The following is a 57,202-nucleotide window of genomic DNA, read 5'->3' as shown; positions in this document are numbered from 1 at the left end:
GGTGGAGCTGGACATCACCGCAGGCCCCGCGGGGCGCGTCGCCGCCACGCACGAACTGCCGCTCGGGCAGCTGCTGCCGGCCCCGATCGAGACCGCCGACCGGGGTTACACCTGCGACTCCTGGGAGGGCTCCGCCCGGCTGCGCTCTCCGATCGGCCGCCTGGAACACTCGGCGGACGGCGAGCTGATGTGTGTCGACTTCTCCGGGCGCGAGGGCAACGCCGCGGTGGTCGGCAAGCTCGGCAGCGGCAAGACCACCCTGCTGCGCTCACTCGTCCTGTCCCTCGCGCTGACCCACACGCCGGGCGAGACCGAGTTCGTCCTCCTGGAGGGCGCCGTCAACCGGCTCGGGATGCTGCGCGGCCTGCCCCATGTGCGCGGCGTCGCCGCTCCGCACGAGGAGACCCGGGTGAGCCAGGCGCTCGCCGAGGTGCGGGACGCCATCGCCGCGCGCCGCTCTCTGTTCCGCGATCACGACATCGACTCCGTGGAGGCCTTCCGGGCCCTGCGTGCCGAGGGGGCTCTCGGCACGCAGGAGACCAGCGACCTCTTCCTCGTCATCGACGGCTGGCTGGACTTCTGCTGGGAGCGGGCCGGGTTCGCCGACGAGGTGCACCGGCTGGCCAACACCGGCCTCAACTACGGCGTCCACCTGTGCGTGACCGCCCGTCGCTGGAGCGACTTCAGCCCAGAACTGCTCGGGCTCCTGGGGACGCGCGTCGAGCTGGCCCTCGACGACACCCGTGACTCGCTGGTCGACCCGGTGCTCGCCGCGAGCGTGGGTGTCGGCTGGGCGCTGTCGCGGCGGCGCCGGTTCCGGGTGGCCGTGCCGCGCCTCGACGACGTCGCGGGGCACGCGGCCGCACGCCGCTCGCTGGCCGACACGGTCGAGCGGATCCGGGCCGGCTGGCGCAGGGAGCTCTCGGTGCACCGGTCCGGGCCGGCCTGGGTCTCCTTCACCGAGCTCCTGGGGACGGGCCGGCCGGCCGGCTGGGACCCGGAGCACGGCTGGCGGATCCGGCCCGAGGCGGCCCGCCTGACCACCCCGATCGGTACGACGCCCGCGGGCGCCCCGGTCCTGCTCGACGTCAAGGAGGCGGCCCAGGGCGGCGCGGGGCCGCACGGCCTGCTGGTGGGTGCGGCCGGGTCCGGCAAGACGGAGCTGCTGCGCACGCTGGTCCTGTCGTTCGCGGCAACGCACCGGCCCGACGACCTGGCCTTCCTGCTCGTCGGTTCGCCGGGGCGGGGCACTTTCCGCGGCCTGGCGGCGCTGCCGCACACCGCGGGCGTACCCGAGGTCGGTGGGAAGGACGCCGCACCCGTCGCCCGGCTCGCCGCGTTCCTGGCGGGCGAGATCGAGCGCCGCAGCGCTCACCTGCGCGACGCCGGGCACTACGCCTCGCACGGCGACTACCGGCGGGCCAGGGCCGCGGGCACCGCCCTGGAACCGCTGCCCACGCTGCTGGTGGTCTTCGAGGACTTCACCGAACTCACCGCGGCCTGGCCCGAATTCGTCGACACCCTGATCTCACTGGGGCGCGTCGGGCGCTCCCTGGGCGTGCACGTGCTGCTGGCCGCGCGGCGGCTGGGCGACACCTCGCTGCGCGGCCTGGAGACCTATCTCTCGTACCGGATCGCCCTGCGCACCGCCTCCGCGACGGAGTCACGGGCCGCGATCGGGGTCGCGGACGCCAACCGGGTGCCCCTTGACCCGGGCGTGGGCTACCTGCGCCGGGGCTCCGACGATCTCGTCCGCTTCAAGGCCGCCTTCGCCTCGGCACCCGACGGGGAGGAAGGCGGGGAGGACACCTCGGTCCTGGACGCGGTCGTGGCCCGGCTCGCGCGGTACGGCCCGGCCGGTCACCCGGTGTGGCTGCCTCCGCTGGAGGAGCCGCCGCTCCTCGACGAGCTGCTGCCGCCCGTCGGGATCGACCCGGAGCGCGGTCTGCAGGCCCGGCCCTGGCCGGCCGCCGGACAGCTGCGCGTGCCCGTGGGCCTGTGCGACGTGCCCGAGGAGCAGCGCCGCTCGCCGCTGGTCCTCGACTTCTCCGGGGAGGGGGCCCACGCGCTGTTCGTCGGCGCTCCGCGGTCGGGCAAATCAACACTCGTCACCACGCTCATCACGTCGTTCGCCCTCACCCACACCGCGCGGGAGGCACGGTTCTACGTGCTCGACTTCGGCGGCGGACAGCTAGGGGCGCTGGCCGCGCTGCCCCACGTGGGCCAGGTCGCCCGCCGTGCGGACGAGGAACTGGTACGGCGCACCGTCGCCGAGATCGCGGAGATCCTCGCCTGGCGGGAGCGCGAGTGCGCACGGCTCGGGGTCGGTTCGGTCGAGGAGTACCGCGCCCGGTACGCGCGCCAGGAGGACCCGTCGACCGGATGGAGCGACGTCTTCCTCGTCATCGACGGATACACCACGTTCCGCGCCGCCTATGAGAGCCTGGAGCACGCCGTCCACGACATCGCGTTGCGGGGCCGCCTGTTCGGCGTCCACCTGGTGCTCACCGCCCTCCGGTACGCCGAGGTCCGGCCGACCCTGCGCCAGCATCTGGGGTGCACGGTCGAACTGCGTCTCGGGGACCCCGGGGACAGCGAGATCGACTACAAAAGCGCCCGGCATGTACCGGCGGGCCGCCCGGGACACGGACTCGCACCCGACGGGCACCCGCTCCTCACCGCGCTCCCCCGGCTCCGCGCCGACGGGAGCCGGGTGCCTTCCCGGCGACGGGACAACGGGGAGCTGCCGTTGTCCCAAGCCACGGCGGCCCTGGTGGACCGGGTCCTGGCTGCCTGGGGCGATCGCCCCGGGGCGCCGCCGGTCAAGCTGCTGCCGGCCGTCCTCGACCCGGGGCAGCTGCCGTCCCCGGAAGCCGTCCCGGGCGGAGGACTGGCCGTCGGTATCGACGGCACCGCCATGGCGCCGGTGATCCTCGACCTCGACCGGGACCCACTGCTCCTCGTGCTCGGCGACGCCGGCTCCGGCAAGACGTCGTTCCTGCGGTTCCTCGCCCGCTCCCTCGCCGCCAAGTACTCGCCGCAGGAAGCGCAGATCTTCGTGTTGGACTTCCGGCGGACCCTGCTCGGCGACCTGCCGGAAACGCCTGCGGTCAGGTACCTCACAGACCTTTCGATGCTGCGGGACACGGTGGCAGCTCTGCACGCACTCGCCCAGCAGCGGGTGCCGGGGCCGGACATGACGCCGCAACAGCTACGGGACCGGAGCTGGTACACCGGGCCAGACATCTACCTGCTCATCGACGACTACGACCTCGTCACCGCACCGTCCGGCGACGAGCTGCGGCCCCTGATCGAACTGCTGCCCCTCGCGCGCGACATCGGCCTGCGGGTGGTGGTGACCCGCACGGCGGCGGGTGCGGCCCGGGCCCTCTACGATCCGTTCCTGCAACGCCTGGCCGAACTCAGGCACAGCATCGTCCTGTCCGCCGACGCGAGCGAGGGCATGCTCATCGGCTCGACGCGGGCGGTGCCGAAGCCTCCCGGCCGCGGCACCCTGGTGCGCCGCGAGGTCAAGGAAGAGGTGCAACTCGCCTACGCTCCCTCGGCGTTCGAGGGTTCAGGCGACTGACCCGATCCGCCGCGCCGCAGCGCCCTCATGGTGGATCGGCGTATGCGCTCCCGTCAGGGACACCCCGCTGCCGCCCCGGCGATGCGCCACGATCTCCGAAGCGATGGAGAGCGCCACCTCCTCCGGCGTCCGCGCCCCGAGGTCGAGGCCGATCGGGGAGCGCAGGCGGGCCAGTTCCAGTTCGGTGACGCCGACCTCGCGCAGGCGCTCGTTGCGGTCGAGGTGGGTGCGGCGGGAGCCCATGGCGCCCACGTAGGCGACCGGGAGGCGCAGCGCGAGCTGGAGCAGCGGGACGTCGAACTTGGCGTCGTGGGTGAGGACGCACAGGACCGTGCGGGCGTCCACCTCGGTGCGGGCCAGATATTCGTGCGGCCACTCGACGACGATCTCGTCCGCGTCGGGGAAGCGGGCGGCCGTCGCGAAGACGGGGCGCGCGTCGCAGACCGTGACGCGGTAGCCGAGGAAGCGGCCGATGCGCACCAGCGCCGACGCGAAGTCGATCGCGCCGAAGACGATCATGCGGGGCGGGGGGACGGAGGATTCGACGAGCAGGGTGAGGGGCGCGCCGCAGCGTGAGCCCTGCTCGCCGATCTCCAGAGTGGCGGTGCGGCCGGCGTCGAGGTAGGCGCGTGCCTCCTCGGCGACCGTGCGGTCCAGCTCCGGGTGGGCGCCGAAGCCGCCTTCCACGGAGCCGTCGGCGCGCACCAGGAGCGCGCGGCCCATGAGGGCGGCGGGGCCGGAGACGACCCGCGCGAGCGCCGCCGCCTCCCCCGTGGCGGCGGCGGCCAGCGCGGCCGCCAGCACGCCGCGTACGGCCTCGTCCGAGGCGCGTACCGGCGTGACGAGGATGTCGATGACGCCGCCGCAGGTGAGGCCCACGGCGAAGGCGTCGTCGTCGCTGTACCCGAAGCGCTCCAGGACCGGCTCGCCGCTCTCGAGCGCCTCGCGGCACAGTTCGTAGACCGCTCCCTCCACGCAGCCGCCGGAGACCGACCCGATCGCGGTGCCCTCGCTGTCGACGGCGAGCGCCGCGCCCGGCTGGCGGGGCGCGCTGCCGCCGACGGCCACGACGGTGGCGACGGCGAAGTCGCGTCCCTGCCCGGCCCACCGGTCGAGCTCTTCGGCGATGTCCAGCATGGGTCGGTCTCCTTAGCGGTTACGGGGACGAGAGGGGGTGGCGTCAGTGGACGCCGAGCCAGCTCTCGATCGGGTTGAGGGCGAAGTACACCAGGAAGATCACGGTCAGGCCCCACATGAAGCCCCCGATCTCCCGCGCCTTGCCCTGGGCGATCTTGATGGCGACCCAGGAGATGACGCCCGCGGCGACACCGGTGGTGATGGTGTAGGTGAAGGGCATCAGGACCACGGTCAGGAAGACCGGGATCGCGGTGGCGCGGTCGGCCCAGTCCACGTGCCGGGCGTTCATCATCATCATGGCGCCGATGACGACGAGCGCGGCGGAGGCGACCTCCTGCGGGACGATCGCGGTGACCGGCGTGAAGAAGAGGCAGGCCGCGAAGAACAGGCCGGTGACGCTGGAGGCGAGACCGGTGCGGGCGCCTTCCCCGACGCCGGTCGCCGACTCGACGAAGACGGTCTGGCCCGAGCCGCCCGCGACGCCGCCGATCGCGCCGCCCGCGCCGTCGATGAACAGTGCCTTGGACAGGCCCGGCATCCGGCCCTTGTCGTCGGCGAGGTTGGCCTCGGTGCCGACGCCGATGATGGTGGCCATCGCGTCGAAGAAGCCGGCGAGCACGAGGGTGAAGACGATCATGCCGACGGTCATCGCGCCGACCTCGCCCCAGCCGCCGAACTCGACGTGGCCGAAGAGTGAGAAGTCGGGGGTGGAGACCGCGCTGCCGTGCAGTTCGGGGGCGCCGTTGGCCCACTGCTTGGGGTCGATCACGTCGAGCGCGTTGAGGATCATCGCGACGACGGTGCCGGTGATGATGCCGATCAGGATCGCGCCGGGGGTGTTGCGCGCCTGGAGCATGAAGATCAGCAGGAGGGTGCCCGCGAAGAGCAGCACCGGCCAGCCGGCGAGTTCACCCGCCGGGCCGAGCGACAGCGGGGTGGCCTTGCCCATGTGCACGAAGCCGGACTTGTAGAGGCCGATCAGCGCGATGAACAGGCCGATGCCCATGGTGATGCCGTGCTTGAGGGCGAGCGGGATCGCGTTCATGATCATCTCGCGCAGCCCGGTGACGACGAGCAGCATGATCACGACGCCGTACATCACGCACATGCCCATCGCCTGCGGCCAGGTCATCGCGGGCGCGACCTGCGAGGAGATGACGCCGGAGACGGAGAGGCCGGCAGCGAGGGCGAGCGGGACCTTGCCGACGAAGCCCATCAGGAGCGTGGTGAGCGCGGCGGCGAAGGCGGTCGCGGTGATCAGGGCCTTCTGGCCCATCGTGTCACCGGCGGCGTCCTTGCCGGAGAGGATCAGGGGGTTGAGCAGGAGGATGTACGCCATGGCCATGAAGGTCGTGACGCCACCGCGCACTTCGCGCGCGACGGTGGATCCGCGGTCGGATATGTGGAAGTACCTGTCGAGCCAGGACCGGCCGGCCGGCTGACGCGAACCCGCGCCCGCGTCGTCGGCGGTGGTTCTGGGCTCCACGGACTGCTGGGTCATGGTGCCTCGTTTCCCAAGGTTCAAAGGGGCACCCGCGAACTGCCGTTGCGCGTGCGGGATTTGGGATGGCTGCACGACCCGGGGGACGGCCCGAGACGGACGGCGATGGGGCCGGGGGGACGGCGTCGGGACGGCGTCCCCCCGGGTGCTGCTCAAGCGACGGTTACGCGGAAGCGGCCGTGCCCGTGAGGTGCTCGGGCCGCACGGGCGTGCGGTCGAGCGCCAGACCCGTCGCGTTCCGGATCGCCGCGAGGACGGCCGGGGTCGACGACAGAGTGGGTGCCTCGCCGATGCCGCGCAGCCCGTACGGGGCGTGCTCGTCGGCAAGTTCGAGCACGTCGACCGGGATGGTCGGCGTGTCGAGGATGGTGGGGAGCAGGTAGTCGGTGAAGGAAGGGTTCTTGACCTTCGCCGTCTTCGGGTCGACGACGATCTCCTCCATCACGGCGATGCCCATGCCCTGGATGGTGCCGCCCTGGATCTGGCCGATCACCGAGAGCGGGTTGAGCGCCTTGCCGACGTCCTGGGCGCAGGCCAGTTCGATGACCTTGACCAGGCCGAGTTCGGTGTCGACCTCGACGACGGCGCGGTGGGCGGCGAACGAGTACTGCACGTGCCCGTCGCCCTGGCCGGTGACCAGGTCGAAGGGGACGGTGGGCCGGTGGCGCCACTCCTCCTCGACCTCGACGGTCTCGCCCTCGAGGATGTCGACGAGGTCGCCGAGGACCTCGCCGCCGTCGGTGACGACCTTGCCGCCTTCGAGCAGCAGCTCGGCCGTGGCCCACGCCGGGTGGTAGGTGCCCATCTTGCGGCGCCCGATCTCCAGTACCCTCTCGCGCACCAGCTCGCAGGCGTTCTTGACGGCGCCGCCGGTGACGTACGTCTGCCGCGACGCGGAGGTCGAACCGGCCGAGCCCACCTGGGTGTCGGCGGGGGCGATGGTGACCTGGGTGACGCCCAGCTCGGTGCGGGCGATCTGCGCGTGGACGGTGATGCCGCCCTGGCCGACCTCCGCCATCGCGGTGTGCACGGTGGCGACGGCCTCGCCGCCCACGACCTCCATGCGTACCCGGGCGGTGGAGTAGTCGTCGAACCCCTCGGAGAAGCCGACGTTCTTGATGCCGACCGCGTAGCCGATGCCGCGGACGACGCCTTCGCCGTGCGTGGTGTTGGAGAGGCCGCCGGGCAGCTGGCGCACGTCGGAGCCCTCGCTGGACTCCCACTGGCGCTCGGGCGGCAGCGGCATCGCCTTGATGCGGCGCAGCAGCTCGGCGACCGGGGCCGGCGAGTCGACCCGCTGGCCGGTCGGCATGAGCGTGCCCTGCTCCATGGCGTTGAGCTGCCGGAAGGCGACCCGGTCCATGCCCAGCTTGTCGGCCAGCTTGTCCATCTGCGCCTCGTAGGCGAAGCACGCCTGCACCGCGCCGAAGCCGCGCATGGCGCCGCAGGGCGGGTTGTTCGAGTAGAGCGCGATGGCCTCGATGTCGACGTTGTCGATGACGTACGGGCCGACCGAGAGGGACGAGGCGTTGCCGACGACGGCCGGGGACGCGGAGGCGTAGGCGCCGCCGTCCAGCACGATCCGGCACTTCATGTGCGTGATCTTGCCGTCCTTGGTCGCCCCGTGCTCGTAGTGGAGCTTGGCGGGGTGGCGGTGGACGTGGCCGAAGAACGACTCGAAGCGGTTGTAGACGATCTTCACCGGCTTGCTGGTGCGCAGCGCCAGCAGGCAGGCGTGGATCTGCATCGACAGGTCCTCGCGGCCGCCGAACGCGCCGCCGACGCCGGAGAGCGTCATGCGCACCTTGTCCTCGGGCAGGCCGAGGACGGGGGCGATCTGCTTGAGGTCCGAGTGCAGCCACTGGGTGGCGACGTACAGGTCGACGCCGCCGTCCTCGGCCGGGACCGCGAGCCCCGACTCGGGGCCGAGGAACGCCTGGTCCTGCATGCCGAAGTAGTAGTCGCCCTCGACGATGACGTCGGCGCGCTCGGCGGCCGCGTCGGCGTCGCCGCGCACGATCGGCTGGCGGTGCACGATGTTGGGGTGCGGGACGTGGCCGATGTGGTGGTCGTCGCGGCCCTCATGGACGAGGATCGCGTCCGGCGCGGTCGCGGAGGCCTCGTCGGTGATGACCGGTAGCTCCCGGTACTCGACCTTGATCTTGGCGGCGGCGCGGCGCGCGGTCTCCGGGTGGTCGGCGGCGACGAGCGCGACGGGCTCGCCGTGGTGGCGGACCTTGCCGTGCGCGAGGACCGGGGTGTCCTGGATCTCCAGGCCGTAGTTCTTCACGTCGGTGGGCAGGTCGTCGTAGGTGAGGACCGCGTAGACGCCGGGGGTGGCGAGGGCCTCGCCGGTGTCGATGGAGACGATCTCGGCGTGGGCGACCGGGGAGCGCAGGATCTGACCCCACAGCATGTCCTCGTGCCACATGTCGGAGGAGTACGCGAACTCGCCGGTGACCTTGAGGGTGCCGTCCGGGCGGAGCGTGGACTCGCCGATGCCGCCCTTGGCCTGCGCGCCCTGCGTCACGTTGAACGGGATGCCGGTGGTACGTGTGTCGGCCATCTTCGTCAGACCCCCTCGGGCGCGGACTGGCGGGCCGCGGCGAGCCGGACCGCGTCCATGATCTTCTCGTAGCCCGTGCAGCGGCACAGGTTGCCGGAGAGGGCCTCGCGGATGTCCGCGTCGGACGGGTTCGGGGTGCGCTCCAGCATCTCGTCGGCGGCGACCAGCAGCCCCGGGGTGCAGAAGCCGCACTGGACCGCGCCGGCGTCGATGAACGCCTGCTGGATCGGGGCGAGTTCACTGCCCTCGCCGGTCTGCGAGTCGGTGCCCTCGGCGGCCTGCCAGCCCTGGGCGTCCTGCAAGGTCGTGCCGTGCTCGTGGCCGCCGCAGGCGCGGTTCTTCGCGAAGTCGGCGAGGCCCTCGACGGTGACGACCTCGCGGCCCTCGACCTGGCCGGCGGCGACCAGGCAGGAACAGACCGGCACGCCGTCGAGCCGGACGGTGCAGGAGCCGCACTCGCCCTGCTCGCAGGCGTTCTTGGAGCCGGGCAGGCCCATGCGTTCGCGCAGGACGTAGAGCAGGGACTCACCCTCCCAGACGTCGTCGGCTTCCTGCTGACGGCCGTTGACCGTGAAATTGACGCGCATTACGCGACTCCCTCCGTACGGGCGGTGCCGCGGTACGACTCCCAGGCCCAGGTGAGCGTGCGGCGGGCCATGATGCCGACCGCGTGGCGGCGGTAGGAGGCGGTGCCGCGGACGTCGTCGATCGGGTTGCAGGCGGCGGAGCACAGGTCCGCGAACTGCTTGGCGACCGACGGGGTGATGATCTTGCCGTTCTCCCAGAAGCCGCCCTCGTCGAGCGCGGCGTTGAGGAACTGCTCGGCCTCCTTGGCGCGGACCGGGGTCGGCGCGGCCGAGCCGATGCCGGTGCGCACGGTCCGGGTCTCGGGATGCACCGCGAGACCGAAGGCGCACACGGCGATGACCATGGCGTTGCGGGTGCCGACCTTCGAGTACTGCTGGGGTCCGTCGGCCTTCTTGATGTGGACGGCGCGGATCAGCTCGTCCGGGGCGAGCGCGTTGCGCTTCACGCCGGTGTAGAACGCGTCGATCGGGATGCGCCGGGACCCGCGTACGGACTCGGCCTCGACCTCGCAGCCGGCGGCGAGCAGCGCCGGGTGGGCGTCGCCGGCCGGGGAGGCGGTGCCGAGGTTGCCGCCGACGCCGCCGCGGTTGCGGATCTGCGGGGAGGCGACGGTGTGCGAGGCGAGCGCCAGGCCCGGCAGCTCGGTGCGGAGGTTCTCCATGATCGCGCTGTACGGGACGGAGGCGCCGAGCCGGACGGTGTCCGTGGAGCCCTCGCCCACCTCCCACTCGCTCAGCTCGCCGATGCGGTTGAGGTCGAGGAGGTACTCGGGCCGGCGGTGGTCGAAGTTGATCTCGACCATGACATCGGTGCCACCCGCAATCGGCACAGCGGTGGGGTGCTCGGCCTTGGCGGCGAGCGCCTCCTCCCAGCTGGCGGGGCGAAGGAAGTCCATGAGCGGCTCTCTTCTTCGTCGTTCGTGATTCGTGGTTCGTTCGATCGGATCGAGCCACGGATGTGCGGATCGCGGGGGCTCGTTCATGTGCTGTTAACGCGGAGTGGGCCCAGTACACCGCCCGGTGCTCCACCAGGGTCAGTCACGGAAACCATGAAGGAGTTGGCTGACCATCACGGGTGTCTTGTAGATTCGTACGACCGGAGGACATCAGTAACCTCTCCGTTTTCCTGCTGACACCCAGGAAACAGTTCGAGACAGATCGGCGGCGAGACGACATGCGGCTGCGCGCATTGCTGGACACGGACGCGCTGGGCCTCAGGCTCCTCGGCGGCGAGGACGAGCTGGACCGCACCGTCCGGGGCGTGATGACCACGGACCTGCGGGACCCCAGCCGCTACCTGTCCGGAGGCGAGCTGGTCCTGACCGGCCTCGCCTGGCGGCGGGACGCCGCCGACTCCGAGCCGTTCGTCCGCCTCCTGTCCGGGGCGGGCGTGGCGGGGCTCGCGGCCGGCGAGGCCGAGCTGGGCGCGGTCCCCGACGACCTCGTGGCGGCCTGCGCCCGGCACCGGCTGCCGCTCTTCGCGGTGAACGAGTCGGTGGCCTTCGCGACCATCACCGAGCACGTCGTACGCCAGGTCTCGGGCGAGCGCGCCGGCGACCTGGCGGCCGTCGTCGACCGGCACCGGCGCCTGATGACGTCGGGACCGGCCGGCGGCGGCCCCGACGTCGTGCTCGACCTGCTCGGCAGCGACCTCGACCTGCGGGCCTGGGTGCTCTCCCCGGCCGGCCGCGCCATCGCGGGCTCGACCGCGAGCGGCCCCGACCTGCCCGCCGAGGTCTGCGTGCGCCTGGCCGCCGAGCATCTGGCGGCGGCCCGCGCGGGGCGCCGGGCCCCGCACCGGGTGACGATCGACGCCACGGCGTACTCGGTCTTCCCGATCGGCTCGGGCGGCCGCAACGCGGTGCCGGGCGCCCGTGACGTCCGCGAGAGCGTCCTGTCGGACTGGCTGCTCGCCGTCGAGGCGGACGCCGGTGACTGGCCCGAGGAGCGGCTCGACCTGCTCCAGGGCGTGACCCAGCTGATCTCGGTGGAGCGCGACCGGCGCGACGCGGCCCGTACGGTACGGCGCCGGCTCGCCCAGGAGGTCCTGGAGCTGGTCCAGACCGGCGCGGCCCCCGCCGAGATCGCCGCGCGGCTGCGCGTGACCGCCCCGGTGCTGCTGCCGGGCCTGGGCGCGGCCCCGCACTGGCAGGTCGTCGTGGCCCGCGTCGAGTGGCAGGGCGGCGAGATCGAGGGCGGCCCGGTGGCCCAGTCCCTGTTGGAAGAGATCCTGGTCGACCCGCTCTCCTCGGGCTCCGAGCCGTCCGACCGGATCGCGGTGGCGCACACGGGTGACGAGGCCGTCGCGCTGGTCCCGCTGCCCGCGGTCTCGGCCGAGCACGACGGTTCGGAGCAGGGCCTGATCGCGGACTCGCTGCTCGCGACCGTCCGGGAGCCGCTGGCGGCCGGGCTCGCCGACGACGGGCGGCTGACGATCGGCGTGAGCGCCGCCGTGCACTCGGCGGAGGGGCTGCGCGGCGCGCTGGAGGAGGCCCGGCACGCCCGCCGCGTCGCCGCCGCCCGCACCGGCCGGGTCTGCGCCGCCGGCCATCAGGAGCTGGCCTCGCACGTCCTGCTGCTGCCGTTCGTCCCGGACGACGTGCGCCGCGCCTTCACCGCCCGCCTCCTGGACCCGCTGCGCGAGTACGACCGCAAGCACCGCGCGGAGCTGATCCCGACCCTGGAGGCGTTCCTCGACTGCGACGGATCGTGGACGCGCTGTGCGGCCCGGCTCCACCTGCACGTCAACACGTTGCGCTACCGCGTCGGGCGGATCGAGCAGCTGACCAACCGTGACCTGGCGCGCCTGGAGGACAAGTTGGACTTCTTCCTGGCCCTGCGCATGAGCTGACGCCGCGGCGGCGCCGGGCCCGGCCCACCGCGCCCCGCCCTTTGTGAAATCTTTCACCCACCCCCTTGGCCGGGTGCCGCGATCCGTGCTGAGATGCCCCACGACAACTCGGCTCGATGGCGTGCTCGGGGAGGGCAACGTGGCGCATACCGCCATGTCTGGTACGGGAACGAACGCAGGGGACGATCCACTCCAGACCGCGGTATGGCGGCTGCGCTCGCGCGGCTGCTGGGCCGACGCGGCCGCGCTGCTCGACCCGCACGCGCCGACGAGTCCCGCGGCCGCGCTCCAGCGTGCGGCGCTCCTGGGCGAGCGGTGCCTCTACACGGAGCAGGGCTGGGCCGAGGCGGAGGACGCGCTGCGGGCCGCGGAGGCCGTCGCCCACACGGACGGCGAGCGCGGCGCGGCCGCCTGCGAGCGCGGCCAACTCGCTTACGCCTCCACACTGTTGAGGGTTCGGGACCGGGTCGACGAGGCCCGTTCCGCGTTCGGGCGGGCGGCGGCGCTGCTCGCGCCGGGGGCGGCGGCGCGGGCGCTGCTGGACTTCCGGCGCGGCCTGCTGGCGGAGAACCTGGCCGACTCGCCGCAGGCGGCGCGGGCCGCGTACCGCCGGGCGCACGCGGGGGCGACGGCCCACGGCGACCCGCTGCTGCTCTCCTTCACCTGGCGGCAGCTGGCCGGGCTCGCGCTGCGCGAGGGCGAGCTGGCCGAGGCGCGGCACGGGTTCGCGGAGTCGCTGCGGTTGCGGGAGGAGCTGGGGTTCCTGGTGGGGACAGCTCCGGCGCTGGTGTCCCTGGCGGAGGCGGAGCCGGAGCCGGAGGTGTCGGCGCGGCTGCTCTCCGAGGCGGGGCGGTTGTTCCGGTTGCTCGGGGGCGTGCCCACGTGGTTGGCGGGGGCGTTGCCCGCGGCTGCTTGAGGGGTATGGCTCCGCGAGGTGGCCGGGCGGGGAGGCGGCGGGCCTGGGTCGCGGCCCACGGGGCTCCGCTCCTCAACCGCCGGAGGCGCGTGATTCCGGCTCAGCCGAAATGCTGGTGGACCGCCGCGTTCACCGCCGTGACGTCCTGCGCCTCCAGCGCGTCCAGCAGCGCGATGTGCTGCGCCGCGTCCGCGCGCAGGTCGCAGCCTGTCCAGACGATCCGGCGCCGCAGGTCGTCGGCGATCCGTACGAGCTGTTCGTTCCCGGCGAGCGAGAGCAGGGCCCGGTGGAAGGCGCGGTCGGCCTCGGCGTAGCGCGCGAGGTCACCTCGGGCCGCGGCGGCGACGCTCTCCTGCGCGGCGGGCCGCAGCGCAGCCCAGCGGCTCGCCGGCAGGGTGCGGGCGAGGCGCAGCACGATGGGTGCTTCGACGAGGCCGCGCACCTCGGCCAGCTCCGCCCGCTCCCGGGCGGTCCGCACAGCGACCCGGAAGCCGCGGTTCGGCACCACTTCGACGGCGCCCTCGCGGGCCAGCTGCTGCATCGCCTCGCGCACGGGCGTCGCCGAGACCCCGAACCGCTCGCCCAGGACGGGGGCGGAGTACACCTCGCCGGGCGCGAGGTCCCCGGAGACGAGCGCGGCGCGGAGCGCGTCGAGAACCTGCCCGCGCACCGAACTCCGCTCGACCGTCCCGCGCGCGGCGAACCGGGGTACGGGCGGCTCGGCATGCGCGTGCTCGCGGCTGTCCGGCCCGGATGCCTGGGCCGGGGTCCACGCGGAGGCGGACCGCTGCCCGGGAACCCCGAAGGCCGCCGAGCCCTCTGCCGACCGGCGCCCGGCCTGCTCTCCGGCCTGCTTCACCCGGTCATCCCCTTCGCTGCCGTTCCCGCCGATTACCTGCCGTTTGTACCGCACCCAACCCAGAACGATAGGGCGCCGAGGTCACACGTCAAACCCCGCACCCGTCGGGTAAGGTAAGGCTTACCTGCAAACGCTCGTGATTCGGTGGTCACCGCATGCCCCTCGTCACCACGGCGCCCGCCGCGGCCCAGAGCGCGGTCTCGGCCGCCTACGCCCGCCTCACCGAGGTCTTCCCGAGTCTGCGTATCGACGAGTTCGGGCCGGACCGGGCGTTGCCCGGGGAGGCCGGGTGGGTCGGGGCGTGGCAGCTCGCCGAGGGCGGGGGTGCGCTCGATGCCTTTCTCGCCTGGGACGACGCGCAGGTCCGCAAGGACTACGGACAGCGGGCCCGGCCCGATGTCGTCGCCAGTTTCGGCCTGCACCGCTACGCCTGGCCGGCCTGCCTGCTCATCACGGTCCCCTGGTTCCTGCACCGCCGCGTGCCGCGCTTCCCCGCCGCGCACGTCTCGCTCCAGCGCGCGCTGGGCCGGATGGCCGTACGGGTCACCGATTTCGCCTGTCTGCCCGACGACCCGGCGGCGGGCCTGCCCGGCGCGCACGTCGTGCCGGACGAGGAGGCCCTGCGCGCCGAGCTGCGCGCGGCCGTCGCCGAGCACCTGGCGCCCGTCCTCGGCGGCTTCGGGCCCCGGATGCGGCGCGGTCCGCGCGCGCTGTGGGGCATGGCCACGGACGAGATCGTCGAGAGCCTCTGGTACGTCGGTCACCTGCTCGGCGAGGAGCGCCGCGCGATGGCCGAGCTGGAGGAGCTGCTGCCGGGCACGACGAAGCCGTACGTCGGCAAGGCCGCGTTCCGCGAACTGACCGGCCCGGACGGTCAGTCGCTGCCGACCCGGGACCGCGCGAGCTGCTGCCTCTTCTACACGCTGCGCCCGGAGGACACCTGCGTGACCTGTCCGCGTACCTGCGACGCGGACCGCGTCGCACGGCTCTCGGCCGCCGCCACCGCCTGAGCACCACCCGCACCCGGCCGAACCACCCGTCCGGGTGACGTAAATCGAACCCGATTTCCCTTTGTCTCGCGGGAGTTCGAGCGTACGGCCGCTTTGCACGCCCCCTCGCACTCCTATGGCGTGCTCTTGCCCCGAAACCCCCTGCGGGCCCGGGTGGCTGGGCCACTATGGCGCCCGACGCCCGCTCGCTAGGCAAGGGACCCCCTGATGAGACTGACCGACATATCGCTGGACTGGCTGCTTCCGGGCGCCGTGCTGCTCCTGGGCATGCTGGCGGCGGTGGCGGTGCTCGCGCGCGGCAGGCGCACCGGGGACGCCGGGAAGAAGGGCGCGTCGGCCGACGAGTCGTGGGAGCGCAGCGAGGAGCGGCGCAGGCGCAAGGAGGCCGTCTACGGCTCCGCCTCGTACGTGCTGCTGTTCTGCTGCGCCGCCGTGGCCGCCGCCCTCTCCTTCCACGGCCTGGTGGGCTTCGGCCGGCAGAACCTGAGCCTCTCCGGGGGCTGGGAGTACCTCGTCCCGTTCGGGCTCGACGGCGCCGCGATGTTCTGCTCGGTGCTCGCCGTGCGCGAGGCCAGCCACGGCGACGCGGCGCTCGGTTCGCGCATACTCGTGTGGACCTTCGCGGGCGCCGCCGCCTGGTTCAACTGGGTGCACGCGCCGCGCGGGCTCGACCACGCGGGCGCCCCGCACTTCTTCGCGGGGATGTCGCTGTCGGCGGCGGTGCTCTTCGACCGCGCCCTGAAGCAGACGCGCCGCGCGGCGCTGCGCGAACAGGGCCTGGTGCCGCGGCCGTTGCCGCAGATCCGGATGGTGCGGTGGCTGCGCGCGCCGCGGGAGACGTTCAGTGCCTGGTCGCTGATGCTCCTGGAGGGCGTACGGACGCTGGACGAGGCCGTCGACGAGGTGCGGGAGGACAAGCGGCTCAAGACGCAGGACCGGATGCGGCGGCGCGAGCACGGGAAGCTGGAGCGGGCGCAGTTGCGGGCGCTCAGCCGCGGGCACCGCTCGTTCGCCGGGCGCGGCGGTCGCCAGGTGGAGGTGACGGCCTCGGCGGGCTCCGCGCAAGGCGGCGCGGAGCCTGCCATATCGCCCGGGCCGACGCCTACGGAACCCTCGCAGGACCAGCTTCCGCTGCGCGCGCGGCCCTCTCTGCAGGCCGTCCGGAGTGGGAGTGAGGCCCCGGCGCCGCCCGTCCCCGTCGATCTGACGGCGGAGGACGACACCCAGGCGCTGCCCCGGCTCGACACCCTGGAGCAGAAGCTCAAGGACCTGGAGCAGCAGTTCGGCTGAGGTCCGGCCGGCCGCGCCGGGCGGTGCGGCGGCACACGCGTGACCCGTAGGTCACACGGTGCCGCCGTCCAGCTCGAACCACACCACCTTCCCGGTGCGGCCCGCGCCGGGCGCGGCGACGCCCCAGGCGTCCGCGAGGGACTGCACGAGCAGCAGGCCCCGGCCGTTCGTACCGTCGTCGGCGATCGGTACGCGCAGCTGCGGCCGGCGCTCCGTGTCGTCGCGGACCTCGACCCGCAGGCCCCGGGGGCCCAGCGTCGCCGTCAGTTCCGCGTCGCGGTCCGTGTGGACCAGTGCGTTGGTGACGAGTTCGCTCAGGAGCAGCTCGGCCGTCTCCGACCGTCCGGGCCCGCCCCAGTGCAGGAGCAGCCGGCGCAGGGCGCGCCTCGTCTCCGGTACCGCTCTCAGATCCGACTTGCCCAGCAGTCGCGTGAACTGCCCGGTCGCTCCGTCCCTCCGCGCGGCCCCCTCGGGCCCTTCGTTCTCCGGATGTCTCCCGGGGACCCCGGCCTCTGCCGGTCCGCCCCCTGGTCCCTGCCGTCCCATGACCCCCGCCCACACGCCGATCCCGATGCCTTTCTCGCTCTGGACTCGTGCTGCTCGGCCTGTCTGTCGAACGCGTACACGGGGATGCATGCCCAATGGGCCTGTCGGCACTCTTGTTTATTCGGCCGCCCGCCACGGGTGTCCCCCCGCCGGGCGGGGAAGGAAGCGTGGGATTCCCGCAGGACGAGGAGTGACAAGGAGCCGCCGTGCACGACGACCGACACCTCGTGGAGGGCCGCCTCGAACGGGCGATGCGCCAGTTCGTGCGGCCCGCGCAGTACGCGGCGCGGACACCGCTCGCGCTGAGCGTCTGGCACGCGCCGGGCGAGCCGGTGCCCGTGGCCGAGGCGCTGGCAGGATCCTACGAACCCTTCGAGACCGGCACGGCGTGGGGAAAGCCCTGGTCGACCAGTTGGTTCCGGCTCACCGGACAGGTGCCGCGGGAGTGGGCCGGGCGGCACGTCGAGGTGGTGGTGGACCCCGGGTTCTCCGGGGACGGGCCCGGGTTCCAGGCGGAGGGGCTGCTCCACGACGCCGACGGCGTCCCGCTCAAAGGCATCCATCCGCGCAACCGGCACCTCACGGTCGCGGCGCCCGCCGCCGGCGGGGAACCGGTCCACCTCCTGCTGGAGGCGGCGGCCAACCCGGCGGTGCTGCGGGACTTCGCGCCCACCCCGCTCGGTGACGTCCTGACCGCGGGAGATCGGCCCGTCTACCGATTCCGCTCTGCCGACCTGGCCGTACTCGACCAGGACGTCTGGCATCTGGTGCTCGATGCCGAGGTGCTCTCGGAGCTGATGCACGAGCTCGACGCGGAGCGCGCCGCGCGCCACGACATCCTGCGCGCGCTGGAGCGGATGCTCGACGCGCTGGACCTGCACGACGTGGCGGGCACGGCCGCGGCCGCCCGCGCCGAGCTGGCCGAGGTACTGGCCCGGCCCGCGCCGGCGAGCGCGCACTGGATCTCCGCAGCCGGGCACGCGCACATCGACTCGGCGTGGCTGTGGCCGCTGCGCGAGACGGTCCGCAAGGCGTCGCGCACGTTCGCCAACGTCACGGCGCTGGCCCGGGACTACCCGGAGCTGGTCTTCGCCTGCTCGCAGGCCCAGCAGTACGCGTGGGTGAAGGAGCACCAGCCGCACATCTGGGACCGGATCAAGAAGGCGGTGGCGGACGGCACGTGGGCGCCGGTCGGCTCGATGTGGGTGGAGTCGGACGCGAACATGCCCGGCGGGGAGGCGCTCGCGCGGCAACTGGTGCACGGCAAGCGGTTCTTCCGGGACGAGCTGGGGGTGGAGACGGAGGAGATCTGGCTGCCGGACTCCTTCGGCTACACCGCCGCCTTCCCGCAGCTGGCGAAGCTGGCGGGTGCACGCTGGTTCCTGACGCAGAAGCTGAGCTGGAACCAGACCAACAAGATGCCGCACCACACCTTCTGGTGGGAGGGCATCGACGGCACCCGCGTGTTCACCCACTTCCCGCCGGTGGACACCTACAACGCGCAGTTCCACGGCAGTGAACTGGCGCACGCCGAGCGGAACTTCGCGGAGAAGGGCGGCGCCTCGCGCTCGCTCGTCCCCTTCGGCTGGGGCGACGGCGGCGGCGGTCCGACCCGGGAGATGCTGGAGAAGGCGCGCCGGCTGCGCTCCCTGGAGGGGTCGCCGCGCGTGGAGATCGAGAAGCCGTCGGCGTTCTTCCAGGCCGCGTACGAGGAGTACGGCGCGAAGGCGCCCGTCTGGTCCGGCGAGCTGTACCTGGAGATGCACCGCGCGACCTACACGACGCAGGCGAAGACGAAGCAGGGCAACCGGCGCTCCGAACACGCGCTGCGCGAGGCTGAGTTGTGGTGCACGGCCGCCGCCCTGCACGACCCGTCGTACGCCTATCCGTACGACGCTCTCGACCGGCTGTGGAAGACGGTCCTGCTCCACCAGTTCCACGACATCCTGCCCGGCTCGTCGATCGCCTGGGTGCACCGCGAGGCCCGTGACACCTACGCCCGCGTGCTCGCCGAGCTGGACAAGATCACCGGTGAAGCGGTGGGCCGGCTCGGCGCCGGTGAGGCGGTGGCCCTGAACGCCTCGCCGTACCCGCGCAGCGAAGTGGTCGCGCACGAGGGCCGGTTGACGCGGGTGAGCGTCGAGGGGCTCGGGGCCCGGAGCCTGGCCGAGGCCGCCGAAGAGGTCCGGGGGCCCGGCGCCCACGCCGCGGCGACCCGTGAGGCGGACGCCATCGTGCTCGCCAACGAGCACCTGGCCGTCACCGTCGACAGCGACGGGCTCCTCAGCTCGGTACGGGATCTGGTCCACGGCGGCCGTGAGGTCCTGGCCCCGGGGGCCCGCGGCAACCTGTTGCAGCTCCACCCCGACCATCCCACCCAGTACGACGCCTGGGACCTGGACGCGCACTACCGGCGCACCCGCACCGATCTCACGGACGCCGAGTCGGTGGAGCTGGTGGAGGACGGGCCGCTGCGGGTCGCCGTCCGCGTCACCCGCGCCTTCGGCTCCTCCCGGGTCACGCAGGAGTACCGGCTCGCGGCGGGCAGCCGCCGCCTCGACGTCGTCACCGACATCGACTGGCAGGAGTCGGAGAAGGTGCTCAAGGCGGCGTTCCCGCTGGACGTGCACGCGCAGCAGTCGGCGGCCGAGATCCAGTTCGGGCACGTGCACCGGCCGACGCACGCCAACACCGGCTGGGACGCGGCCCGTTACGAGATCTGCGCGCACCGCTGGCTGCGCGTGGCCGAGGAGACGTACGGCGTCGCCCTGCTGAACGACTCGACGTACGGCCACGACGTGACGCGCACCCCGCATGCGGAGGGGCTCGGCACCACCGTCCGCCTCACCCTGCTGCGCGCCCCGCACAGCCCCGACCCCGAGACCGACCTCGGCACGCACCGCTTCACGTACGCGCTGGCGCCGGGCGCCACGACGGGCGACGCGGTCGCCGGGGGGCTGGCGCTGAACCTGCCGCTGCGGATCGCGGCGGCCGGTACGGTGGCGCCGCTGCTCGCGGTCGACGATCCGGCGGTGACGATCGAGTCGGTGAAGCTCGCCGAGGACCGCAGCGGGGACGTGGTGGTGCGGCTCTACGAGTCGCGGGGCGGGCGCGCGACGGCGACGCTCACCGCGTCGTTCCCGGTCGCGGGGGCCGACGAGACGGACCTGCTGGAGCGGCCGCTGCGGCCGGCGGAGACCTCGGAGGCCGGGCTCGCCCTGTCCCTGCGCCCGTTCCAGATCCTGACGCTGCGGCTGCGTCCGGTGTGATCCGTGGGGCCGCCGCCCGGCCGGACCGGCGGCGGCCCGCCCGGGTCAGGGGCGCGGCACGTTGCGCAGGTTGGAGCGGGCCATCTGGACCATGCGGCCCACCCCGCCGTCGAGCACGATCTTCGACGCGGAGAGCGCGAAGCCGGTCACCATGTCGGCGCTGATCTTCGGCGGGATCGACAGGGCGTTCGGGTCGGTGACGATGTCGACGAGCGCGGGACCCTGGTGCCGGAAGGCGTCCTTGAGGGCGCCGGCCAGTTGCTTGGGCTTCTCGACCCGGACGCCGTAGGCGCCGGCGGCCCGGGCGACGGCGGCGAAGTCCGGGTTCGTGTTCGTGGTCCCGTACGAGGGCAGGCCGCCGACCAGCATCTCCAGCTCGACCATGCCGAGCGCGGAGTTGTTGAACAGGACGACCTTCACCGGCAGGTCGTACTGGACCAGGGTGAGGAAGTCGCCCATCAGCATCGAGAAGCCGCCGTCGCCCGACATGGAGATGACCTGGCGCCCGCGGTCGACGAACTGGGCGCCGATCGCCATGGGCAGCGCGTTGGCCATGGAGCCGTGCGAGAACGAGCCGATGACGCGGCGCCGTCCGTTCGGGGAGATATAGCGCGCGGCCCACACGTTGCACATGCCGGTGTCGACCGTGAACACGGCGTCCTCGGCGGCGAGGTCGTCGAGGACGGAGGCGACGTACTCGGGGTGGATCGGGACGTGTTTGTCGACCTTGCGCGTGTACGCCTTGACGACGCCTTCGAGGGCGTCGGCGTGCTTCTTCAGCATCTTGTCGAGGAAGCGGCGGTTGGTCTTCGCCTTGACGCGCGGGGTCAGACAGCGCAGCGTCTCGCGGACGTCGCCCCACACCGCGAGGTCCAGCTTCGAGCGCCGGCCGAGGTGTTCGGGGCGGACGTCGACCTGGACGATCTTCACGTCCTTCTGCGGCAGGAACGCGTTGTACGGGAAGTCGGTGCCGAGCAGGATCAGCAGATCGCACTCGTGGGTGGCTTCGTAGGCGGCGCCGTAGCCGAGCAGGCCGCTCATGCCGACGTCGAAGGGGTTGTCGTACTGGATCCACTCCTTGCCGCGCAGCGCGTGCCCGACCGGCGACTTGATCCTCTCGGCGAACTCCATCACCTCGGCGTGCGCCCCTGCGGTGCCGCTGCCGCAGAACAGGGTGACCTTGCCGGCCTTGTCGATCATCCGGACCAGCTGGTCGATCTCGGCGTCGCCGGGGCGGATGCTGGGCCGCGATGTGACGAGGGCGGTCTCGACGGCCTGGCCGGGGGCCTGCTGGTCGGCGATGTCGCCGGGGAGCGTGACGACGCTGACGCCGGAGCGCCCCACCGCGTTCTGGATGGCGGTCTGCAGGACGCGCGGCATCTGCTGGGGGCTGGAGATCATCTCGCAGTAGTGCGAGCACTCCTGGAAGAGCCGGTCGGGGTGGGTCTCCTGGAAGAAGCCGAGCCCGATCTCACTGGAGGGGATGTGGGAGGCGAGCGCGAGGACCGGGGCCATGGAGCGGTGGGCGTCGTAGAGGCCGTTGATGAGGTGCAGGTTGCCGGGGCCGCAGGAGCCGGCGCAAGCGGTCAGCTGCCCGGTGATCTGCGCTTCGGCGCCCGCGGCGAAGGCGGCGGTCTCCTCGTGGCGGACGTGGACCCAGTCGATGGCGCTGTTGCGGCGGATCGCGTCGACGACCGGGTTCAGGCTGTCGCCCACGACGCCGTACATGCGCCGCACACCGGCGCGGACGAGGATGTCGACGAACTGCTCGGCGACGTTCTGCTTGGCCATACTCACGCGCCCCTTCGGAACCGTCCGCTGCTGCCTGCCGGTTCCATGAATTCACACGGCGCGCCGTTACGCCTCCCAAACAGCGGCGGCCGTCCGGTCGTCCGCGTAGCCCTTGACCCGGACCTGGGCGTCCGCGAGGAACGCGGCGAGCCCCGGCGCCCCGGGCTCGGCCCACCGGCGCGCGAGGTGGCGGCCGAGGCCGGGCTCACCGCGCAGGGGCTCGGCGAGGCCCGCGGTGCAGAGCAGCAGCGTGTCACCCGGTCGGGCGACGGAGGCCCGGAAGCGGAACGGGTCGCGGTGCGGTTCGGGGGCCGGTTCGTACGGGCTGGGCGGCGTGGTGATCCCGAGGTCCATGGTGAGCCGGTCGGCGTCGGCGCTCTCGGCCGCGGGCGGCGATCCGTACCCGACGACGGGGGCGCCGCTCTCGTCGGCGGCGCCCGGTTCGAGATCCTGCCACGCGCCGTCGCGCAGCCGGAACAGGCCGCCGGCGCCGACCCCGAAGAAGACCCGGGTGCGGCAGTCGGGGTCGGCGGGCACGAGCAGGCAGCGCAGTCCGGCCGCGTACTCGCCGGGGTCAAGGCCCCGCTCGGCGGCGATCGACCGCAGCCTGCCGAGGCTGCGGTCGGTGAGCCGGTGCAGTCCCGACTTGAGGTCGCCGCGGCGGCCCGCGCGGATGTCCTCGGCCAGCCGGGCGTGACTGAGCCCCACGGCACGGGCGATCCAGTCGCAGGCCTCGGCGGCGGCCCGGTGGGCGCCCGGCGTCGCGCGGGCGCCGGTGGCCATCGCGACGAGGACGAGCGCGCCGGGGCCGCTGCCGAACCGGGCGGTCAGCAGGTTGTCCCGGCGCGGCTCGCCCCGGTACCGCGCGGAGTCGCCGCGCACGGAGGCGGCCCGCAGGGTGCAGCTTCCGTACCGCGCCCCGTCCAGGACGGTGTCGGCGACCAGGTCGGCCAGTTCGTCGGGGTCGGCGACGGGCAGCGCCGTGGGCTCCGCCTCGTAGGTGGGCGGGCCGTCGCCGACGTAGGACACGGTCAGGGGCGCGGGGGCCTCCGTGACAGGGTCCGGGGCAGGTTCAGGGGCCGGGTCCGCGGTGGTCCGGGGCGGCTCGGCCGGCGGGACGCGGGGCCCCGGCGCGTCGGGGGCGGCCGGGTCCGTTCCGTCCGGGGGCCGGGACCCGGCCCCCGGCACCCGGGGCGGTGGGGGCGCGTCCGGCGGCGCCGCCACCGCGCCGGCCGAGGCGAAACGGTCGTCCAGGGTGTCCGCGGTCGCCGCCGCTCCGGTGTCGGCGGCGGCGCCTTCGTACAGCCGGCCCCACCACTCGTCCTCGTGGGCCGGGCGACGGGCGGGCTTCTCCCCCTGCTGGCTCATGCCCTCATTGTCCACAGCACGGGCCGTACGAAAACGGGGCATCGGGAAAATCGGCCGGACAGAAGGTCCGCCGGGCGGCCCCACCCCCCACGGGAAGGACGCCCGGCGGACCGGTTCAGGTGATCAGTCGAACTGGCGCACGCCGTATTCCCGGTGGGTGTCGATGGTGCGGTGGCGCCACATTGGCACAGGGGCGGGCCGTACAGGGAAGATGGGCGCGGCGGGTTTGTGCCGTGGCCGGTTTCCGCCATGGGGCGGTGGCACGGGACCGGCCCGCAGGGGTCCGCACAGGACATGAGGGACGGGAGGGGCAGCGCGGCATGCTGGGTGCGATAGGTCTGGACGAGGTGCACGAGTCGGCGTACCGCGCCTTGGTGGCGGTGGGCGCGGCCGACGTCTCCGATCTGGCCCGGCGCCTCGCGCTCGCCGACCACGACGCCGAGGTCGCGTTGCGCCGCCTGGAGCGGCACGGGCTCGCCGCGCAGTCCTCGGCGCGGCCCGGCCGCTGGGTGGCCGCCCCGCCGGGGGTCGCCCTCGGCGCCCTGCTCACCCAGCGCCGGCACGATCTGGAGCAGGCGGAGCTGGCCGCGGCGCTCCTCGCGGAGGAGTACCGGGCCCGGGCCGCCGAACCCGAAGTGCACGACCTGGTCGAGGTCGTGACGGGCGCGGCCGCGGTCGCGCAACGCTTCCTGCAGATCCAGCTGGGCGCCACCGCGGAGGTCTGCGCCCTGGTCACCGGGAACCCGATCGCCGTGACCGGCATGGAGAACGAGGCGGAGCCGCAGGCCGTCAGCCGCGGGGTCGGCTACCGCGTCGTCATCGAGCGGGAGGTCCTCTCGCTGCCCAGCGGGCTGACCGAGCTGTCCGCGGCGATCGGGCGCGCCGAGCAGGTCCGTGTCCTGGACCGGGTGCCGACCAAGCTGGTGATCGCCGACGGCGCGCTCGCCCTGGTCCCGCTGGTCTCCGGCGCCTCGGAGCCGGCGGCGCTCGTGGTGCACGCCAGCGGCCTGCTCGAATCCCTCTCCGGGCTCTTCGAGGCGGTCTGGCGCCAGGCGCTGCCGCTGCGGCTCGGGGAGAGCGGCCGGGTGGAGGAGGCGGGCCGCGCCGGGCCCGACGGCACCGACCTGGAGATCCTCTCGCTGCTCCTGGCGGGGCTGACCGACGTGAGCGTGGCGAAGCAGCTGGATCTGGGGCTGCGGACGGTGCAGCGCCGGGTGAAGCGGCTGATGGAGCTGGCCGGGGTGACGACGCGGCTCCAGCTCGGCTGGCACGCGTACGAGCGGGGCTGGGTGGCGCGGTGAGGGGAGCCCGGCTCACCCCCTGATCTGCGCGTTCGACGCGGCTGGGGGACCCTTGGGCCATGGGAGCGTGGGAACTCCTGCTGGTCGGGGCCGTGCTGGCGCTCGGTCTGTGCGGGGTACTGGTGCCGGGGGTGCCCGGGTCCTGGCTCGTGTGGGCCGCGGTCGCCGTCTGGGCGCTGCGCGATCCGCGCGGTCTGGCCTGGGGCGTCCTGGTCGGCGCGAGCGTCGTCCTGCTCGCCGCGCAGGTGCTGCGCTGGCTGCTGCCGCCGCGCCGGCTGCGGCAGGCGGGCGCCACCCGCACGCTCGCGCTCTGGGCGGGCGCGGGCGCCGTCATCGGGTTCTGCGTGCTCCCCGTGATCGGCGCGGTCCCCGGGTTCGTCGGCGGCATCTACGCGACGGAACGGCTGCGGCTCGGCAGCCACGGGGACGCCGTGGCCTCCACCCGGACGGCCATGCGCGCGGGCGGCTCCAGCGTGCTGGCCGAACTCTTCGCGTGCCTGCTGATCGTCGGGGCGTGGGCGGGTGCCGTGATCTGGGGCTGACGCCTCGGCCGCGGGCGGCGCCCGGCGGGGCCGGTAGGCTCGGTGGCCGCCGCACCCTCGCGGCGCTGTGCCCTCGGGAGGCGTGCTCCGTGGACCACGTACGGGAGTTGCCGGGCGGCGGGGACGCCGGGCTGTGGCTCGTGCGGACCGACGAGGGGCCCGCGAGCGCGGACGGCGCGGGCGTCCTGGACGCGGACGAGCTGCGGCGGGCCGCCGCGTTCGTCTTCGACCGGCACCGGCTGCGGTACGTCGCCGCGCACATGGCGCTGCGCGGGATCCTGGGCGAGCGGCTGGGCCGCGCGCCCGGCGCCCTGCGTTTCGTGCGCCGGCCCTGCGCGCACTGTGGTGAGCCGCACGGCCGCCCCGCCCTCGCCGACGCGCCGGAGCTGCACTTCTCGCTCTCCCACAGCGGCGGTCTGTCGCTGGTGGCGCTCGCCGCGGTAGCGGTCGGCGCGGACGTGGAGGAGGTGGCGGAGCCCACGGCGGCCGACGACCTGGCCGGGGTGCTGCACCCCGGGGAGCGGGCCGAACTCGCCGCGCTGGACGACCCCTGGGAGCGCCGCCTCGCCGTGTCCCGCGCCTGGGTGCGCAAGGAGGCCTACCTCAAGGGCATCGGCACGGGTCTGTCCCGCGCCCCCGACCTCGACTACGTCGGGACGCTGCCGGGCTCCCCCGGAGCGCCCGGCGGCTGGTCGCTGCGCGACGTCCCGGTCCCTGACGGGTACGCGGCGGCGGTGGCGCTGGGCCCCGCCCGGCCCGCGGACGTCACAGGGAGCCTTCCAGGGTGAGCAGGCTCACCTTGCGCTCCAGGCCGCCCGCGTAGCCGGTGAGCGCCCCGCCCGCGCCGATCACGCGGTGGCAGGGCCGCACGATGAGCAGCGGGTTGGCGCCGATCGCGCCGCCGACGGCCCGTACGGCGACCCCTGAGGCGCCGATCCGGGCGGCGACGGCGCCGTAGGTGGTGGTCGCGCCGTACGGCACCTCGTCGAGCGCGGCCCACACACGCCGCCGGAACTCCGTGCCCTGGGGCCGCACGGCGACGTCGAACTCCTTGAGTTCCCCTGCGAAGTAGGCGTCGAGCTGGTCCGTGAGGGCGGCGAACCGCGCCGGATCGCGCACCGGCCCGCCCCGCAGCCCCTCGATGGTCCGCCCGCCCTTCTGGCCGGGCACGGACAGGGAGGTGAGGGCGCCGGCGGCGTCGGCGGTCAGCAGCAGCTCGCCGAGCGGGCTCGCGACGGTGGTGTAGTACGTGGTCTCACTGAGGGTGTTCACAGCTGTCCTTCTACGAGGAGGTGGTGGCGGGCGTAGGAGCGCCAGGGCCGCCAGGCGTCGGCCGCGACGGCGTCGCCGGGGACGGCAACGTCCGGGTCGCCGAGGGCGCGCAGCCGGATCAGGGCCGCGGTGCGCGCGTCCATGCCGGGCAGCCGGCGCAGCGCCGCCTCGGCGTCGTCGCGGTCGGCGCCCGGCCCGAGGGCCAGGGTGCCGTCGGCGAGCGCGCGGGCGAGCGCGCCGAGCGGACCGGGTTCGTCGGCGAGGGCGTCCGGCTCGGGAAAGAGCCGGTGCAGGCCGCCGCAGGGAGCGTCGAGCCGCTTGCCGTACCGCTCGACGAGGCGCGCGGACTCCCGCGGTCCGGCGAGGAGGCGTACCGCGAGCTCCTCGGGGTCGGCGGCGCCCGGCGACCGCAGGCCGGGCCGGGCGGCCACCGCCGCCGCGAGCCGGGGGTCGGCGCCGAGCCGTTCGTCGATCGCGTACGGGTCGCTGTCCAGGTCGAACAGGCGGCGCAGCCGGCCCACGGCGGTGGTCAGGTCGCGCAGGTCGGTCAGGTGGATACGGGCGTCCAGCCAGCCGCCGCGGTGCTCGGCGCGGGCGCCGGGCTGCTCGTGGCCGGCCTCGTCGACGGAGACGACGCCAGTGCCGTACGGCAGCCGCAGCACCCGCCGGAACAGACGCGCGCCCCGCTCTCCGCTCACCTCCTCCACCCCGGGCAGGAGCGCGGCGGCGAGCAGGTCGAAGACGGGGCCCGCCGGGTAGGGGCCGCGGTGGGCGAGGCGCAGCGGGATCCCGGCGGTGGCGGCGACGGTACGCCGCTCCTCTGCCCGGCCGGGGGCGTCGGTGCGCAGCTGCGTGGGGGTGCGGGCGTACACCGCGCGGATCGTGTCGTTGAACTGGCGGACGCTGGCGAACCCGGCGGCGAAGGCGATCTCGGTGACCGGCAGCGGCGTCGTCTGGAGCAGCACCCGCGCGGTGTGCGCCCGCTGGGCGCGGGCGAGCGCGACCGGGCCCGCGCCCACCTCCGCGGTGAGCTGGCGCTGGACCTGGCGCGCGCTGTACCCGAGCCGGGTGGCGAGCCCGCCGACGCCCTCCCGGTCGACGACGCCGTCCCCGATGAGCCGCATCGCGCGGGCGACGGCGTCCGCCCGCACGTTCCACGCGGCGGAGCCGGGCACGGCGTCCGGGCGGCACCGCCGGCAGGCCCGGAAACCGGAGTTCTGGGCGGCGGCGGCGGAGGCGTAGTACCGCATGTTCTGCCGCTTCGGGGTGACCGCGGGGCAGCTCGGGCGGCAGTAGATGCCGGTGGTCTCGACGGCGAAGAAGAACTCACCGTCGAACCGGGCGTCCCTGCTGCGTACGGCCTCGTAGCGGGTGTCTTCTTGGGTGGTCACGGGTCCCAGTGTGCGCTTGCGCTCCGCTGGGGGCTGGCGGTTATCGGACGCGGGGTTCGTCCTTCGTGGCGCGTTGTCGGGTGCGGGTCGGTGGGGCTTCTCGCGCCGTTCCCCGCGCCCCTTGGAACATGCGGCTTCGCCGCAGTTCCAAGGGGCGCGGGTGGCTATGAGAAGCGGCCTCGCTTTGCCTCCAGCGCGGCGCGTCCTTGTGCGCCGCGCTGTTTCCATACCCGGCGCATCTCCTCCCGCAGCCGCGCATCCGTGCGGGCGGCCAGACGCTGGTTCTCCCGGAGGAGCTTGCGGTAGCTGTCCAGGCGGCGCTGGTGGAGCGTGCCGTCGTCCAGCGCGGCCAGCACCGCGCAGCCCGGTTCCACGGTGTGCGCGCAGTCCTGGAAGCGGCAGTCCCGCGCCAGTTCCTGGATCTCCGCGAAGACCTGCCCGACTCCGCTCTGCGCGTCGTAGAGGCCGACGCCGCGCAACCCGGGGGTGTCGATGAGGACGCCCCCGCCGGGCAGGGCGAACAGGTTCCGGGTGGTCGTGGTGTGCCGGCCCTTGCCGTCGATGTCGCGGACGGCCTGGACGGCCATCGCCTCGGCGCCGAGGAGCGCGTTGGCCAGCGTGGACTTCCCCGCGCCGGACTGGCCGAGCAGGACGCAGGTGCCGCCGGCGACGACGGCCCGCAGGACGTCGGTGCCGGCGCCGTCGTGGGCGCTGACGGGCAGCACCTGGACGCCGGGCGCCGCGGTCTCCACGTCCGCGACCAGGTACGACAGCGTGACGGGGTCGGGCACCAGGTCCGCCTTGGTGAGTACGACCAGCGGCTGCGCCCCGGACTCCCAGGCGAGCGCCAGGAACCGTTCGATCCGCCCGAGGTCGAGCTCGGCGGCGAGGGAGACGGCGATGACGGCCTGGTCCACGTTCGCGGCGAGGATCTGCCCCTCGGACCGCTTGGAGGAGATGGACCGCACGAAGGCGGTGCGGCGCGGCAGATACGCCTGGACGTACCGGGGATCACGGCCGGCCGGGTCGACGGCGGCCCAGTCGCCGGTGCAGATGACCTTCAGGGGGTCGCGCGGTACGACGTACTCGGTGTCGGCGTGCACGGTCCCCTCGGGCGTGAGGAGATCGCACCGCCCGCGGTCGACGCGCAGCACCCGGCCGGGCACGAGACCCCGCTCGGCGAACGGGGCGAACGCGGCGGCCCAGTGGGAGTCCCAGCCGTACGGGGCGAGGACGGGGTGGTCGGAGCGGTAGGACAAGGGGTGACCCTTCGAAGGGCGGCCCCGGCGACGGGTAGCGAGCGGTACGGCTCAGCCGGTGGCCACGGAGGTGGGCGTGATGAACTTCCGGATGCGGGCAGCGCCCGTCGCCATGACCGTCATCGTCTCCACCTCCCTGCGTCCGGCGAGATCAGCGATCTCGGCTCGTGTCCTGTCCGGTCCCTCTTGTCCTGCTTGTTCTGCACGGGCGGCGGACCGCCCCGGGAACGACAGGACCGTATCCCCGGGCGCCCGTGCCGCGCCACCTATTTGTCGTGCGACTCCTAGCGGGACCGCGCCGGCCTCACTGCCCCGCTATGGCCTGGGCCGAGATGCCCCCGTCCACCGGCATCGCGGTGCCCGTGACGAAGGAGGACCGGTCACTGCAGAGCCAGAGCGCGGCCTGCGCGATCTCGACGGGCGAGGCCATCCGCTTCTGGATCTGCGGGGCGATGAACGCGCTCTCCAGCACCGGCATCTGCCGGACCGCCTCGTCGATCATCTCGCTGCGGGTGGTGCCCACGACGAGCGCGTTGACGCGGATGCCCCGCTGCCCGTACTCGGCGGCGGCGCCGCGGGTGATGCCGAGGACGGCGTGCTTGGCGGCGACGTAGGCCACGGAGGCTCCGGTGGCGTACCGGCCGGCCGTGCTGCTGGTGTTGACGATCGAGCCGCCCCCGCCGGCCAGCATCACCGGCAGCTGCTGCTTCATGCAGTTCCAGACGCCGCCCGCGTTCACGTCCATCGTGCGGGCGAACACGTCGTCGTCCGTCTCGTGCAGCGGGCTGTCCAGGGTGGCGTACCCGGCGTTGTTGAACGCGCAGTGCAGGCCCCCGAACCGGTCGACGGCCGTCTCGACGGCCCGGCGCGCGTCGTCGGGTCTGGTCACGTCGCCCACGGCCGCCGCCGCCCGGCCTCCGTCCGCCTCGATCCGCGCCACCAGTTCCCCGAGCCGGTCGCCGCGCCGCGCCATCAGGACGACGGCGGCGCCCTCCTGGGCGAACAGGCGTGCGGCGGCCGCCCCGATCCCGCTCGACGCCCCGGTGATCATCGCCACCCGGCCCGCGAGGAGCCCCTCGTGCTGTCCGTCCCCGTTGTCCCGCGCTACTCGTTCGATCATCGTGTGAGCATACGAACTCCGCGGCCGTCAGGGGCCCGATTCAGGGCTGTCGTACGGTCGTCGCCCTGTCCGGGCCGGACGGCGCGAGGAGCGCCTCCGTCACCTGCCGGACCCGGTCCACGGCCGTGTCGTCACCGCAGCGCAAGGCGGTGTTGGCGGCGAGCAGCACCGCGTCGAGCTGGAACGCCGCGAGGTCGGCGGCCTCCGGTGAGGCGCCGGTGGCGTGCCGTACCTCGGTGGCCAGCAGCCGGCGCCAGTCGCGCTGGCCGGCGAAGAGCGCGTCGTGGACCGGGCCGGGGCGGCCGTCGAAGGCGGCTTGGTTCGCCGCCCAGAAACAGCCGCCCGGGAAGAGCGGGGCGCGCGCGTACCGGATCCACGCCTCGACGAGCGCCCGCAGCCGGGCGGCCCCGGGCGCGGTGGCGCGTGCGGGGTGGACGACGGCCTCGTCGAAGACGCCGCGCGCGTACTCGGCCGTCGCGGTCTGGAGGTGCTCCTTCGTCCCGAAGAGGGTCTGGACGCCGCTCTTGCTGACGCCGACTCCGGTGGCGAGCACGCCGAAGCTGAGCCCGTCGAGCCCCTCCAGTGACGCGACGTCGACGGCACGACGCAGGATCGCGGCGCGCGAGCGCGCTCCGCGCAGCAGCCGCCGGTCGCCGGTCCCCTCATCCGATGCGCTCATGACGGGCATTCTTCCAGAGCCCTTGCCGAAAGCGTACGTACGGCCGTACGTTTTGTTTATGGACACCACGGACCAGGCTTCGGCCTCCCTGGACAGCATCCGCATGCTCAAACTGGCGCACGCGCTCGCCGCCGCCAAGAGCCGGCAGGATGTGCCCGCGGCCCTGCGCTGCCTCCATCCCGACATGACGCTGCACGCCCCGGCCCTCGGTTCGCAGGCGCGGGGGACGGCCGCCAACGAGAGGGCGCTGGCCGGCTTCTTCGCCTCCTTCCCCGACTACGAGGTCGCGCTGGAGGGCCACGCGCTCGGCGCCGGCACGCTCGTGTGCTGGGGGACGGCGCGGCTGACCATGACCGGCGACCGGTTCGGGGTGCGGCCCACGGGGCGGCGGGCCGTGCTGCCGGTGACCATCCGGTTCGGCTTCCGGGACGGCCTGATCGCGAGCGAGGTGTTCTGCTTCGACCTGGCGGAGCTCTGCGCGCAGTCGGGGGTCTCGACAGACACCGTCCGGGCCACGCTGTTCGGCGACAGGAGGCGATGAGAGATGGCACTCGACCCCCGCGTGAAAGAGGTCGCCGAGCCGCGCACCGTCCGGCTCTTCGACATGGTCGTCGACCTGGACCCGCGCCGCGACTTCGGCACGGGGCCGCTGGGGCGGCGGATGTTCTTCGGCTCCGCGGGCGGCACGTTCGCCGGGCCCCACCTGCGCGGCGACGTGCTGCCGGTGGGCGGCGACTGGGGCCTGTTCCGGCCGGACGGCACGCTGACGCTGGACGTACGGCTGCCGCTGCGCACCCACGACGGCGACCTGGTGCACATGACGTACGGCGGACGGTGGGTCACCCCGCCCGGGGCGCGGGCCGAGACGGCGGACCCGGACCGGCGCCACCTCGTCGACCCCGCCCGCTACTACTTCCGCACCAACCCGCTCTTCGAGACGGGCTCGCGGCGCTACGCGTGGCTCAACGACGTGGTGTGCGTCGCCTCGGGCTACCTGGTGGAGGGCGGCATCGGCTACCGGGTCAGCCAACTCCTGTAGCCCGCACCCGGACACGCGTCAGACCGGCAGGCCGCGCGGCTCCTTGACGCGCTTCATGATGATCTGCGAGTTCACCTCGGTGACCCCGTCGAGCGTGGTCAGCCGCTCGATCCACAGCCGCTCGTACGCGGCCAGGTCGGCGACCGCGATGCGCAGCAGGCAGCCGGGGCTGCCGAAGAGGCGGTGAGCCTCGATGACGTCCGGGATGTCCTGAAGGGCGCGTTCGAAGGCCTCGACGGCGGCGCGGTCGCGGCGGACCTCGATGGAGACGAGGACCTCGAAGCCGCGGCCGACGGCGGCCGGGTCCACGACCGCGCGGTACCCCTGGATGACACCGTCCGCCTCCAGCTGGCGGACGCGGCGCAGGCAGGGCGAGGGGCTCAGGCCGACCCGCTGGGCCAGCTCCTGGTTGCTGAGACGCCCGTCCGCCTGGAGCTCGCGCAAGATCTGCCTGTCGATCCGGTCCATGACGCAATTGTGCGCCATGGACCGGACACCCACCGGCCATCATTCGCAATCGGATTGCGCACTCCTGGAATTATCCTTGCTGAAGATCGAACGTGTGCGCGCTCCCCCGGGCCGCACCCCTTCCCCCTTCGCGAGGCAGCCCCCCATGGAACGCACCCGCGCGCCCAGGCGCGTCACTCTCATCAGCACCGGCGGCACCATCGCCAGCCGCTGGCAGGGCACCGGCTATGCCGCCGACGCCGGCGGGGACACCGTGCTGGCCAGCGCCGCCGTGCCGGACGGGGTGGCGGTCGAGGTCGTCGACCTGTTCAACGTGAACAGCTCGCGGATGACCAGCGAGCGGCAGCTGACCCTGCTGCGCACCGTGCGGGAGGTCCTCGCGGACCCGGCGGTGGACGGCATCGTCGTCACGCACGGCACGGACACGCTGGAGGAGTCCGCGTTCCTGCTCGACCTGCACCACGACGACCCGCGCCCGGTGGTCTTCACCGGCGCGCAGAAGCCGCTCGGCGCCGCCGACGGCGACGGTCCGGGGAACATGTACGACGCGCTCCAGGTCGCCGCCTCCGTGCGGGACCTGGGCGTCCTGGTCGTCTTCGACGGGCGGGTGCACGCCGCGCGCGGCACCGTGAAGACGCAGACCCTCGCGGCGAACGCCTTCGCGGACCCCTCGGCCGGGCCGCTGGGCCGGCTCGGCTTCGGCCGGGTGGACATCCGCACCGGGCCGCGGCGTCCGGCCCCGCTGCCGGCGCCGGACGCGGCCGCGCCGCCGCGCGTCGACATCGTCATGCACCACAGCGACGCCGATCCCGCGCTCTTCGAGGCCGCGCTCGCCGCGGGCGCGCGGGGCGTCGTGCTCGTCGCCACCGGCGCCGGCAACGCGACCCCCGAGTTCGTCGACGCGGTCGCGGCCGCCGTCCGCCGCGGCGTCCTGGTCGCCGTCAGCACCCGGGTCCCGGCCGGACCGCTCGCCGAGATCTACACCGGGGGCGGCGCCGTCGACCTGGTCGCCGCGGGCGCCGTGCTCTCCGGCACGCTGCGCGCGGGCCAGACCCGGATCGCCGTGCTCGCCGCGCTCCTGGCGGACGCGGCCCCCGCCGCCCGCCCCGCGCTGCTGCGCCGGCTGATCGCCGCGCCGCTCCCCGAGGACGACGCGGCGGCGGAGAAGGCCGCGTAGGCGTCAGGAGGCGGGCGCGGCGGGTGGCGCTCAGACCTCCACGGCCTCCTCGTTCGGGGCGAGGCTGTCCATGAAGGAGCTGACCGAGAAGACGGCGCGGCCCGCGCCCGAGGGGCCGTAGCCGGGCGGGGACGAGAGGCCGAACTCGTCCATCGTGGAGCGGTAGGCCTCCAGGAGCCGGATGTGGTACTCCAGCGGCGCGCCGTTCGGGTTCTCCTTGCCGAGCGGTGTCGTCGGCTCCGGGCACCACGTGGTGAAGCGCGGGGTGATGCCGTTCGACATGAAGAAGCGCAGCCCCTCCGTGGTGGAGGCGATGGCCTCGTCGACCGTCGTGAAGCCGAAGGGCTGGGCCATCTCGACGCCGGCCACGAAGTTCGGGATCACGTTGCGCGCGCCGAAGACGTCGCGGGAGTCCAGGATGCGCTTGTGCCACTCGTCGCGGCCGACGTACCGCTCCTTGCCGGGGCAGTACATCTTGAACAGGTACTCGTCCCACACCTCGTAGTTGGGGTGGTAGATCTGGATGCCGTAGTCCTTGAAGCGCTGGACGGCGTCCTTGGGCAGCGCCTGCGCGACGACCTTGCCGATCCAGCGGCCGGGGAAGTACTCCTCGATGGCCTTGGCGTAGCGCCCGTAGAAGTCCGCCTCGTCCAGGCCCTGGACCTTCGAGGTGATGGCGCCGCCGGTGAGCGTGTAGGCGGTGGAGGCCTTCGCGGTGTCGTACTTGTCGATGATCTCCAGCGCCTCGAGGACCTCGTCCACGTCCTTTACGCCCGTGTACGGGCGGCCCGCCGCCTTGTGCTGGCGCCAGTTGTGGTTGATGTCGCAGTACTGGCACTCCTCCTTGGCGCCGAAGTACTGGCAGACGCGGAACGCGGTCAGGTAGATCAGGTAGCCCCACTGGATGGTGGGGGCCACCTCCATGACCGACTTCCCGTTGGAGAGCTTGTGCCGGTAGTACTCCGGCATCGGGGGCACGCCGACGTCGGAGATCCGCTTGCCGTCGAGGTAGAGGCCGAGCATGCCGTCCTCGGACGCCGCGACGCGGTAGGGCGACGAGGGGTTCACGCGGACCGAGACGACCGTGCGCCGCAGGTCGTAGGGGCCGCCGGTGAGGACGATCTCCTCGGGCGGGCGGCGCAGCGCGGCCTCGCCCAGCTCGGGCAGTGTGCCGTGGTCGAAGGAGAAGATGAAGTACGACTTCGGCTTGACCTCGCCGCCCTCGTTGTCACTGAGAGCCGAGGGATCGAAGGCGACACCGCCGCGGAGCAGGTCCTCCTTGAAGACGGCCTCTCTCGGAACGTGCGGGAAGCGCTCCATCAGGTCCTCGACGAGTGCCGTGCGGCTCTGCATCCCGTTCTCCTTGCTCTACGACCGGTTCGACACCTCACGGTATGCCCCCGCTTGTCGCTCAGCCCTGGCGGGTCCCTGCTCGGGCCACCACGTGGGCGGGCGCGGTGATGCCGTGCGGCAGCAGCGGGTCGGCGGTGGGGGCGCCCCAGCGGGCGGTGAGCGGCAGCGTGCCGGCCCAGCGGCCCAGCACGGCGTCCGGGGAGTGGCCGTCGTCCGGCGGACCGGCGCTGATCTTGACCGACGCCTCGGTCAGGGGCAGGGCGAGGACGGTGGTGGCCGCGAGCTCCTTGCGGTTCGGGCGGCGGGCGTAGTCCCACTGGCCGGGGGCGGCGTGGTCGGTGAGGACGCGCAGCGCCTCGGTCTTCTCGTCGTCGCCGGTGAGGACCCGCGGGACGCCGTAGATCATCGCGGACCGGTAGTTCACGCCGTGCTCGAAGACGGAGCGGGCGAGGACGAGGCCGTCGACGTGGGTGACGGTGACGCATATCTCCGCCGCCGGGTCGCTCGCCAGGCTGCGGCCGGCCACCGAGCCGTGCACGTACAGGTTCCGCTCGTCGCGCCCGTACACCGTGGGGACGACCATCGGGGCGCCGTCCACCACCACCCCCAGGTGGCAGACGAAGCCGGCGTCGAGGACGGCTTCGAGGTCGGCGCGGGCGAACGCCACCTTCTCGCGCATGCGGCGGGGGCGGGTGCGGTCGGTGGGAGCGGCGGTGCCCGGCGGCTCGGTGTGCGTCATGCGCCGGAAGAGTACTCCCGGGCCCGCGTGGTCCAATCTGCGGGACGCCCGCACCGCAGGAAGGCAGCTCCCGTGTCCGAGACCAGCCCCACCGCCCCCGTCAACTGGGCCCGCAACATCACCTTCTCCGCCGCCGAGCTGCACCGGCCGCGGAGCCTGGACGCCCTGCGCGGCCTCGTCGCGCGGAGCGCGCACATACGGGTCCTCGGCAGCGGCCACTCCTTCAACCGGATCGCCGACGTGGACGCCGGCCGGTCCGGCGTCCTGGTCTCCCTGGCCGCGCTGCCGGGCGGCATCGAGATCGACGGCGCCGCGCGGACCGTGCGGGTCGGCGGCGGGGTGCGCTACGCCGAACTCGCCGCGGAACTGCACGCGCACGGGTTCGCGCTGCCCAATATGGCCTCGCTCCCGCACATCTCGGTCGCCGGGTCCGTGGCGACCGGCACGCACGGCTCCGGGGTGCGCAATCCGTCCCTCGCGGAGGCCGTGCGCGCCGTGGAACTGCTCACCGGTGACGGCGAGACGGTCACCCTGGCGCGCGGCGACGCCGGCTTCGAGGGGGCGGTCGTCTCGCTGGGCGCGCTCGGCGTCGTGCTGTCCCTCACCCTCGACGTGGAGCCCGCCTTCGAGGTGGCCCAGCACGTCTTCGGCGAACTGCCTTTTCAGGGCCTCGACTTCGCGTCCGTCGCCGCGGCCGCGTACAGCGTCAGCCTCTTCACCGCGTGGCGCGGCCCGCACTTCGACCAGGTGTGGCTGAAGCGGCGACTGCCCGAGCCGCTCGGCTTCCCCTGGGCCGAGCCCGCCACCGCGGCGCAGCACCCGGTGCCCGGGATGCCGGCCGTCCACTGCACCGAGCAGTTCGGCGTGCCGGGGCCCTGGCACGAGCGGCTGCCGCACTTCCGGGCCGCGTTCACCCCGAGCAGCGGCGAGGAGCTGCAGTCGGAGTACCTGCTGCCGCGGGAGCACGCCATGGCGGCGCTGCACGCGCTCGACGCGGTGCGGGAGCGGATCGCGCCGGTGCTCCAGGTGTGCGAGGTGCGGACCGTCGCGGCCGACACGCAGTGGCTGAGCCCCGCCTACGGCCGCTCCACGGTCGCCTTCCACTTCACGTGGGTGGCGGACACGCCGCGGGTGCTGCCCGTGGTCTCGCTCGTCGAGGACCGGCTGCGCGAGTTCGCCGCACGCCCGCACTGGGGGAAGGTGTTCACCGCGGCGCCGCGGCAGGTCATCGAGGGCTATCCGCACGCCGCGCGGTTCGCGGCGCTCGTGCGGCGGCTCGACCCGCGGGGCACGTTCAGCAACGCGTTCGTCCGGGCGCTCCTGGAGGGCTGACGCGGTCCCGGCGAGGACTCCCGTGTCCCGGCTTGGACGGGGCGCCAGGACTTTCGCGCCGATGGTTGGACTTTCGCCGCTCCTCGTGGCCAGGTGCGCGGTCGCCGGGGGACCCTTGCCCTGTCCGACCCCGTCGCCAGGAGAGCCATGTCCTTCTCGTACGTCGACGATGTCTCGCCCGGGACCGGGGCGCTGCCGCCCCGCTCCTGGTACGCCCGCTCCTCCGCCACCAGCCTGTCCCTGAACGGCGCCTGGCGGCTGCGGCTGTCGCCGGCGGCCGACGCCGAGGACGAGTCCTTCGCCGCCGAGGGGTACGACGCCCGCGCGTGGGACGAGGTGGCGGTGCCGGGCCACTGGGTCCTCCAGGGGCACGGTGCGCCGGTCTACACCAACCACCTCTATCCGTTCCCGGTCGACCCGCCGCACGTGCCGACGGAGAACCCGACCGGCGACCATCTGCGCACGTTCGACCTGCCGGCGGCGTGGCCCGCGGACGGCACGGCCACGCTGCGCTTCGACGGGGTGGAGTCCTGCGCGCGGGTGTGGCTGAACGGCACCTGCCTCGGTGACTTCAAGGGCAGCCGCCTGCCGCACGAGTTCACGGTCGGCCCGCTGCTGCGGCCCAGGGGGAACGTGCTCGCGGTCCGGGTCCACCAGTGGTCGGCCGGCTCGTACCTGGAGGACCAGGACCAGTGGTGGCTGCCGGGCATCTTCCGCGACGTGACCCTGCTGCACCGGCCCGCCGGGTGCGCCGGTGACTTCTTCGTGCACGCCGCGTACGACCACACGGCCGGCACGGGCACGCTGCGCGTCGAGAGCGACGTCGCCGGCCGGGTCACCGTGCCGGAGCTGGGGATCGACGCCGCGACGGGCGCGCCGGTGACCGTACCCGTGGAGCCCTGGACGGCGGAGACGCCGCGGCTGTACGCGGGCACGCTGGACACCGGCGGCGAGCGGGTCCCGCTGCGCGTCGGCTTCCGCACGGTCGCCCTGTCGGACGGCCGGATCACGGTGAACGGCAGGCCGGTCCTCTTCAAGGGCGTCAACCGGCACGAGTGGCACCCCGAGCGTGGCCGCGCCCTGGACGCCGCCACCATGCGCCGCGACGTCGAGCTGATGAAGCGGCATCACATCAACGCGGTGCGCACCTCTCACTACCCGCCGCACCCCGCCTTCCTCGACCTGTGCGACGAGTACGGCCTTTGGGTGATCGACGAGTGCGACCTGGAGACCCACGGCTTCGTCGAACAGGGCTGGCGCGACAACCCCGTCGACGACGACCGGTGGACGCCCGCGCTCCTGGACCGCGCGGCCCGCATGGTCGAGCGCGACAAGAACCACCCTTCGGTGGTGCTGTGGTCCCTGGGCAACGAGGCGGGCACCGGCCGCGGCCTCACCGCGATGGCGACGTGGATCCGCGGCCGCGACCCGGAGCGGCTCATCCACTACGAGGGCGACCCCGGCTGCCGGGACACGGACGTCTACTCGCGGATGTACGCGGACCACGCCGAGGTCGACCGGATCGGCCGCGGGCTCGACGGCGGTCCGGCCCGCCGCCGCGCGCTCCCTTTCCTGCTGTGCGAGTACGCGCACGCCATGGGCAACGGCCCCGGCGGACTCGCCGACTACCAGCGGCTGTTCGAGACCCACGACCGGTTGCAGGGCGCCTTCGTGTGGGAGTGGATCGACCACGGGATCGCCGACGAGCGGTTCGGCTACGCGTACGGCGGCGACTTCGGCGAGGAGCTGCACGACGGCAACTTCGTCTGTGACGGTCTCCTCTTCCCCGACCGGACGCCGTCGCCCGGGCTGACCGAGTTCGCGAAGGTGATCGCGCCGGTCCGCATCGAGGTCGACAGCCCCGCGGGCACGGTCCGCGTCGCAAACCGCCACGACTTCCGCGACCTGTCCGGGCTCGCCTTCTCCTGGGCGTACGAGATCGAGGGCGAGGCGGCCGCGGCGGGCCCGCTCGCCGTGCCGCCGCTCGCGCCGGGCGAGCACGCCGAGGTGAAGCTGCCGGCCGCGCCGGCCGACGGGGGCGGCAAGGAGACGCAGTGGACGGTCCGGGCGCACGACGCGGACGGCCACGAGGTGGCGTGGGGCCAGGCGCCCGCCGCGCCCCGCGCCCTACCGGTGGAGCGCTTCGCGCAGCGGCCCGTCGCCTCCTGCGGGTCGCTCACGCTCGGCCCGGGCCGCTTCGATCCGCGCACCGGACAGCTGTGCGCGCTCGGCGGGACCGAGGTGCACTCCCCGCGGCTGGACGTGTGGCGAGCCCCCACTGACAACGACAACGGTGCGAGCTGGCAGGACGGTGAGCGGCTCGGGCCGCTGTGGCGGCAGTGGGGGCTGCACCGCATGCGGCACCGGCTGGACGCGGTGGAGGTGGGCGAGGACGCGCTGACCGTACGCACCCGGGTGGCCCCGGCGGGCCGGGACATCGGGCTGCGGACGGTGTACCGCTGGAGCGCGGACGGCGACCGGCTGCGGCTGGCCGTCTCCGTCACGCCCGAGGGCGACTGGCGGCTGCCGCTGCCGCGGCTCGGCGTGCGCCTCGGGCTGCCCGGGGGCGCCGACGCGGTCCGCTGGTTCGGCGGCGGCCCCGGCGAGGCCTACCCCGACACGCGGGCGGCGGCCCGGACCGGCCGGTGGCACGCCGACGTGGACGCGCTCCAGACGCCGTACGTGCGGCCGCAGGAGAACGGGGCGCGGGTGGACGTGCGCTGGGTGGAACTCGGCGGTCTGCGTATCGAGGGTGCCCCGGACTTCGCGTTCACGGCCCGGCGTTGGACGACGGAACACCTCGACGCGGCGGACCACCGCACGGATCTGCGCCCCGGCCCCACGGTCTGGGTCAACCTCGACCACGCCCAGCAGGGCATCGGCTCCCAGTCGTGCGGGCCCGGGGTGCTGCCGCGTCACCGCCTGTCAGCGGCGCCGGCCGCGTTCACGTTCACGTTCCGGGAGCGGGCGTGAGGAGCGACGGGGTCCCGGCGCGCAGCGGCCCGGGGCGGTTGTCATGATGGTGGGGTGAACTTCCGGTCGATCTATGCCCATGGTTTCGCTCGCGTGGCCGCCTGTACCGGCCAGACCGCCCTCGCGGACCCGCCCGCCAACGCCGAGGCGATCCTGCGCCAGGGACGCAGGTGCGCCGAGGAGGGGGTGGCCGTCGCGGTCTTCCCCGAACTCGGCCTGACCGGCTACTCCATCGAGGACCTCGTCCTTCAGGACGCGGTCCTCGACGAGGTCGAGCGGGGGCTCGCCCAGGTGGTCGCCGGTTCCGCGGAGCTGCTGACGGTCCTCGTCGTCGGCGCCCCGCTGCGCCATCGCGGCCGCGTCTACAACTGCGCGGTCGTCGTGCACCGCGGCCGGGTCCTCGGCGTCGCCCCCAAGTCGTACCTGCCGAACTACCGCGAGTTCTACGAGCGCCGCCAGCTCACCCCGGGCGACGACGAGCGGGGCGGCACCATCCGGATCGGCGGCGCCGACGTGCCGTTCGGGGTGGACCTGCTCTTCGCCGCCGAGGACGTGCCGGGGCTCGTGGTGCACGTGGAGATCTGCGAGGACATGTGGCTGCCGGTGCCGCCGAGCGCCGAGGCGGCCCTCGCCGGGGCGAGCGTGCTGCTCAACCTCTCCGGCAGCCCGATCACCGTCGGCCGCGCCGACGACCGCACGATGCTCTGCCGTTCGGCGTCCTCGCGCTACCTGGGCGCGTACGTCTACGCGGCCGCGGGGCTCGGTGAGTCGACGACCGATCTGTCCTGGGACGGACAGACCATGATCTTCGAGAACGGCGTGCTGCTCGCGGAGAGCGAGCGGTTCCCGGACGGCGACCGGGCCGCGGTCGCCGACGTCGACCTCGACCTGCTGCGCCAGGAGCGCCAGCGCATGGGCACCTTCGACGACAACCGCCGCACGCACGCCGCGCGCACCGGCGACTTCCGCACGGTCGCGTTCACGCTCGACCCACCGGCCGGCGCCGACCTCGGCCTGCGCCGCCCCGTCGAGCGCTACCCGTTCGTGCCCGCCGACGCCGAGCGGCTCGCCCAGGACTGCTACGAGGCGTACAGCATCCAGGTCGCGGGGTTGCAGCAGCGGCTCGCGGCGATCGGTGACCCGAAGGTGGTCATCGGGGTCTCGGGCGGTCTCGACTCCACGCACGCCCTGATCGTCGCCGCGCGGGCGATGGACCGGGCGGGCCGGCCGCGCAGCGACATCCTCGCCTTCACGATGCCGGGCTTCGCCACCGGCGACCACACCAAGAGCAACGCGCACAAGCTGATGAAGTCGCTCGGCGTCACCGCGGCCGAGCTGGACATCACGGACACGGCGCGACTGATGCTGAAGGAGATGGACCACCCGTTCTCCGCGGGCGAGCCGGTCTACGACGTCACCTTCGAGAACGTGCAGGCCGGGCTGCGCACCGACTACCTCTTCCGGCTCGCCAACCAGCGCGGCGGCATCGTGCTGGGCACGGGTGACCTCTCCGAGCTGGCGCTCGGCTGGTGCACGTACGGCGTGGGCGACCAGATGAGTCACTACAACGTGAACTCGGGCGTGCCCAAGACGCTGATCCAGCACCTGATCCGATGGGTCGTCAGCAGTGAGCTGTTCGGGGAGGAGACCGGCCGCACGCTCACCGCGATCCTCGACACGGAGATCAGCCCCGAGCTGGTGCCCGGCGAGGAGCTGCAGTCGACCGAGTCGAAGATCGGCCCGTACGCGCTGCACGACTTCAGCCTCTTCTACGTGCTGCGGCACGGGTTCCGGCCCTCGAAGATCGCGTTTCTGGCGTGGCACGCCTGGCGCGACCAGGAGGCCGGTGAGTGGCCGCCCGGCTTCCCCGAGTCCGACCGCGGCGCCTACGGCCTGGCGGAGATCCGGCACTGGCTGGAGTACTTCTGTCAGCGCTTCTTCGGGTTCGCGCAGTTCAAGCGGTCCGCGATGCCGAACGGCCCGAAGGTCTCCGCGGGCGGTTCGCTCTCGCCGCGCGGCGAGTGGCGGGCGCCCTCGGACGGCAACGCGCGGGCGTGGCTGGCGGACCTGGCGCGCTGGGAGTGGCCGGCCGACGAGTGACCCGGCCCGCTCCCCCGGGCCGGCGCGGCCTCAGCCGGCCGGGCTGAGGTTGCGGAAGGTGCGGCGGTAGGCGCGCGGGGAGACGCCGATCGCCGCCTGGAGGTGCTGGCGCAGCGAAGTGCCGGTGGCGAAGCCGACCTCGGCCGCGATCCGGTCCACCGGCAGGTCGGTGGATTCCAGCAGGTGCCGGGCCCGGTGCACGCGCTGCTGGATCAGCCAGCGGCCCGGGCTCGTGCCGGTCTCCTCCTGGAAGCGCCGGGCGAAGGTGCGCGGGCTCAGCCGGGCGTGGCCGGCCAGGTCGCGCAGGGCGAGCGGCCGGTCGAGGTGGGCCAGGGCCCAGGCCCGGGTGGCGGCCGTCCCGGCGCTGCCCTCCTCGGGGATCGGCTGCTCGATGTACTGGGCCTGCCCGCCGTCGCGCCACGGCGGTACGACGCAGTGCCGGGCCACGCGGTTGGCGACCGCGCTGCCGTGGTCGCTGCGCACCACGTGCAGGCAGGCGTCGACGCCGGACGCGGCGCCCGCGGAGGTGAGCATGGTGCCGTCGTCGATGAACAGGACGTCCGGGTCCAGGTCGACCTGGGGGAACATGCGGCGGAAGACGTCGGCCAGCGCCCAGTGCGTCGTCGCGGGCCGCCCGTCGAGCAGCCCGGCGGCGGCCAGCGTGAAGGCGCCGGTGCAGATGGAGACCAGGCGGGTGCCCGGCCGGATCCGGGCCAGCGCGGCGCGCACCTCGTCCGGCAGCTCCGCGGCGATACGGCGCAGGTCGTAGGGCGGGATCACCACCGTGTCGGCGCTCTCCAGCGCCTCGGGACCGTGCGCGACGGTGATGGTGAAGTCGGCGTCGGTCGCCACCGTGCGCTCGTCCGAAGCGGCGCAGGTGAGCACCTCGTAGGCCCCCGGCACCAGCGGGAAGACCCGGTTCGGGATGCCCAGCTCGAAGGGGTAGACGCCGTCGAGCGCGAGGGTGACGACGCGGTGCGGGCGGCCGGCCCGGGGTTGGCGCATGCTCATGGCACGATGTTATCGGTACCTGGCAATCTTGCCATTGCCCAGGTCAGCGGGGGGCGGCAGGCTGGGACCATGACCACGAACACCATGAACGCCCTCACCCAGGCCACCCTCGGCGACCCCGGCGTCCTGCGCGAGGCGCAGGTCGCCCGCCCGGAGCCGGGCATCGGCCAGATCCTCGTCGCCGTCCACGCGGCCGGGCTCAACCCCACCGACTGGAAGCACCGCGACTCCGGCATGTTCCTCGGCGAGCCGCCGTTCACCCTCGGCTGGGACGTGTCCGGCGTCGTCGAGGCGGTCGGCCTCGGCGTCTCCCTCTTCGCGCCGGGCGACGAGGTGATGGGCATGCTGCCCTACCCCTACGGCGCCGGTTCGCACGCCGAGTACGTGACCGGCCCGGCCCGCGCCTTCGTGCCCAAGCCCGCCGCGCTGAGCCACGTCGAGGCGGGTGCGCTGCCGCTGGCGGCCCTGACCGCGTGGCAGGCGCTCGTCGACAACGCCCAGGTCGCCCCCGGGCAGCGGGTGCTGGTGCACGCGGCGGCCGGCGGCGTCGGTCATCTCGCGGTGCAGATCGCCAAGGAGCGCGGCGCCCACGTCATCGGCACGGCCAGCGCCGCCAAGCACGACTTCGTGCGCGGGCTCGGCGCGGACGAGGTCATCGACTACCGCACCACCGACTTCGTGGAGCAGGCGCGCGACGTCGACGTGGTGCTCGACTCCCTGGGCGGCGACAGCTGCCTGCGCTCCCTTGAGGTGCTCAAGCCGGGCGGCATCCTGGTGTCGATCCTGCCCGACAACTGGGACGCCGTCGCGGCCCGGGCGCGGGAGCTGGGGGTGCGCGCCCGGTTCATGCTGGTCGAGCACGACCAGGCGGGGATGGCCGCGGTCGCCGGGCTCGCCGCCGCCGGCCGGCTGCGGGCGCACGTCTCCGGCACGTACTCCCTCGCCGAGGCGGCCAAGGCCCACGCGGAGGGCGAGACGGGCCGCGTCACGGGCAAGCTGGTCTTCGCGGTCCGGCCGTAACGTCCGGCGCGGGCCGGGGGTCCGTTAGCGTTCCGGGCATGACCAGCGACGCCCCGGCACCCCGCTCGTTCACCGACGCCCTGGCCCGGCGCGCCCTCGTCCTGGACGGCGGTCTCTCCAACCAGCTGGAGGCCGCCGGGCACGACCTCGGGGACGCGCTGTGGTCGGCGCGGCTGCTCGCCGAGGAGCCGGAGGCGGTGACGGCCGCGCACCTCGCCTACTTCCAGGCGGGCGCGGAGGTCGCCATCACCGCCAGCTACCAGGCGACCTTCGAGGGGTTCGCCAAGCAGGGGATCGGCCGGGAGCGCACGGCCGAACTCCTCGCCCTGAGCGTCGAGCTGGCCCGGACGGCGGCCCGCCGGGCGGCGGTCGGGCGGCCGCTGTGGGTGGCCGCCTCGGTCGGTCCGTACGGGGCCATGCTTGCGGACGGCTCCGAGTACCGGGGACGGTACGGGCTGAGTGTGGCGGCGCTCGAACGCTTCCACCGGCCGCGGATCGAGGCGCTGGCCGCGGCGGGCCCGGACGTCCTCGCCCTGGAGACCGTGCCCGACGCGGACGAGGCGCGGGCCCTGCTGCGGGCGGTCCGCGGGCTCGGGGTGCCGGTCTGGCTGTCGTTCAGCGCCGCCGGGAAGCGGACGCGGGCCGGGCAGCCGCTGGAGGAGGCGTTCGCGCTCGCCGCCGACGCCGAGGAGGTCGTCGCGGTCGGAGTCAACTGCTGCGCCCCGCGCGACGTGCCGTACGCGGTCGAGACGGCGGCGCGGGTGAGCGGCAAGCCCGTCGTGGTCTACCCCAACAGCGGTGAGGAGTGGGACGCGGCCGCCCGCGCCTGGCGGGGCCGGTCCACGTTCCCCGCCGGCCAGGTCACGCGGTGGCGGCGCGCGGGGGCCGGCCTCATCGGCGGCTGCTGCCGGGTGGGCCCGGAGACGGTGCGCGGCATCGCGGCGGCGCTGGGTCGCTGACGGCCTACGCGGTGGTGGCGATGCCGCCGTCGACCGGGATCACGGCGCCCGTCAGGTAGGCGCCCGCCCGGGCGGCGAGGAAGACGGCGACCCCCGCCATGTCGTCGTCGCGGCCGATCCGGCGCAGCGGGGCCGACGCCGCGATCGCCTCGCCGAGCTCGTCGAGGGTCGCCGCCATCATCGCCGACGGGAAGGGGCCCGGCGCCACGGCGTTCACGGTGACGTGCTGCGGTCCCAGCTCCCTGGCGAGCACTCTGGTGAGCTGATGCAGGGCCGCCTTGCTGCTGGAGTACGAGTAGTTGGGCCGATGCGGGATGTGCAGGGCGGCGATGCTGCCGATGTTGATGACCCGCGCGGGATCGTCGGCGGTGCCCGCCCCGCGCAGGGCCGGCAGCAGCGCCTGGACCAGCCAGAACGGCGCCTTCAGGTTGAGGTCGACGACCGTGTCCCAGGCCGCGTCCGGGAACGTCGCCAGCGGCTCGTCCCACATGGCGCCCGCGTTGTTGACGAGGATGTCGAGGGGTTCCGGGCCGGCGGTGACGAGGTCGGCCAGGCGCCGGCACTCGTCGTGCCGGGACAGGTCGGCGGGGACGGCCCGCACCGCGCCGAACGCGGACAGCTGCTCCTGCGCCCGCGCGCAGGCTTGCGGGTCGCGTGAGGTGATGACCACGCGGGCGCCCGCCTGGAGCAGGCCCCGCGCGATCATCATCCCGATGCCTCGGGTGCCCCCGGTGACGAGCGCGCGCTTGCCGCTCAGATCGAAGAGTTCCGCATGCCCGGTGAACTGGTTGTCTGCCATGTGACGGCCTTCCGGTCGGTCGTGCCTCGTGCTGTCCCCGCCATGGGACCCCGGCTCCGCCCTCGGGCGGGAGTCACCGCTCTTCCGGGTACTGGCAGTACCTCCCGGCGCACCGCCCCGCGACCTACGGTGGGGAGGTGACCGACAGCGCGAAGCACACGCGGGCCGACGAGGTACGGGAGTTCCTGCGCACCCGTCGCGCCCGCATGACGCCCCAGCAGGCCGGGCTGCCCCTCGTCGGAGGCAGGCGGCGGGTGACCGGACTGCGCCGGGAGGAGGTGGCGCTGCTGGCCGGGGTGAGCGTCGACTACTACATCCGCCTCGAACGCGGGAACCTGCGGGGCGCCTCGGACTCGGTGCTCGACTCCTTGTCGCACGCCCTGCACCTCGACGACGCCGAGCGGGCCCACCTCTACGACCTGGCCCGCGCGGCCTCCGCGTCCGAGCCCCGGCCCCGCGCCGCGACGGGGCGGATCCGGCCGGTGGTCCTGCGGGTGCTCGACGCGATGACCGGCCTGCCGGCCTACGTCCGCAACGGGCGGTTCGACATCGTCGCCGCCAACCCGCTCGGCCGGGCGCTGTACGCCCCGGTCTACGACTCCCCGCTGTTCGCGCAGCGGGGTCCGGTCAACACCGCGCGGTTCCTGTTCCTCGATCCTGGCTCCGCCGACTTCTGGCCCGAGCGGGACAAGGCCGCCGACGACTCGGTCGCCTTCCTGCGCACCGAGACCGGCCGCTCGCCGCGGGACAAGGGGCTGATGGACCTGATCGGGGAGCTGTCCACGAAGAGCGAGGAGTTCGCCCGGCGCTGGGCCCGGCACGACGTGAAGTTCCAGCGCTCCGGCGCGAAGCGGCTGCGCCATCCGCTCCTCGGCGACCTGGCCCTGCCCTACGAAGCCTTCGACCTGCCCGCCGACCCCGGGCTGCACATCACCGTCTACTCGCCCGAGCCCGACTCACCGGAACGCCGGAGCCTCGACCTTCTGGCCGGCTGGACCGGCTCGCCCGCTCCCGGCCGCTGACGAGCGTCACCGCGCCGGTGCTGCGGTGTCCGATCCGTACAAGACCCGGCCGCGCGCGGCTGCCTACGGTGAGGCCATGACTGACCGCACCGTCCGTATGGACGCCATCGGGATCGCCGCCCGCGATCTGGCCGCCTCGCTCGCGTTCTACCGCCTCCTCGGGCTCACCTTCCCCGCGGGCGCCGAACGGCTCCCCCACGTGGAGACGGAGCTGCCCGGCGGCATCCGGCTCATGTTCGACCCCGACGACAGCGACGCCGACCGCGGCCGGGGCCGGCTCGCGCTCGCCTTCCACTGCGGGGACGCGGCCGGGGTCGACGCGGCGTACGCGGCGCTGACGCGGGCCGGGCACCACGGCGAGCGCGCGCCGTGGGACGCGGTGTGGGGCCAGCGCTACGCCGTCGTGCACGACCCGGACGGGAACCAGGTCGACCTGTTCGCGTGAGACCCGCCCGGCCGGCCGACGACCACCGTCGGACGGCCGGCCGAGCCCGGCGCCCGGCAGGACGGACCCGCGCGCCCACCGGCAGACCCGGCGACCGGGCGCGACGCCCCGCAAGACGGACCTCGTCAGACCAGCCCGCCCAGCGTGGTGCCCGTCAACGCCCGTACGTCGCGCGCCAGATGCGCCTGGTCCGTGTAGCCCGCCCGGGCCGCGGTCTCCGCGAAGGGGACGCCCGCGCGGGCCAGCGCCAGGGCGCGGCGCAGCCGCAGCACCCGCGCCAGCGTCTTGGGTCCGTAGCCGAACGCGGCCAGCGCACGGCGGTGCAGCGCACGGGGGCCGAGCCCCACCGCCGCGGCCGCGGCGGCGACACCGCGGCCCGCGTCCAGGGCCGCCACCACCTCGGTGAGGAGCGGGTCGGGCGGCCCGGCGGCGGCCGCGAGCCGGGCGGCGGCCCGCTCCAGCCCGGCCGCGGGGTCGGCGGCGGCGTCGATCCGCTCGGTGAGCCGGCGGGCGGCCGCCGCGGGCCACAGGTCGCCCAGGTCGACGCGGGCGTCACGCAGGTCGTGGGCGGGTACGCCGAGGTAGGCGGGGGCGGCGCCGGGGGCGAAGCGGATGCCCGCGAAGCGGCGGCCCGGGCCCGCGGCGGCGGTGTGGGCGCGGGTGTCGGGCCCGGCGACGAAGAGACGCCCCTCGCTCCAGATCAGGTCCATGCAGCCGTCGGGCAGCACGGGGCGGCTCCCGCCGGCACCGGCGACGGTCCGCGTCCACACCACGGCCCCGGGCACCGTGCTCGCCCGCTCCGCGTACTCCCCGCTCACCGGGGCGGCCCGCTCATCGCGGCGGGCCGTCCTCTTCCTCGTGCGGCGCGTCCCCGTGCTTGCGCGCGTGCGCGCGCAGCCGGGACGTCACGTCCTCGGGCGGCAGGAAGCGCGACCAGCGCTCGGGGAACTCCGAGGGCATGTCGGGCTCGTCCGGATCGTCGGGGTCGGCCGCGTACGGGGTGGCGCGGGCTGCGGCGCGGGCCAGGTAGTGCGCGGAGCCCGGCGTGCGCACCCGCTCGTTCGAGGCGCGCGCCGCGGCCGTGGCGACCGACGGCCAGACCCGGTCGATCGCGGCGTTCATCGCGGCGCCGACGAGGACCGCGAACGCCGAGACACCGATCCACAGCAGCACCGCGACGGGCGCCGCGAGGGAGCCGTAGATCGTGGGCCCCTCGATGGTGCTGGTGAGGTAGAGGCGGAGCAGGAAGCTGCCGGGGATCCACATGGCGAGGGCGACCAGGGCTCCGGGCACGTCCTCGATCCACGGGGAGCGCACGGGCACGGACACGTGGTAGAGCGTCGTCAGGAAGGCGACCGACAGGATCAGCACCACCGGCCAGTAGAGGATCTGGACGACCGTCTCCGACCAGGGGACGAGGCCGATCACCGCGTCCGGTCCCGCGATCATCAGCGGCAGCGCCACCGAGCCGACGACCAGGCCGACGAGGAAGAGCAGGAACGCGAGCAGCCGGGTCTTCACGATGCCGCGCACCCCGTCCAGGCCGTACATCACGGTGACCGTGTCGACGAACGTCGACACCGCCCGCGATCCCGACCACAGCGAGATGAGGAACCCGATGGAGATGACGTCGGGGCGGCCGCCCTTGATGACGTCGTCCAGAATCGGTTCTGCGATCTCCTTGACGCCCTGGCCGGTCAGGACCGTGCGCGACGCTTCCAGGATGTTGTCGCGCACGCCCGCGATCGTGTCGGCGCCGGTCCACGAGTCGACGTAGGCGAGCAGGCCCACCAGGGAGAGCAGCAGCGGCGGGACGGAGAGCAGGGTGAAGAACGCCGCCTCGGCCGCGAGGCCCAGGATGCGGTACTCCATGCACGAGTTGACGGTGTCCTTGAGCAGCAGCCAGGCGGTCCTGCGCTTGGAGACGTTCTCGTAGAGAACGCGGACCCGGTGGAGACGGCCGGACGGCGACGGCGGGGGATCACTTGCTGGCTGCACGGTCTAAAGGTATCCGCCGTCCGCCGGTGTACCCATCCCCCGGTGCCCCGGCCTGCGCCCGCGCGGTCCCGGCGGTCGCGGGGCGCGGTCGCGGGGCGCACCGCGCCGCCGGTAGGTTCGCTGTCATGTCGGGCAGCACGCACACGGTGACCAATCAGCCCCCGCCCCTGGTGGGGTACGACGTCTTCGCCGCGGACCGGGTCCTCACCGAGGGCCTGGAGCGGCATCTGGACCCGGGGCCTTTGGCGGAGACCCGGGCGGAGCTGACGGTGCTCGGCCGCGCCGCGGGCTCCGCGCAGGCGCGGGAGTGGGGGCGCCTGGCGAACGTGCAGCCGCCGGGCTTGCGCACCCACGACCCGTCCGGCCACCGGATCGACGAGGTCGACTTCCACCCGGCCTGGCACCGGCTGGTGGGCAAGGCGGTCTCGGCGGGCCTTACGGCGGCGTGGGCGCGGCCCGCCGGGCACCTGCGGCGCGCGGCCGCGTTCCTGGTGTGGTCGCAGGTGGAGGCGGGGCACCTGTGTCCGGTGTCGATGACGCACGCGGCGGTGCCCGCGCTGCGCGCCGACCCCGGCCTCGCCGCGCTCTGGGAGCCGCGACTGACCTCCACCGTCTACGACTTCGGGCTGCGGCCCGCGTCCCAGAAGGCCGGCGTGCTCCTCGGCACGGCGATGACGGAGAAGCAGGGCGGCAGCGACGTACACGCCCTCACGACGCGGGCGGAGGCGCTGGCCGAGGACGGCACGTACACGCTCACCGGGCACAAGTGGTTCTGTTCCGCGCCGATGTCGGACGGGTTCCTGGTGCTCGCGCAGGCGGACGCCGGGCCGACCTGCTTCCTCGTGCCGCGGGTCCATGAGGACGGCAGGCGCAACCCGTTCGCGATCCAGCGGCTCAAGGACACGCTGGGCAACCGCTCGAACGCCTCGGGCGAGGTCGAGTTCGACGGCACGTGGGCGCGGCGGGTCGGGGACGAGGGACGCGGGGTGCGCACCCTCGCCGGCACGGTCGCCGCGGCCCGCCTCGACTGTGTGCTCGGCTCGGCGGCGCTGATGCGGCAGGCGGTGGCGCAGGCGGTCCACCACTGCACGTACCGCGAGGCGTTCGGCGCGCGCCTCGTCGACCAGCCGCTGATGCGCACCGTCCTGGCCGATCTGGCTGTGGAGTCGGAGGCGGCGACGGTGCTGGCGCTGCGGCTCGCGGCGGCCTGCGACGGCGCGGCCGATGGTGACGAGCGCGAGCGGGCGTTCCTGCGGCTCGCCGTGCCGGCCGCCAAGTACTGGGTGACGAAGCGGTGCACGCCGCTGGTGGCCGAGGCGCTGGAGTGCCTGGGCGGCAACGGCTACGTGGAGGAGTCGGTCCTGCCGCGGCTGCTGCGCGAGGCGCCGCTGAACTCGCTCTGGGCGGGGCCGGGCAACGTCCAGGCCCTGGACGTGCTGCGGGCGGTGCAGCGCGAGCCCGGGGCGTTCGACGCGTTCCTGCTGGAGGTCGGCAAGGCCCGCGGCGCCGACCACCGGCTGGACGCGGCGGTGCGGGGCCTGCTGGGCGAACTCGGCGACCTGGACGCCGTCGAGGCGCGGGCGCGGCGGCTGGTGGAGCGGATCGCTCTGGTCCTTCAGGGGTCGCTGCTCGTGCGGTACGCGCCGGCCGAGGTGGCGGACGCCTTCTGCGCGGCCCGGCTCGGCGGGGACGGGGGCGCCGCGTTCGGGACGCTGCCGCACACGCTGGGGCTGGCCGGGATCGTCGAGCGGGCCCGTCCGGTGGAGTGAACTCCCCCTGGATTCCCCGGCCGCCGCGGGGTGCCGGCGGGGATGGTGCCGCGCCGACACGGCACCATCCCCGCCCGCGGACTCCGGTACGGAGCCCGCACGCCGCCGGGGCGGCGTTGGTGCCAGTTTCAACCGCCGTACGGTCACTCGCCAGGGTTGCAGGGGGTTGCAACGTCCTGTCCAACTCCGCCCGCGCCCCGGCCCGGCAGTGCACGATGGGCGCAACTCCCCGCTCACCGAGGATGCAGGCATGAAGAAGGACGCGACGATCGATCTGGCGCGACTGACCGTGGTGGACACGGCGTCGGCGTCCCGGCTGTTGCAGGGCGTGCGCGAGGCGACGCTCGCCGGGCAGCGGCCGCCGGTCGCGCCCCGGCCGGAGATCGGCGAGTCCTGGCGGCGGATGCTGCGCGGCGGGGTCGACCCGGACCGCGACGTCCGCGCGGGGCTGCTCGGGGCCGACGAGGTGGCGCGGCGGCGCCGCTCCTCGCCGCTGCTGCCCGTCCTGCCGGTGCTGCGCGAGGCGCTGGTGGCGGTGGCCGAGGCGGCGCAGCACATCATGGTGGTCAGCGACGCCGAGGGCCGGCTGCTGTGGCGCGAGGGGCATCCGGGCGTCCTGCGCAAGGCGGACCAGCTCGGTTTCGAGGTGGGCGCGCACTGGGGCGAGGACGTCGTCGGGACGAACGGGGTGGGCACGCCGCTGGTGACCCGGCGGCCCGTCCAGGTCTTCGCCGCCGAGCACTTCGTGCGCTCGCACGCCCCGTGGACGTGCGCCGGAGCGCCGGTGACGGACCCGCGCGACGGGCGGCTGCTGGGGGTGGTGGATGTCAGCGGGCCGCTGGAGACGATGCATCCGGCGACGCTCGCCTGGGTGCGGTCGGTGGCGCAGCTGGCGGAGGCGCGCCTGCGCGAGCTGCACGTGCACAGCCTGGAGCGGCTGCGGGCGGTGGCGGCGCCGGTCCTCGCGCGGATGGGCGACCGGGCCCTGGCCGTCGACGGCAACGGCTGGACGGCGGCGGTCACCGGGATGCCGCCGGTCGACCGGGTGGCGCTGCCGGCGTCGCTGGCGGAGGGCGTGTGCCGGATTCCGTCGCTCGGCGCGTGCCGGGCGGCGCCGCTGCCCGGCGGCTGGCTGCTGGTGGTGGACGACGCGCCGGAGCCGCCGGCCGCGACCCGGCTCGTGCTTGACGTGCGCGGCCCGCGCCGCTGGTCGGTCGAGGTGTCGGGCCCGGCCGGTTCCTGGACGCACGAGCTGAGCCCGCGCCATGCCGAACTGCTGTACCTGCTCGCCCGGCACCGGGCGGGCCGCAGCGCGTCGGACCTGGCCGAGGAGGTGTTCGGCGACCGCGCGCGGACGGTGACGGTGCGCGCGGAGCTGTCCCGGGTGCGCCGCTACCTCGGCGGGCTGCTCTCGCACCGCCCGTACCGGTTCGTGGAGGGCACGGAGGTGGCGGTGGTGCTGCCGGACGACCCGCTGGACCTGCTGCCGCACTCCACGGCGCCGGTGGTGCGCGCGGCGCGGGCCGCCGGGTAGCGCCTTGGCCCGCGCGCCCGCCCCGTGATGCGATGGGCCGCATGAGCAGCAGCACTGTCACCGTCACCACGTGGTCGCTGGAACAGACCGCGCCGTCCGATCTGCGCCCCGCCGCATCGCCGCGGGGCGACGCCGTCCGCGTCGTGCGGTCCGAGGTTCCCTCGCCCGAGTTCAGCCGGTTCCTGTACGCGTCCGTGGGCGGCGACATCCGCTGGACCGACCGGCTCGGCTGGTCGTACGCGCGGTGGCAGGAGGAGCTGGGCCGGCCGGGGGCCGAGACGTGGGTGGCCTACGAGCGGGGGACGCCGGCCGGGTACGTCGAGCTGGCCGCGCAGGACGAGGGCGTGGTGGAGATCGTGTACTTCGGCCTGATCCCGGCGTTCCGCGGGCGGCGGATCGGCGGACACCTGCTGTCGTACGGCGTCGCGCGCGCCTGGGACCTGGCCGAGCGGTGGCCGCAGCGGACGCCGACGAAGCGGGTCTGGCTCCACACGTGCAGCCTCGACGGGGAGCACGCGCGGGCCAACTACGAGCGGCGCGGGTTCCGCGTGTTCCGGACGGAGACCGGGGAGGAACCGGAGGTGGCGACTCCGGGCCCTTGGCCCGGAGCGTTCCCGTCCGCGTGAGTCCAATGCGGGCGAATACGACCTTTCACCGGACCGGCGTGTGATCACCGCCACCATCGTCCACGATGTGGGACATCTGCGTCCAAATGACGGACGATGGTGGACCGGGCCCAAAGTCCCGTGACACGCTTCCGTCATGTCTACAGCTGGAACCGCCTTGGTGAGTCGACGGCACGTCGACTACGGCCGCATGTCCAGCGCCATCTGTCCGGCGCGCTGAGAGAACCAGCACCGCCGACGTTCCCCGCTCCACCTGATCTCCCAGCGCACCGCCGCGCCCCGGCGCGAAGTGTGCTGGTCAGAGCCGTCTGAGCCAGCTTGTTAAGGACGTACACCCATGGCTGCCACCCCTGACAACCCCGCTGCCGCCGCGCCCCGCCGCAAGGTGAGCCGTCACCGTGGTGAGGGCCAGTGGGCCGTGGGCCACTTCACGCCGCTCAACGGCAACGAACAGACGAAGAAGGACGACGACGGTCTCAATGTGCGGACACGCATTGAGACGATCTACTCCAAGCGCGGCTTCGACTCGATCGACCCCGGTGACCTGCGGGGCCGTATGCGCTGGTGGGGTCTTTACACCCAGCGCCGGCCCGGCATCGACGGCGGCAAGACGGCCGTCCTGGAGCCGGAGGAGCTGGACGACAAGTACTTCATGCTGCGCGTGCGCGTCGACGGCGGGCAGCTGACCACCCGGCAGCTGCGCGTCATCGGCGAGATCTCGCAGGAGTTCGCGCGCGGCACCGCCGACATCACCGACCGGCAGAACGTGCAGTACCACTGGATCCGGATCGAGGACGTGCCGGAGATCTGGCACCGGCTTGAGGCCGTCGGCCTGTCGACCGTCACGGCCTGCGGCGACACCCCGCGCGTGATGATCGGCTCGCCGGTCGCGGGCATCGCCGAGGACGAGATCATCGACGCCACCCCGGCCCTGGAGGAGATCAAGCGCCGGGTCCTGAACAACCCGGCGTACTCGAACCTGCCGCGCAAGTTCAAGACGGCCATCTCCGGCTCCCCGCTCCTGGACGTGGTGCACGAGATCAACGACGTCTCCTTCGTCGGTGTCGTCCACCCCGAGTTCGGCCCCGGCTTCGACCTCTGGGTCGGCGGCGGCCTGTCCACCAACCCCAAGCTGGGTGTGCGCCTCGGCGCCTGGGTGCCGATCGAGGACGTGCCCGACGTCTACGAGGGCGTCATCTCGATCTTCCGCGACTACGGCTACCGCCGGCTGCGCAACCGTGCCCGCCTGAAGTTCCTGGTCGCCGACTGGGGCCCGGAGAAGTTCCGCCAGGTCCTCCAGGACGAGTACCTGGGCGGGCGCAAGCTCGCCGACGGGCCCGCCCCGGCGCAGCCCTCCGCGCAGTGGCGCGACCACATCGGCGTGCACCGCCAGAACGACGGCCGGTTCTACGTGGGCTTCGCCCCGCGCGTGGGCCGCGTCGACGGCGCCACGCTCACCAAGATCGCCGACCTGGCCGAGGCGCACGGCTCCGGGCGGGTGCACACCACCGTCGAGCAGAAGATGATCGTCCTCGACGTCGAGCAGGACCGGGTCGACTCGCTGGTGGAGGGCCTTGAGGCGCTCGACCTGACCGCCCGCCCCTCCACGTTCCGGCGCGGCACCATGGCCTGCACCGGCATCGAGTTCTGCAAGCTCGCGATCGTCGAGACCAAGCAGCGCGGCGCCCAGCTCATCGACGAACTGGAGCGGCGCCTGCCGGAGTTCGACGAGCCGCTGACCATCAACCTGAACGGCTGCCCGAACGCCTGCGCCCGCATCCAGGTCGCGGACATCGGTCTCAAGGGCCAGCTCATGCTGGACAAGGACGGCAACCAGGTCGAGGGGTACCAGGTGCACCTCGGTGGCGCGCTCGGCCTGGAGGCCGGGTTCGGCCGCAAGGTGCGCGGCCTGAAGGTCACCTCGGCCGAGCTGCCGGACTACATCGAGCGGGTCCTCACGCGCTTCCAGGCGGAGCGCGAGGAGGGCGAGCGGTTCGCCGCCTGGACCACCCGCGCCTCCGAGGAGGCCCTGTCGTGAGCGAGCGCGCGGCCCCCTTCTACTGCCCCTACTGCGGTGACGAGGACCTGCGGCCCAGTGAGGCCGAGGGCACCGGTCACGGCGCCTGGGAATGCGCGGCATGCAATCGGGCCTTCCAGTTGAAGTTCCTCGGGCTGCTCTCCCGGGGGATTCGACGCACCGAAGGCGGAGGAGAACGAATATGACGACAGCTCAGATCCCGTCGGGGACCGCGGAGCTGAAGGCGCTCGCCGAGCGGGCCGGGCGCGACCTGGAGGACGCGAGCGCCCTGGAGATCCTCCAGTGGGCGGCCCGGACCTTCGGGAGCGAGTTCTGCGTGACCTCCTCCATGGAGGACGCGGTCGTCGCCCACCTCGCCTCGCGCGCCCTGCCCGGTGTGGACGTCGTCTTCCTCGACACCGGCTACCACTTCGAGGAGACCATCGGCACCCGCGACGCCGTCGAGGCCGTGATGGACGTGAACGTCATCACGCTCACGCCCCGGCGCAGCGTCGCCGAGCAGGACGCCGAGTTCGGTCCGCGGCTGTACGAGCGCGACCCCGACCTGTGCTGCGCGATGCGCAAGGTCAAGCCCCTGGAGGAGGGGCTGACCCGGTACGCCGCGTGGGCGACGGGGCTGCGCCGCGACGAGTCCCCGACCCGCGCGGACACGCCGGTCGTCAGCTGGGACGAGAAGCGCCAGAAGGTCAAGGTCTCCCCGATCGCCCGCTGGACGCAGGACGACGTCGACGCGTACGTGCAGGAGCACGGTGTGCTCACCAACCCGCTGCTGATGGACGGGTACGGCTCGGTGGGCTGCGCCCCCTGCACCCGTCGCCTCCTGGCGGGCGAGGACGCCCGCGCCGGACGCTGGGCGGGCCGCGCCAAGACCGAGTGCGGCATCCATGGCTGAGGCGAGCGAACTCCCGCACCCGACACCGACTTTGGAGAAGCAAGTGACCGGAGCCACGATCTGGCTCACGGGTCTGCCGAGCGCCGGCAAGACCACCATCGCCAACGAGCTGGCGCGGACGCTGCGCGCCGAGGGCCGGCGGGTCGAGGTACTGGACGGCGACGAGATCCGCGAGTACCTCTCGGCGGGCCTCGGCTTCAGCCGCGCGGACCGGCACACGAACGTGCAGCGCATCGGTTTCCTGGCCGAACTCCTCGCCCGCAACGGCGTGCTGGCGCTCGTCCCGGTCATCGCCCCGTACGCCGACAGCCGCGAGGCGGTGCGCAAGCGCCACCAGAGCGGCGGCACCGCCTACCTGGAGGTGCACGTCGCCACGCCGGTGGAGGTCTGCTCCGTCCGCGACGTGAAGGGCCTGTACGCCAAGCAGGCGGCGGGCGAGCTGTCCGGGCTCACCGGGGTCGACGACCCGTACGAGGCGCCCGGCGCACCCGACCTGCGCATCGAGTCGCACCACCAGACCGTGCAGGAGTCCGCGGCCGCGCTCCGTGCGCTGCTCACCGAGAGGGGTCTCGCCGCATGACGACCGTAGTGACTGTCTCCGAGGAGACCGACAGCCCGTACGCGCTCAGCCACCTGGACGCGCTGGAGTCCGAGGCGGTGCACATCTTCCGCGAGGTGGCGGGCGAGTTCGAGCGGCCGGTGATCCTCTTCTCCGGCGGCAAGGACTCGATCCTCATGCTGCACCTGGCACTGAAGGCCTTCGCGCCCGCCCCCGTCCCCTTCTCGCTGCTGCACGTGGACACCGGTCACAACTTCCCCGAGGTGCTGGCCTACCGCGACCGGGTCGTGGCCGAGCACGGTCTGCGGCTGCATGTGGCCTCCGTGCAGGAGTACATCGACCGGGGCGTGCTGCGCGAGCGCCCGGACGGGACCCGCAACCCGCTCCAGACGCTGCCGCTGACGGAGAAGATCCAGGCGGAGAAGTTCGACGCGGTCTTCGGCGGCGGCCGCCGCGACGAGGAGAAGGCGCGGGCCAAGGAGCGGGTGTTCTCGCTGCGCGACGA

General features: G+C 73.9%; 48 protein-coding genes (1 of these 48 cut by a window edge). 27 read left to right on the top strand and 21 right to left on the bottom strand.

The annotated features are described in order from the left end of the window. Positions 1-3,589, top strand: partial view of a type VII secretion protein EccCb gene (gene eccCb / locus ABZY33_RS20885; RefSeq protein WP_356493103.1) — the 3' portion only. The gene continues 743 nt to the left of window position 1, outside the view; only the last 3,589 of its 4,332 coding nucleotides appear in the window; its start codon lies beyond the left edge, outside the window; the stop codon is at positions 3,587-3,589. Here eccCb and ABZY33_RS20880 read toward each other — a convergent pair. The 5 genes from ABZY33_RS20880 to ABZY33_RS20860 form a co-directional block, all read right to left on the bottom strand. Next, positions 3,578-4,726, bottom strand: a complete 1,149-nt coding sequence (locus ABZY33_RS20880) for an XdhC/CoxI family protein (RefSeq protein WP_356493102.1) — start codon at positions 4,724-4,726, stop codon at positions 3,578-3,580. The two genes, eccCb and ABZY33_RS20880, sit on opposite strands and share 12 nt — an antisense overlap. Before the next feature lie 43 nt (positions 4,727-4,769). After that, positions 4,770-6,227, bottom strand: a complete 1,458-nt coding sequence (locus ABZY33_RS20875; RefSeq protein ID WP_356493101.1) for an NCS2 family permease — start codon at positions 6,225-6,227, stop codon at positions 4,770-4,772. A 163-nt stretch (positions 6,228-6,390) separates the two neighbouring features. Beyond that, the gene (locus ABZY33_RS20870) at positions 6,391-8,793 is read right to left on the bottom strand and encodes a molybdopterin cofactor-binding domain-containing protein (RefSeq protein WP_356493100.1); all 2,403 of its coding nucleotides are present in this window, start codon (positions 8,791-8,793) and stop codon (positions 6,391-6,393) included. A gap of 5 nt (positions 8,794-8,798) precedes the next feature. Further along, the gene (locus ABZY33_RS20865) at positions 8,799-9,380 is read right to left on the bottom strand and encodes a (2Fe-2S)-binding protein (protein WP_356493099.1); all 582 of its coding nucleotides are present in this window, start codon (positions 9,378-9,380) and stop codon (positions 8,799-8,801) included. Next, complete coding sequence (locus ABZY33_RS20860; protein ID WP_356493098.1) at positions 9,380-10,276, bottom strand: xanthine dehydrogenase family protein subunit M; 897 nt, start codon at positions 10,274-10,276, stop codon at positions 9,380-9,382. Before ABZY33_RS20860 ends, ABZY33_RS20865 begins: the two co-directional genes overlap by 1 nt. A 278-nt stretch (positions 10,277-10,554) precedes the next feature. Between ABZY33_RS20860 and ABZY33_RS20855 the strand changes: the two genes are divergently transcribed. Next, positions 10,555-12,231, top strand: a complete 1,677-nt coding sequence (locus ABZY33_RS20855) for a PucR family transcriptional regulator ligand-binding domain-containing protein (protein WP_356493097.1) — start codon at positions 10,555-10,557, stop codon at positions 12,229-12,231. A gap of 154 nt (positions 12,232-12,385) precedes the next feature. Then, the gene (locus tag ABZY33_RS20850) at positions 12,386-13,147 is read left to right on the top strand and encodes a hypothetical protein (RefSeq protein WP_356493096.1); all 762 of its coding nucleotides are present in this window, start codon (positions 12,386-12,388) and stop codon (positions 13,145-13,147) included. A gap of 100 nt (positions 13,148-13,247) precedes the next feature. Here the strand turns inward: ABZY33_RS20850 and ABZY33_RS20845 are convergent, their stop codons facing one another. After that, positions 13,248-14,006, bottom strand: a complete 759-nt coding sequence (locus ABZY33_RS20845) for a GntR family transcriptional regulator (protein WP_356493095.1) — start codon at positions 14,004-14,006, stop codon at positions 13,248-13,250. A gap of 155 nt (positions 14,007-14,161) precedes the next feature. Here ABZY33_RS20845 and ABZY33_RS20840 point away from each other — a divergent pair, with 155 nt between their 5' ends. Then, the gene (locus ABZY33_RS20840; RefSeq protein ID WP_356493094.1) at positions 14,162-15,016 is read left to right on the top strand and encodes a (2Fe-2S)-binding protein; all 855 of its coding nucleotides are present in this window, start codon (positions 14,162-14,164) and stop codon (positions 15,014-15,016) included. A gap of 207 nt (positions 15,017-15,223) precedes the next feature. After that, a complete protein-coding gene (locus tag ABZY33_RS20835) occupies positions 15,224-16,306 on the top strand; it encodes a DUF2637 domain-containing protein (protein WP_356493093.1) in 1,083 nt (360 codons plus the stop codon). A 51-nt stretch (positions 16,307-16,357) separates the two neighbouring features. On the opposite strand, the gene ABZY33_RS20830 is transcribed toward ABZY33_RS20835, so the two are convergent. Beyond that, positions 16,358-16,852, bottom strand: coding sequence for an ATP-binding protein (locus ABZY33_RS20830; protein WP_356493092.1), 495 nt, complete (start codon positions 16,850-16,852; stop codon positions 16,358-16,360). A 206-nt stretch (positions 16,853-17,058) separates the two neighbouring features. On the opposite strand from ABZY33_RS20830, the gene ABZY33_RS20825 reads away from it, so the two are divergent. Next, positions 17,059-20,121, top strand: coding sequence for a glycoside hydrolase family 38 C-terminal domain-containing protein (locus ABZY33_RS20825; protein ID WP_356493091.1), 3,063 nt, complete (start codon positions 17,059-17,061; stop codon positions 20,119-20,121). 45 nt (positions 20,122-20,166) lie between these two features. On the opposite strand, the gene ABZY33_RS20820 is transcribed toward ABZY33_RS20825, so the two are convergent. Both ABZY33_RS20820 and ABZY33_RS20815 read right to left on the bottom strand, forming a co-directional pair. Beyond that, positions 20,167-21,912, bottom strand: coding sequence for a pyruvate dehydrogenase (locus ABZY33_RS20820; protein WP_356493090.1), 1,746 nt, complete (start codon positions 21,910-21,912; stop codon positions 20,167-20,169). Positions 21,913-21,978: 66 nt separating this feature from the next. Further along, complete coding sequence (locus ABZY33_RS20815) at positions 21,979-23,280, bottom strand: protein phosphatase 2C domain-containing protein (RefSeq protein WP_356493089.1); 1,302 nt, start codon at positions 23,278-23,280, stop codon at positions 21,979-21,981. Between the two features lie 320 nt (positions 23,281-23,600). Here ABZY33_RS20815 and ABZY33_RS20810 point away from each other — a divergent pair, with 320 nt between their 5' ends. The 3 genes from ABZY33_RS20810 (at position 23,601) to ABZY33_RS20800 (ending at position 25,911) form a co-directional block, all read left to right on the top strand. Beyond that, positions 23,601-24,581, top strand: coding sequence for a helix-turn-helix transcriptional regulator (locus ABZY33_RS20810; RefSeq protein WP_356493088.1), 981 nt, complete (start codon positions 23,601-23,603; stop codon positions 24,579-24,581). Between the two features lie 59 nt (positions 24,582-24,640). Beyond that, positions 24,641-25,123, top strand: coding sequence for a DUF456 domain-containing protein (locus ABZY33_RS20805; protein WP_356493087.1), 483 nt, complete (start codon positions 24,641-24,643; stop codon positions 25,121-25,123). Positions 25,124-25,212: 89 nt separating this feature from the next. After that, positions 25,213-25,911 carry a 4'-phosphopantetheinyl transferase superfamily protein gene (locus ABZY33_RS20800; protein ID WP_356493086.1) on the top strand — a complete coding sequence of 233 codons (699 nt, stop codon included), beginning with the start codon at positions 25,213-25,215 and terminating at the stop codon, positions 25,909-25,911. Here the strand turns inward: ABZY33_RS20800 and ABZY33_RS20795 are convergent. The 5 genes from ABZY33_RS20795 to ABZY33_RS20775 form a co-directional block, all read right to left on the bottom strand. Further along, positions 25,889-26,395, bottom strand: coding sequence for a methylated-DNA--[protein]-cysteine S-methyltransferase (locus tag ABZY33_RS20795; RefSeq protein ID WP_356493085.1), 507 nt, complete (start codon positions 26,393-26,395; stop codon positions 25,889-25,891). The two genes, ABZY33_RS20800 and ABZY33_RS20795, sit on opposite strands and share 23 nt — an antisense overlap. Continuing rightward, a complete protein-coding gene (locus ABZY33_RS20790) occupies positions 26,392-27,786 on the bottom strand; it encodes an AlkA N-terminal domain-containing protein (RefSeq protein ID WP_356493084.1) in 1,395 nt (464 codons plus the stop codon). The genes ABZY33_RS20795 and ABZY33_RS20790 overlap by 4 nt, the downstream gene beginning before the upstream one ends. 164 nt (positions 27,787-27,950) lie before the next feature. Continuing rightward, positions 27,951-29,045, bottom strand: coding sequence for a ribosome small subunit-dependent GTPase A (gene rsgA, locus ABZY33_RS20785; RefSeq protein ID WP_356493083.1), 1,095 nt, complete (start codon positions 29,043-29,045; stop codon positions 27,951-27,953). 304 nt (positions 29,046-29,349) lie between these two features. Further along, positions 29,350-30,096: an SDR family oxidoreductase gene (locus ABZY33_RS20780; protein ID WP_356493127.1), complete on the bottom strand. Its 747-nt coding sequence runs from the start codon at positions 30,094-30,096 to the stop codon at positions 29,350-29,352. Between the two features lie 109 nt (positions 30,097-30,205). After that, positions 30,206-30,844: a TetR/AcrR family transcriptional regulator gene (locus ABZY33_RS20775; RefSeq protein WP_356493082.1), complete on the bottom strand. Its 639-nt coding sequence runs from the start codon at positions 30,842-30,844 to the stop codon at positions 30,206-30,208. 58 nt (positions 30,845-30,902) lie between these two features. On the opposite strand from ABZY33_RS20775, the gene ABZY33_RS20770 reads away from it, so the two are divergent. Beyond that, complete coding sequence (locus tag ABZY33_RS20770; RefSeq protein WP_356493081.1) at positions 30,903-31,385, top strand: nuclear transport factor 2 family protein; 483 nt, start codon at positions 30,903-30,905, stop codon at positions 31,383-31,385. 3 nt (positions 31,386-31,388) lie between these two features. Then, positions 31,389-31,883, top strand: coding sequence for a DUF3237 domain-containing protein (locus ABZY33_RS20765; RefSeq protein ID WP_356493080.1), 495 nt, complete (start codon positions 31,389-31,391; stop codon positions 31,881-31,883). 18 nt (positions 31,884-31,901) lie between these two features. Here ABZY33_RS20765 and ABZY33_RS20760 read toward each other — a convergent pair whose 3' ends face one another. Then, entirely contained in the window at positions 31,902-32,351 is a 450-nt protein-coding gene (locus tag ABZY33_RS20760) for an Lrp/AsnC family transcriptional regulator (RefSeq protein ID WP_356493079.1), read from the bottom strand. Between the two features lie 145 nt (positions 32,352-32,496). On the opposite strand from ABZY33_RS20760, the gene ABZY33_RS20755 reads away from it, so the two are divergent. Beyond that, a complete protein-coding gene (locus ABZY33_RS20755; protein WP_356493078.1) occupies positions 32,497-33,528 on the top strand; it encodes an asparaginase in 1,032 nt (343 codons plus the stop codon). A 30-nt stretch (positions 33,529-33,558) separates the two neighbouring features. Here the strand turns inward: ABZY33_RS20755 and ABZY33_RS20750 are convergent, their stop codons facing one another. Then, positions 33,559-34,881, bottom strand: coding sequence for a radical SAM protein (locus ABZY33_RS20750; protein WP_356493077.1), 1,323 nt, complete (start codon positions 34,879-34,881; stop codon positions 33,559-33,561). Positions 34,882-34,939: 58 nt separating this feature from the next. Then, positions 34,940-35,620 carry a pyridoxamine 5'-phosphate oxidase family protein gene (locus ABZY33_RS20745; RefSeq protein WP_356493076.1) on the bottom strand — a complete coding sequence of 227 codons (681 nt, stop codon included), beginning with the start codon at positions 35,618-35,620 and terminating at the stop codon, positions 34,940-34,942. Between the two features lie 72 nt (positions 35,621-35,692). Between ABZY33_RS20745 and ABZY33_RS20740 the strand changes: the two genes are divergently transcribed. From ABZY33_RS20740 to ABZY33_RS20730, 3 genes are all read left to right on the top strand, one after another. Further along, the gene (locus tag ABZY33_RS20740; protein ID WP_356493075.1) at positions 35,693-36,952 is read left to right on the top strand and encodes an FAD-binding protein; all 1,260 of its coding nucleotides are present in this window, start codon (positions 35,693-35,695) and stop codon (positions 36,950-36,952) included. Positions 36,953-37,099: 147 nt separating this feature from the next. Then, complete coding sequence (locus ABZY33_RS20735; protein ID WP_356493074.1) at positions 37,100-39,925, top strand: glycoside hydrolase family 2 TIM barrel-domain containing protein; 2,826 nt, start codon at positions 37,100-37,102, stop codon at positions 39,923-39,925. A 54-nt stretch (positions 39,926-39,979) separates the two neighbouring features. Continuing rightward, positions 39,980-42,025 (top strand): NAD(+) synthase, encoded by a 2,046-nt coding sequence (locus tag ABZY33_RS20730; RefSeq protein ID WP_356493073.1) that lies wholly within the window; start codon positions 39,980-39,982, stop codon positions 42,023-42,025. Positions 42,026-42,055: 30 nt separating this feature from the next. Here the strand turns inward: ABZY33_RS20730 and ABZY33_RS20725 are convergent, their stop codons facing one another. Further along, complete coding sequence (locus ABZY33_RS20725) at positions 42,056-43,030, bottom strand: helix-turn-helix domain-containing protein (RefSeq protein WP_356493126.1); 975 nt, start codon at positions 43,028-43,030, stop codon at positions 42,056-42,058. Positions 43,031-43,105: 75 nt separating this feature from the next. Between ABZY33_RS20725 and ABZY33_RS20720 the strand changes: the two genes are divergently transcribed. After that, positions 43,106-44,056 (top strand): NADP-dependent oxidoreductase, encoded by a 951-nt coding sequence (locus ABZY33_RS20720; RefSeq protein ID WP_356493072.1) that lies wholly within the window; start codon positions 43,106-43,108, stop codon positions 44,054-44,056. A gap of 38 nt (positions 44,057-44,094) precedes the next feature. Beyond that, positions 44,095-45,015, top strand: a complete 921-nt coding sequence (gene mmuM / locus ABZY33_RS20715) for a homocysteine S-methyltransferase (protein ID WP_356493071.1) — start codon at positions 44,095-44,097, stop codon at positions 45,013-45,015. A gap of 4 nt (positions 45,016-45,019) precedes the next feature. Here the strand turns inward: mmuM and ABZY33_RS20710 are convergent, their stop codons facing one another. Beyond that, entirely contained in the window at positions 45,020-45,814 is a 795-nt protein-coding gene (locus ABZY33_RS20710) for an SDR family oxidoreductase (protein WP_356493070.1), read from the bottom strand. Between the two features lie 137 nt (positions 45,815-45,951). Between ABZY33_RS20710 and ABZY33_RS20705 the strand changes: the two genes are divergently transcribed. Then, entirely contained in the window at positions 45,952-46,836 is an 885-nt protein-coding gene (locus ABZY33_RS20705; protein ID WP_356493069.1) for a helix-turn-helix transcriptional regulator, read from the top strand. A gap of 76 nt (positions 46,837-46,912) precedes the next feature. After that, complete coding sequence (locus ABZY33_RS20700; protein ID WP_356493068.1) at positions 46,913-47,281, top strand: VOC family protein; 369 nt, start codon at positions 46,913-46,915, stop codon at positions 47,279-47,281. 125 nt (positions 47,282-47,406) lie between these two features. On the opposite strand, the gene ABZY33_RS20695 is transcribed toward ABZY33_RS20700, so the two are convergent. Both ABZY33_RS20695 and ABZY33_RS20690 read right to left on the bottom strand, forming a co-directional pair. After that, positions 47,407-48,099 (bottom strand): helix-turn-helix domain-containing protein, encoded by a 693-nt coding sequence (locus tag ABZY33_RS20695; RefSeq protein ID WP_356493067.1) that lies wholly within the window; start codon positions 48,097-48,099, stop codon positions 47,407-47,409. Positions 48,100-48,112: 13 nt separating this feature from the next. After that, positions 48,113-49,279 carry a YihY/virulence factor BrkB family protein gene (locus tag ABZY33_RS20690; protein WP_356493066.1) on the bottom strand — a complete coding sequence of 389 codons (1,167 nt, stop codon included), beginning with the start codon at positions 49,277-49,279 and terminating at the stop codon, positions 48,113-48,115. Positions 49,280-49,404: 125 nt separating this feature from the next. On the opposite strand from ABZY33_RS20690, the gene ABZY33_RS20685 reads away from it, so the two are divergent. The 8 genes from ABZY33_RS20685 to cysD form a co-directional block, all read left to right on the top strand. Next, the gene (locus ABZY33_RS20685) at positions 49,405-51,048 is read left to right on the top strand and encodes an acyl-CoA dehydrogenase family protein (protein WP_356493065.1); all 1,644 of its coding nucleotides are present in this window, start codon (positions 49,405-49,407) and stop codon (positions 51,046-51,048) included. Between the two features lie 250 nt (positions 51,049-51,298). After that, the gene (locus tag ABZY33_RS20680) at positions 51,299-52,582 is read left to right on the top strand and encodes a GAF domain-containing protein (protein ID WP_356493064.1); all 1,284 of its coding nucleotides are present in this window, start codon (positions 51,299-51,301) and stop codon (positions 52,580-52,582) included. A 41-nt stretch (positions 52,583-52,623) separates the two neighbouring features. Beyond that, positions 52,624-53,208, top strand: a complete 585-nt coding sequence (locus ABZY33_RS20675; protein ID WP_356493063.1) for a GNAT family N-acetyltransferase — start codon at positions 52,624-52,626, stop codon at positions 53,206-53,208. Between the two features lie 337 nt (positions 53,209-53,545). After that, a complete protein-coding gene (locus ABZY33_RS20670) occupies positions 53,546-55,246 on the top strand; it encodes a nitrite/sulfite reductase (RefSeq protein WP_356493062.1) in 1,701 nt (566 codons plus the stop codon). Continuing rightward, positions 55,243-55,431 carry a hypothetical protein gene (locus ABZY33_RS20665; protein WP_356493061.1) on the top strand — a complete coding sequence of 63 codons (189 nt, stop codon included), beginning with the start codon at positions 55,243-55,245 and terminating at the stop codon, positions 55,429-55,431. Before ABZY33_RS20670 ends, ABZY33_RS20665 begins: the two co-directional genes overlap by 4 nt. Next, complete coding sequence (locus tag ABZY33_RS20660; protein ID WP_356493060.1) at positions 55,428-56,138, top strand: phosphoadenylyl-sulfate reductase; 711 nt, start codon at positions 55,428-55,430, stop codon at positions 56,136-56,138. The genes ABZY33_RS20665 and ABZY33_RS20660 overlap by 4 nt, the downstream gene beginning before the upstream one ends. Further along, positions 56,131-56,718 (top strand): adenylyl-sulfate kinase, encoded by a 588-nt coding sequence (gene cysC, locus ABZY33_RS20655; protein WP_356493059.1) that lies wholly within the window; start codon positions 56,131-56,133, stop codon positions 56,716-56,718. Before ABZY33_RS20660 ends, cysC begins: the two co-directional genes overlap by 8 nt. Further along, on the top strand, positions 56,715-57,202 hold a 488-nt coding region (gene cysD, locus ABZY33_RS20650), incomplete at its 3' end, for a sulfate adenylyltransferase subunit CysD (protein ID WP_356493058.1). The genes cysC and cysD, both read left to right, overlap by 4 nt.

Origin of the sequence: Streptomyces sp. NPDC006552, from assembly GCF_040611655.1 — a bacterium.
Classification (GTDB): Bacteria; Actinomycetota; Actinomycetes; order Streptomycetales; family Streptomycetaceae; genus Streptomyces.
This window is presented reverse-complemented; position numbering and strand designations above follow the sequence as displayed.

Coding starts and splice junctions, on each gene's coding strand:
- ABZY33_RS20880 (WP_356493102.1), bottom strand. CDS start 4,726: ATGCTGGACATCGCCGAAGAGCTCGACCGGTGGGCCGGGCAGGGACGC.
- ABZY33_RS20875 (WP_356493101.1), bottom strand. CDS start 6,227: ATGACCCAGCAGTCCGTGGAGCCCAGAACCACCGCCGACGACGCGGGC.
- ABZY33_RS20870 (WP_356493100.1), bottom strand. CDS start 8,793: ATGGCCGACACACGTACCACCGGCATCCCGTTCAACGTGACGCAGGGC.
- ABZY33_RS20865 (WP_356493099.1), bottom strand. CDS start 9,380: ATGCGCGTCAATTTCACGGTCAACGGCCGTCAGCAGGAAGCCGACGAC.
- ABZY33_RS20860 (WP_356493098.1), bottom strand. CDS start 10,276: ATGGACTTCCTTCGCCCCGCCAGCTGGGAGGAGGCGCTCGCCGCCAAG.
- ABZY33_RS20855 (WP_356493097.1), top strand. CDS start 10,555: ATGCGGCTGCGCGCATTGCTGGACACGGACGCGCTGGGCCTCAGGCTC.
- ABZY33_RS20850 (WP_356493096.1), top strand. CDS start 12,386: ATGTCTGGTACGGGAACGAACGCAGGGGACGATCCACTCCAGACCGCG.
- ABZY33_RS20840 (WP_356493094.1), top strand. CDS start 14,162: ATGCCCCTCGTCACCACGGCGCCCGCCGCGGCCCAGAGCGCGGTCTCG.
- ABZY33_RS20835 (WP_356493093.1), top strand. CDS start 15,224: ATGAGACTGACCGACATATCGCTGGACTGGCTGCTTCCGGGCGCCGTG.
- ABZY33_RS20830 (WP_356493092.1), bottom strand. CDS start 16,852: ATGGGACGGCAGGGACCAGGGGGCGGACCGGCAGAGGCCGGGGTCCCC.
- ABZY33_RS20820 (WP_356493090.1), bottom strand. CDS start 21,912: ATGGCCAAGCAGAACGTCGCCGAGCAGTTCGTCGACATCCTCGTCCGC.
- ABZY33_RS20815 (WP_356493089.1), bottom strand. CDS start 23,280: ATGAGCCAGCAGGGGGAGAAGCCCGCCCGTCGCCCGGCCCACGAGGAC.
- ABZY33_RS20810 (WP_356493088.1), top strand. CDS start 23,601: ATGCTGGGTGCGATAGGTCTGGACGAGGTGCACGAGTCGGCGTACCGC.
- ABZY33_RS20805 (WP_356493087.1), top strand. CDS start 24,641: ATGGGAGCGTGGGAACTCCTGCTGGTCGGGGCCGTGCTGGCGCTCGGT.
- ABZY33_RS20780 (WP_356493127.1), bottom strand. CDS start 30,096: ATGATCACCGGGGCGTCGAGCGGGATCGGGGCGGCCGCCGCACGCCTG.
- ABZY33_RS20775 (WP_356493082.1), bottom strand. CDS start 30,844: ATGAGCGCATCGGATGAGGGGACCGGCGACCGGCGGCTGCTGCGCGGA.
- ABZY33_RS20770 (WP_356493081.1), top strand. CDS start 30,903: ATGGACACCACGGACCAGGCTTCGGCCTCCCTGGACAGCATCCGCATG.
- ABZY33_RS20765 (WP_356493080.1), top strand. CDS start 31,389: ATGGCACTCGACCCCCGCGTGAAAGAGGTCGCCGAGCCGCGCACCGTC.
- ABZY33_RS20760 (WP_356493079.1), bottom strand. CDS start 32,351: ATGGACCGGATCGACAGGCAGATCTTGCGCGAGCTCCAGGCGGACGGG.
- ABZY33_RS20755 (WP_356493078.1), top strand. CDS start 32,497: ATGGAACGCACCCGCGCGCCCAGGCGCGTCACTCTCATCAGCACCGGC.
- ABZY33_RS20750 (WP_356493077.1), bottom strand. CDS start 34,881: ATGCAGAGCCGCACGGCACTCGTCGAGGACCTGATGGAGCGCTTCCCG.
- ABZY33_RS20745 (WP_356493076.1), bottom strand. CDS start 35,620: ATGACGCACACCGAGCCGCCGGGCACCGCCGCTCCCACCGACCGCACC.
- ABZY33_RS20735 (WP_356493074.1), top strand. CDS start 37,100: ATGTCCTTCTCGTACGTCGACGATGTCTCGCCCGGGACCGGGGCGCTG.
- ABZY33_RS20725 (WP_356493126.1), bottom strand. CDS start 43,030: ATGCGCCAACCCCGGGCCGGCCGCCCGCACCGCGTCGTCACCCTCGCG.
- ABZY33_RS20720 (WP_356493072.1), top strand. CDS start 43,106: ATGACCACGAACACCATGAACGCCCTCACCCAGGCCACCCTCGGCGAC.
- mmuM (WP_356493071.1), top strand. CDS start 44,095: ATGACCAGCGACGCCCCGGCACCCCGCTCGTTCACCGACGCCCTGGCC.
- ABZY33_RS20710 (WP_356493070.1), bottom strand. CDS start 45,814: ATGGCAGACAACCAGTTCACCGGGCATGCGGAACTCTTCGATCTGAGC.
- ABZY33_RS20700 (WP_356493068.1), top strand. CDS start 46,913: ATGACTGACCGCACCGTCCGTATGGACGCCATCGGGATCGCCGCCCGC.
- ABZY33_RS20685 (WP_356493065.1), top strand. CDS start 49,405: ATGTCGGGCAGCACGCACACGGTGACCAATCAGCCCCCGCCCCTGGTG.
- ABZY33_RS20680 (WP_356493064.1), top strand. CDS start 51,299: ATGAAGAAGGACGCGACGATCGATCTGGCGCGACTGACCGTGGTGGAC.
- ABZY33_RS20675 (WP_356493063.1), top strand. CDS start 52,624: ATGAGCAGCAGCACTGTCACCGTCACCACGTGGTCGCTGGAACAGACC.
- ABZY33_RS20670 (WP_356493062.1), top strand. CDS start 53,546: ATGGCTGCCACCCCTGACAACCCCGCTGCCGCCGCGCCCCGCCGCAAG.
- ABZY33_RS20660 (WP_356493060.1), top strand. CDS start 55,428: ATGACGACAGCTCAGATCCCGTCGGGGACCGCGGAGCTGAAGGCGCTC.
- cysC (WP_356493059.1), top strand. CDS start 56,131: ATGGCTGAGGCGAGCGAACTCCCGCACCCGACACCGACTTTGGAGAAG.